Here is a 57671-nt window from a genome sequence, read left to right on the forward strand (position 1 = left end):
ATCACGCCGTGCTCTTAGCTAAACCTGATCGATGAAGTTTCTTGAACGCTTCCTGCACCGATGGACCGAGCCTGAGTTTACCCCTTGGCAGAAGGTATAAGCATCTATCGCATACTCTCATAGAAGACAGAACCGCATCTATCTGATGTTTCTCATGCAACACCGGGATGGCGTTTCCTCGAAACCTCTGTTCCACCTGATAGCTTAATCTATCGGTGTACTCCCAAAAAAGGCAGCCAGTGTTTGGCAAGAGTTTTCTTACGATATAATGATGTGGCTTCTTGAGGCTGATCCTTTCTTATAAGAAAAACGTCTATCGCGTACTCTCTAAGAAGACAGACCGCTTTTAGCGGATGTTTTTCTTGCGATATCAGGATGCGCTTCCCCGATGTTTATACTTTCTGCTATCTTAAATCAAAACCACCCGTATAACGGGTGGTTTGCTCTGCGGCTGAAAGCCTTTGGTACTGGCCAGCCCTTAAAGGGCATAGAATGATTCGCCAACTGCACTACTTTTCCGGCTACCCCTAAAGGGGCTCTTCTATTTCTTCTTCTTTCGATTCTCTTTGGTTTCTTCTCCTGTAAATGGATCAATGTATTCCATCATCGTTATCTGTTCCGCGACGATATCTTCCTGTAATTGATTTCGGATATACTCTTCAATTACTTTCTTGTTCCTTCCGACGGTATCCACGTAAAAACCTTTGCACCAAAATTTCCGATTTCCATACCGATACTTTAAATGCGCATGTCGATCAAATATCATTAAGCTACTTTTCCCTTTTAAATATCCGATAAATGCGGACACGCTTAACTTGGGTGGAATACTCACTAACATGTGAATATGATCCTTGCACGCCTCTGCTTCAATGATTTCTACGTTTTTTCTTTCGCATAATTGCCTCAATATTTTTCCGATATCTTGTTTTAACTTCCCATAGATCACCTGGCGTCTATACTTTGGGGCAAACACAATGTGATACTTACAATTCCATTTTGTATGTGCTAAACTGTTCACATCAGATGTCATCTGTATTCCTCCTTATGTTCGATAAATTCGGTTGGCGAACCAAATTTATTGTAACATTGGGAGGAATTTTTTTTGATACATCGCTTGAAGCTCTCCTGAACCATACGCATAGCGTATGGTTTTCTTTTCACAAAAAATAGCCAGCCAGAGTATTCTGGCTGACCGACACAACTCGCACGAGCTTCTTATAGCTACCTGCCTTCCAACGCTTTGCTCATGACTTCCGAAAACAGGGCGGCAGCCATCCCGCTTCCTGCCATCATGTAATGATCCTTATCCGTACGGTCGAATCCCATCCACACCGCCCCGGTCCATTCCGGTGTATAGCCGACAAACCATAGATCCCGATTTCCCTTCCTGCTGATTCCGGGCAAATCCAGTTGGGTTGTTCCGGTTTTGCCTGCAACCGGCCGGTTCATCCTGGCCCTTTTGCCCGTACCATCATTAACCACGCTGCGCAGCATGCTCGTCATCTGCTCTGCAGTATATGGGGAGATAACTTGATGCGGATTCGATTGATGCTCGTAAATCACATTGCCTTTCGAATCTTTGATTTGGCGCACCATATGCGCCTCGCGAAATACGCCTCCGTTGGCAAAAACACTATAGGCTTGCGCCATTTTCAAGGGGGATACCCCTACATGAAGTCCTCCCAGCGCGATGGAAAGATTGCGATCCTCTTTAGGCAGCTTTATTCCCAGTTTGGCAGAAAATTCACTGGCTTTGGCTATCCCAACCTGCTTCAGCAACCATACGGCAGGCGCATTAATCGACTGTTGAAGGGCCATTCTCATCGTAACCAGCCCCCGATATGCTCCGTTCAGATTTTCAGGCTTATAACTTCCATAGGTCATCTTCTGATCCGGGAGCATGCTGTCAGGTGAAAACATGCCGCTTTCCAGCGCCGGTCCGTAATCGATAATCGGTTTGAAGGCGGAGCCTGGCTGGCGCGCATCCACAATAGCCCTGTTCAGATCTCCCGAACTTGGATTCCGTCCGCCTGTTAGCGCCACCACCTCGCCCGACCGGTGATCAACGATGGCCATAGCGGACTCCACCTGCTGGCTTTTTCCGCTCGGAGGGAATAATTCCGGTTTTAAAAATGTCTCCTCCAGCACCCCTTGGGCTTTCATATTCATTCCCGTCACAATCGTATACCCTGCTGACTGCAGCTCCTGCTTCGGTTTTCCAAGCAGCTGTGAAGCTTCCGTCAACGCGGCATCAATATAAGAAGCTCCTACCTTCTTTTCTTTGACCACGGCAGGACGCTGATATTCCTCATGAAGCGCAGCCGTCATTTCTTCGCCGGTTATCAACCCCTGCTGATGCATAATATCCAATACAAGAGCGCGTCTTTGCGCGGAAAGTTCGGTTTGCTCTCCCGGATTATAGATGGAAGGCCCCTTGGGGATGCCCGCCAAAGCAGCGATTTGCATGATATCCAACTCTTTCAGATCGGCGATGCCAAAATAATGCTCTGCCGCCGCCTTTACTCCGTATTGTCCTTCACCCATATAAATCTGATTGAGGTACAATTCCAAAATATCGTGTTTCGACAACCGTTTCTCCAAAGCCAGCGCAATCGATGCCTCGTTCAACTTGCGGAGCATGTTTTTGTCCCTGTTCAGATACAGGTTCCGGGCAAGCTGCTGGGTGATGCTGCTGCCTCCTTCCGATACTTCCATCCGAAGCGCATTGTTGAATAATGCCCTCGCGATTCCCGTGTAATCCAGCCCCTGATGATGATAGAAGCGGCGGTCTTCCACCGCCAAGAAGGTATCGACAAGCAACTTCGGCATTTCCTCAAGCCTTGCCGCCTTTCTGTACCCGGATTCAGGCAGCGGGATTTTGCGCAGCACGGTTCCGTCCGAGGCCATCAATATACTCGATTCCTGAAGGACCAGTTTCTCGGGGTGATGTTTCACCACGGATTCTCCATATACATGTACATACAACAAGCCGGCTAGGAACAAAAGGGAAGCGATTACCGCGACATCAAAGGCAATATAGCAGCTTGTAAGGCCCCTTCGTTTCATTCGAGTAATCAGTTCGCTCATGGCGAAGCGATCAGGTTCTCCAGGAACCTCTCCATACCAAGCGCTTCCCGCTTGATGGCCTCCATCTTGGATTGCCCGCCGCCCTGCTGATTATCCCCAGCTTTTACGGCATCATCCAGCAAACGGATCAAGGATTTCAGCCTTAAAATCAATGCCATTACCTCTTCATTTCCCGGCGCAACCTTTGGTGCTTCCGCTTCCCTTCGGGACGATAATGGACGATCATTCGTACGGGTTGCCGCTTTGTTAATACGTTCAAGACATGCACCCATTTCCCGCAATTCTCCGATTGATGAGACTGTCAACTTCTCGAAGGAGCCTTGTTCGGCCAATTCCCCTGCCGCTTTCAGCAGCGACTTCACATCATCGGCCATTTTCTGCGAGCGCAGCATAAATATGGCGACAAATACCGTCAGAAAAATAAGGATCACCGTCGGCGTTTTGCCGATATGGTTGATCAACCAGTGGGAAAACCGCACCACAAATGCGTTAGAGTCCGACGAATAACGAGCATATACCAGCAAGAAACTTCGATATACAATCAAAAGAATAACGCCGCTGATCAGCGCGCTTCCCAAAAAAACATATAAATAACCTGCACGTACCGTCAGCAATCTTTTCAAAACCTCTACCCCTCCTTGCATAAATCCCCGCTGCAACAAAAAACTTCGGCACAAGCCGCATACAACGGGGTTTCTCAAAGCGAAACCCGGACCGGAATTCTTGATGCTTACGCTCTGAAATTGAAGGATCTTGCAAATTCCTTATTTATGAAGGATAAAGGGCAAATCTTAAGAATCATCCCATTAATTCTTAACATTCTCTTAAACTCACGCCTGACATAAATTCAGCTACCTCTTGCACAATGGAAACCGGGTGATAAAATCCGTCCGCTCATTACTGCTTTGCGCCGTAATCTTTCCTTGGTGACGGTCGATAATTCCCTTGGCAATCGCAAGCCCGAGTCCCGACCCGCCGGTATGTTTCGAACGCGAGCGCTCCGCACGGTAAAACCGTTCAAAAATATGCGGCAAATCGCCCTCCGGAATCATTTCCCCAAAATTACTGATTTTCACAATGGCTTCATCCTCGTCGCGTTCAAAAGATACCTCGAGTTTCTTGCCGCCCTTCCCATACCGGATCGCATTGGCGATCAGATTCTCATAAGCACGAACCAGCTCCTTCGGAGCCGCCTCGATCCACAATGTTTCCTCCGTATGGTCATGAACCGTATAGGTCATGTCTGCCAGATTCAGTTCCGGAACCGCTTCTTCCGTAAGCTGCCTGATAAAAGCCTTCAAGTCGAGCTTTTCCGTCACAAGCGGAAGCTCACCGCTGTTCACGCGTGTATATTCGAATAAATCATCGATCAGTTTGCGCAGCACAAGCGTTTTTTGATAGGCGATATCCGCGTAGTACCTTAGTTCCGCCTCATCCCGGCAGCGGTCCTTCACAATGTAATCCAAAAATCCGAGGATGGACGTCAGCGGCGTGCGCAAATCATGGGAAACGCCCGTAATCAGTTCGTTTTTCGCCTGAACAGCTGCCCTTTCCTCCATCAGGGAGTGCTGCAGCCTGTCGGACATGATATTAATATTTTCAGCCAAAACGCCCAGCTCGTCCGTCGTTCTCACCTCTATGCGATGAAGTTCGCCCAGTTTGGTGATCTGCTGAATACCGGATGTGATTTCTTCAAGATAAGAGATAATTTTCTTCGTAAATATGAAAAAAAAGAACAAAAAACTGATAATGCCGGCAGCCGCAAGCATCGGCGCTGACCCAATATGATTAATAATCCATCTCAGAATGGCCGTGTGCTTGCCCGTAGACGGGGCAGGATTCAAATAAAGCATGGAGTTAACCATCTGATACCCTGCTGTCAACACCCCAGCGCCCGATATGGCGCTTAACATAAATGCCCAGATAAATTTCCAGCGGACTGTACTTATGTACTTTGGATTCATATTTATGGCACCTCCAACTTTCAGGACGGTCCGTCCAGTTTATATCCCACGCCCCAAACCGTTTGCACGTAACGGGGACGTTTCGGATCGGGTTCGATTTTCTCGCGGATTTTCCGCACATGGACCATAACGGTGTTGCCCCCGTCCAAAAAAGGTTCATTCCAAACTTTATTGTAAATCTGCTCCATGCTGAGCACCTGCCCCTGATGTCTTGCCAGCAGCTCCAAAATCGCGAATTCCCGCGGTGTCAGCTTCACTTTGCGGTTGTCGACATCCACCTCGTGTTTGGCGGTATCAATCACCAAATCTTCGAATGTCAGCAAATGCTCATCCGCGGATACAGGGGTATCTTTATTAAACTGATGGTAGCGGCGGAGCTGCGATTTAGCCCTGGCCACAAGCTCGAGCGGATTAAAAGGTTTTCCGACGTAATCATCCGCGCCTATGCTGAGCCCGTTGATTTTGTCCATGTCCGTATTTTTCGCCGAAAGCATGATGATCGGGACATTGCGTTCTTCGCGGATTTTCATGCATGCGGCGATACCGTCCAGATTGGGCATCATCACATCCAAAATAATGAGGTCCACCTCTTCGCTTTCAAGCCAGCGGAGCGCTTCCGCACCATCATAAGCTTTAAGCAGCCTGTATCCTTCATTGGATAAATATATCTCAAGCAGCTTCACGATTTCTTTTTCATCATCCACAATCAGAATGGTTTCTTTTTTCATGTTAAAGATCCTTTCGCAGTTGATATCATCCACACCTCCTTTATATTAACAGAGTTTCCAGGCTAATAACGTTCATTAGACGAAAACGGCAAAAAGCCCTCGTTCACCATGCGGTTAACCAGGACTTTTGCGTGAGATTCAATAGGAAATGAAGTTTACGAATTTAAAAGGCGGATAAACTCATCCTCATCCTCAATGACCTCTATTCCGAGATTTTGAGCTTTGGCGAGCTTGCTGCCAGCCTTTTCGCCGGCAATGACGAGATCGGTCTTAGCAGATACGCTGCCGGTTACTTTTGCTCCTAATGCTTCCAGCCTCTTGGCAGCCTCGTCACGGGTCAGCTGATGCAGCGTGCCGGTCAGAACAACCGTCTTGCCGCTGAAGAAGGAATCGGTGCTTACGGCTTTCGGCGCTTCCGGCGCTTTGGCTTTTACGCCCAAGGAAAGCATCTTTTCGATGCCCGTCTTCATAAATGGATCCGCGAAAAATCCGACGATGCTTTCGGCGACAATGCCGCCTACATCCGGAAGGGCGATCAGTTCTTCTACGGTCGCATTCATGACGGCATGCAGATCGCGGAAATGGTCAGCCAGCATTTTGGTCGTCGATTTGCCGGTATTCGGGATTCCTAAGGCAAACAGGAACGAAGCGAGATCCCGATCTTTGCTTTTCTCGAAGGCCGCGAGCAGGTTGTTTGCTTTTTTTTCGCCAAAACGGTCCAGCTTGATCAGATCCTCAAACGTCAGCGTGTACAAATCCGCAGGCTCGCGCACATTCAGCTCATTGTACAGCTGCTCGGCCGTCATGACGCTGAACGTCTCGATATCCATCGCATCCCTTGAGGCAAAATGGGTAATCCGGCCAATAATTTGCGGCTTGCAGTCCAAACGGTTGTTGCAGAACAAATGAGCGCCGCGCTGCTCGAGCGGGAATCCGCATGCAGGGCAATGTTCCGGATACACAATCTCTTCGCCATCGCTATCTTCGGTCACTTTGCCCAAAATTTCCGGGATGACGTCATTGGAACGGCGGATAAAGACGCGGGTACCGAGCGCATGCTTCAAGTTTTTCCGTTCGATGTCCCCAATGTTGTTCAGCGTGCAGTTCTGCACCGTAACACCCGCCAGTTCGACAGGTTCAACGCGCGCGACCGGCGTGATTTTGCCCGTACGTCCCACTTCCCAGGAGACGGATTCCAGCACGGTCGTCGTTTCCTCCGCCTCAAACTTATAGGCGACCGCCCAGCGCGGGAACTTATCCGTATACCCCAATGCTTCCCGGGTGCGCATATCCACAATCTTCACGACGGCGCCATCAATGAGGTAATCGAGTCCCGAACGGCGCTCCTGAATATCTTCTAGTTGCTTCGTCACGTCGTCGAAGTTTTCGAAATACGAAATATACGGGTTCACCTTGAAGTGATTGTCGTGCAAGAAGTCCATCATTTCCTTGTGACTAGCAAAACGGATATTGTCGGAATAACCGACGTTGTAAAAAAACGCGCTTAGCTTGCGCTCTGCCGTTACCTTCGGATTCAGGTTGCGGAGTGCCCCGGCTGCGGCGTTGCGGGCATTTTTGAGCGGCTCTGCCGCTGTCTGGTTATATTTGTCCAGCACCGACAGGTTCATGATCCCCTCGCCCTGCACCTCTATCGTGCCGTCTTTATAAGGGATGGTAAGCGGCACGGATTTAATCGTTTTGACTTGGGCCAAAATGCCTTCGCCAACGACGCCGTTGCCGCGGGTCGCCGCCTGCACCAGTTTGCCGTCCGTATACGTCAGGTTGAGCGTCAGCCCGTCAAATTTCAATTCCACCGCATAGCTTGGCTGCGGCAAAGGATTGTCCGGATTTTTGCTGTTATAGTCCGCCACAAGTTTGGTCACACGCGTGTTCCAGTTTCCCAGCTGCTCCAAATTTTGCGCCTTGTCCAGGCTCCAGAGCGAAGACAAATGACGATGCTGCACAAAGCCTTTCAGCAGCTCCCCGCCGACGCGCTGGGTCGGAGAATCCGGCAGAACAACGCCGCTCTCCTTCTCTAAAGCTACCAGCTGATCATACAAGGCATCGTACTCTTTATCGCTGATCAGCGGTTTGTCCAGCGTGTAATAATGATAATTCAACTTGTTCAGCTCGCGGACGAGCTGCTCCATCGTAGACATTGGATCCATGCGGGGACCATCCCTCCGTCATATATAAAATAATTTCTGTTCATTCTGAAATTAGTTCGTGAATCGATGCAAGGTTGCCGCTGCGGTTACGGATCGTTCTTCCGATCGCTGCCCGCCTTCTGATTTTCTGAATTAGATTTTATAAGGTGAAAATAATTCAACAAAGCGTATGCTTCCGATGCCAGCTTTCCCGCGGAAAGCTTTTAGGCGAACGCTACCGCTTCTTCAGATCGATTCCGTCCCCTCCGCTAATCTGGCATCTGGCCCAGAACTAATGAAGTTGAGTTCTACTTCTAACCATCCACTTTGGTAATCGGCGCGAACGCAGACAGCAGACGTTTCACGCCGACAGGCGCCGGAAAAGCAATTTGCAGCTCGGTGTCGTTGCCGGCCCCTTTGATCGACACGACTGTGCCGGTACCCCATTTGCCATGGGCGACTTTGTCACCGGCTTTAAGGGTGGTTAGGTCAGACTTGCCTCCCGAAGCCGCCGGCTGCGACGTTGAAGTCGTCACCGTAACCCTTGCCTGCGAACCAACGGCCTTTGCCGTTGAACCGCTTAAGGAAGAGTTGGCGCTGCTGCGGCCGAAGTTGCTTCCGCTGCCGTTTCCATTGCCGAATCCGCGGCCGCCGTACGAGCCCCCAATATTGCCGCCACGGCCGTAACGGTCGCGGGCTACGCCGGTTTCTTCCTTAAGCTCCTCAGGAATTTCGTTCAGAAAGCGTGATGGCTGGTTAGCTGTCGTCCGTCCAAACAACGTCCGCATCTGAGCGCAGGAGAGATACAGCTGCTGCTCCGCCCGCGTGATGCCGACATAGGCCAGACGTCTTTCCTCTTCCAGTTCCTCATTATCGGAAAATGCGCGGCTGTGAGGGAATACTCCCTCTTCCATCCCGACGATAAATACGATCGGGAATTCCAAACCTTTGGCGCTGTGCATCGTCATGAGAATAACCGCATCCGTTTGTTCCTCTTCATCATCATTCATCGAATCGATGTCCGCAATCAAAGCAAGATCCGTCAGGAACGACACGAGCGACTTGTCGTCATTATTTTTCTCGAATTCCATCGTAACGGACAGGAACTCATCAATATTCTCGAGGCGCGACCTCGATTCGATCGTGTTTTCGCGCTGCATCTCGATGCGGTATTGGCTCATCTCAAGCATTTTTTCGGTCAGCTCCGTCACCGAAAGGTAATCCACCATCCGGTTCAGCGCTGCGATCATATCATAGAATTCCACCAGCGCGTTGCGCGTTTTTCCGGCAAAACCGAGATCGTCCACGACCGCAAGCACCTGGAAAATCGAAACGCCGCGTTCGGCCGCAGCCGCGGCAAGTTTGGCAACGGAAGTGTCGCCGATGCCTCTTTTGGGCACATTGATAACGCGCGCCAAGCTGAGATCGTCATCCGGGTTGGAGATAAGGCGCAGGTAACCGAGAATATCCTTAATTTCTTTACGGTCATAGAACTTGATGCCGCCGACGATCTGGTACGGAATATCGGACTTGATCAAAATTTCCTCTATGACCCGGGACTGGGCGTTTGTACGGTATAATATGGCATGATTCTGATAGGGTATGCCTTGCTTGACGTTTTTGTTGATTTCGGAGGTAACGAAATAACCTTCATCATGCTCCGAATCGGCGCGGTACACCTTGATCTTCTCACCTTCGCCTTTGTCGGTCCACAGCTTTTTCGGCTTGCGGCCGGTGTTTAGCTTAATCACTTCGTTCGCAGCGTTCAGAATCGTAGAAGTCGACCGGTAATTCTGTTCGAGCAGGATGGTCCGGGCTTCCGGATAATCCTCCTCGAAATTCAGAATGTTGCTAATGTCGGCTCCGCGCCAGCGGTAGATCGACTGGTCGCTGTCACCAACCACGCAAATCCGGTGATGGCCGTCAGCCAGCATCCGGCAGAGCATATACTGCGCCCGGTTGGTATCCTGGTATTCATCGACATGGATGTATTGGAATTTCTTCTGGTAAAAATCAAGAACCTCGGGCACTTCCTTAAAGAGCTGGATCGTCGCCATGATCAGGTCATCGAAATCCAGCGAGTTATTGCTTTTCAGGCGGCGCTGGTACATGGTGTATACCTGTGCCGCGATGCTTTCAATATAATCGCCGGCTTTTTGCTCGTATTGGGCCGGGGTAATCAGCTCATTTTTAGCCGTGCTGATGAGGGAAAGAACGGCTTTGGGCTCGAATTTTTTCGTATCCAGGTTCAAATCCTTCATGCAATTGCGGACTAAAGACAATTGATCCGTGGAGTCCAAAATAGTGAAATTGGAGTTGAACCCGATCCGGTCAATATCTTTACGGAGAATGCGCACGCACATGGAGTGGAAGGTGGAAACCCATATATCACGGCCTTCGCCGCCGACGAGCTTGGTTACACGCTCCTGCATTTCCCGTGCGGCTTTATTCGTAAATGTGATCGCCAGAATCCCCCAAGGCGGGGCTTTGCGGGTTGCGATCAGGTAAGCGATCCGATGCGTCAGCACCCGGGTCTTGCCGCTTCCCGCTCCGGCCAGAATCAGCAGCGGGCCTTCCGTCGCTTCAACGGCCTGCCGCTGCTCTGGGTTCAATTTTTGAATCGCTTGTTGTATGTCAATCGGTTGCATGCGCGCATGCTCCTTCCTAAGTGAGATTGAACTCGCACTAAATGCGATTTTGCTTTGAAAGTCCAGCCTACTTCACAGCCTTAACGGTAAGAAGCGCCTGTTCCAAATTTTCATATACCGCATTTCCGACCACGATCGTATCGCAAACGGCTGCCGCCTTGGCCGCGGTTTCTTCGTCATGAATGCCGCCGCCATAAAACAGCTTCGCGGACTGAATGGATTGATGTATTTTTTTGACCGTGTCCATGTCGCCGAAGGTGCCGCTATACTCGACATAAATAACGGGAAGAGACATCAGCTTGTCCGCCACCTGCGCATAAGCAGCGGCTTCCGCCGCTTCCAGACCGGTTTTGGCGCCAGTCAAACGGGCCACGGTTGAATCCGGATTGAGGATAATATATCCTTCGGGAACGAGCAGATCCCACGGAATCATATAACCGTATTCCTCTACGGCCCGCTGGTGCTGTCCTGTAATCCACTCGGAGTCCGCGGTGTTCATCACCATCGGTATCATATATAAATCGAATCCGGGGACAATCATCTCCAGATTGGAGACCTCAAGTACGCACGGCAGCTCAAACCGGCGCACGCGTGACATTAAATCCACCGTATTTTCAAACGTAACGCCGCTTGATCCGCCCACCATAATGGCATCCGTGCCCGACATGCATACCGCTTCCAGCGCATGATCGTCGATTTCCCGGTCCGGGTCCAGTTTAAAAACATGTCTCCATGGTTTAATCATCTGCTTCAAAGATCATTCCTCCACGACTTTTCTACATAGATCTAGTCTATGTCAGCGCAAGGGCAGTGTCAATTTGTTGTTCGTATCCAATGCGAACATTTTTAAGGAATTTCCAGAACCTCGCCAGAAGATACACAAACCTCAAAGATAGCTTCAATATAAACGTCTTTCAACAAAAAAATCTCCCGCGCGCGAGGAGACTCTTTTCATCATTATTAATGGCCTGATTGTTTCATGTGATAAAGGAAATCTTTGAGCCCTTCCCGCCAATGCCTTAAGTCGCGAAAGCCATTCGTTCTGATCGCTCCATGATCCATAACCGAATTGGCCGGACGCGGGGCCGGACGTAAAAATTGGGCCGTCGTGCATGGCTCGAGCCTGGCGGTGATGTTCAAACCGGCGGCTTCGGCCTCCGCAAAGATAGCCTCCGTAAATTCATACCAAGTGCATTCCCCGGTATTTGAGGCGTGATAAATTCCATACCGCTCTGTCTGGATCAACTCGGACAAAAATCCGGCCAAGTCTATCGTGTATGTGGGCGAACCCTTTTGATCATGCACCACCTGCACCAGCGGTTTCTCCTGTCCTAAACGGAGCATCGTTTTAACGAAATTATTTCCGTATTTCCCGTAAACCCAGGAAGTCCGGACGATAAAATAGCGGGATGATAACGTCTGTACCAGCATTTCGCCGGCTCTTTTGGACTTGCCATATACGCTTCGGGGATCGGTGTTATCGTACTCCCGGTAAGGATGAGGGGATAAACCGCTAAAAACGTAATCCGTACTGATATAGATCATTTTGGCCCCAGCTTTTTCCGCAGCCAGGCATACATTTCTTGTTCCGTCAGCATTTACCCGGTACGCTTCGTCGATATCCGCCTCAGCGGCATCTACAGCCGTATAAGCGGCACAATGAATCACTGCGTCGGGTCGAAACGCCGCCATCGCCTTTTGGCATTGTTCCAAATCCGCTACATCGAGTTCATTGCGGCCGCATCCCCGAACCTCGTGACCTGTTTGAAGCAGCACGGTTACAGTATCCCTGCCCAATTGTCCATTTGCTCCGGTCACCAATACCCGCATCAAGCTCCCCCCAGCCGCGTACCATACTGTTTGGCATAATAGGCCTGGTAATCGCCTGATTGAATGCGGCTCCACCATTCCTCATGATTCAAATACCAACGTATGGTTTCTTTGATCCCGGTCTCAAAATCATATTGGGGTTTCCAGCCAAGCTCACGGATGATTTTGCTTGCATCGATCCCGTAGCGGCGGTCATGTCCGGGACGGTCTTCCACATACGTAATCAGCGATTCCGGTTTGCCCAGCTCTTTCAAAATCTCTTTTACGATATGAATATTGGTCCGTTCATTGTTTCCCCCGATGTTATAAACTTCACCGGCACGGCCGCTGTGGATCACCAAATCAATGGCGCTGCAATGATCTTCCACGTAAAGCCAATCCCGGATGTTCATGCCGTCGCCATAGACAGGCAAGGGTTGATCTTGCAAAGCCCGGGAAATCATCAAAGGTATCAATTTTTCGGGAAATTGGTACGGACCGTAGTTGTTGGAACAGCGCGTAATGTTGACCGGAAGGCCATACGTTTCATGGTAGGCGCGGACCAACACATCTCCTCCGGCTTTGCTCGCCGAATATGGACTGTTGGGAGACAGCGGCGTTTCTTCCGTAAATAGTCCGGTTTTTCCCAGAGATCCGTATACTTCATCCGTGGATACTTGAACGAATTTGGATACGCCATATTTTTTCGCCGCATCCAGCAGCAACTGCGTGCCAAGAACATTGGTCCTAACAAAGATGTCCGGTTCCAAAATACTGCGGTCCACATGGGATTCGGCAGCAAAATTTACAACGACGTCGATACCCTGCCGAAATAATTGGTCCACGCCTTTGGCATCCGTAATATCCGTTTTTGAAAACGAATAATTAGGATGGTTCTCTACCGCCTCCAAGTTCTCCAAATTGCCGGCATACGTAAGCGAATCGACATTCACGATATGATAATCCGGGTGCTGGCGAAGCATGTATAAAATAAAATTGCTGCCGATAAAACCTGCCCCGCCGGTAACAAGAAGTCTCATCATAGACATTAGGCCTCCTAATCGAAATTCAGTTCCGCATCCTGCAGCAGCGGGTGACGCCCGTCTTTGTCCGACAGGATCGGATCGGAGACCGGCCAATCGATTCCCAGCGCCGGGTCACTCCATAAAATGCCCCGATCATGCTCGGGGGAATAATATTCGTCCACCTTGTACAAAACCTGGGTATTCGGTACAAGCGTGCATAATCCATGCGCAAAACCTTGGGGAACAAGCAGCTGCCGATGGTTATATTCGCTCAGGATCACTCCGAGCCATTGCCCGAATGTGGGCGAACCGCGGCGGATATCAACGATCACGTCATAAATCGCGCCTTTGACGACGCGGACGATTTTGGTTTGCGCCTTGGGATTCAGTTGATAATGCAGCCCGCGGATCACGCCGGGTTCCGCAGACAGTGAGTGATTGTCCTGAATAAACCGGAATGAAATCCCCTGTTTCCCAAGTACAGCTTCGTTGTAACTCTCCATAAAAAAACCCCGGTGATCTCCATGGACAACCGGTTCAAGCAAACATGCACCCTGCAGCTCTAGAGGAGTTATTTTCATATTGACTTAGGCGCCCTCCTTTCGTCCTTACAACTTGAAGCGGCCAAATTCCTCGCCAAATACCACGTTTTGTGCCAGGTCATTCGCCCGGGTCCATGATAGATGGGTTCCGGCATCCGTCCACCAGCCTTTCAATACATCAAAGGTTAACTCATTCTGTTTAATATATGAATTATTTACGTCCGTGATTTCCAATTCGCCCCTTGCCGAGGGTTTTAACGTGCGGATAATTTCAAACACCTGTTGATCGAACATATAAATGCCCGTAACCGCATAGTCGCTTTTGGGCAGCTGCGGCTTTTCTTCGATGGAAACGATGTGGTTTTCCCTTAGTTCGGGTACTCCAAAGCGGCTCGGATCTTGAACCTTCTGGATCAAAATTTTGGCACCGCTTGGCTGCTGCCGGAATTTATCGATAAATGGGGTAATATCGTCTTCGAACACATTGTCCCCCAAAATAACGACCATTCGCTCCCCGCCGACGAACTGCTCGGACAAAGCCAAAGCTTGCGCGATTCCCCCGGCTTCATCCTGAACCTTGTACGTAAAGCAAACCCCCATTTCCCGTCCGCTCCCAAGCAGACTCACAACGTCCCCCATATGTTCCTTGCCTGTAACAATCAAAATATCCGTGAGACCGGCTTGTTTCAGTTTTGAAATGGAATGAAAAATCATGGGATACTTCCCGACGGGAAGAAGATGCTTATTGGTGACCTTGGTTAAAGGGTATAAACGGGACCCTGTGCCTCCGGCCAAAATGATTGCTTTCATAAATGCCTCCTAGATTAATAAGGTAGTGAATCATGATAAGCAAGCATACTCATAGATGGGGAATGTTACGAATTGTTAGCAATATAGAAACAATGATACAAAATGTATCCTTGGTTTATTATAACAAATAAAATGGGTTTGGGAATCATTTGGATGAAAAAAACACTTATCTAAATGTACGCATGAGCGTGCATTTAAGATAAGTGTTTTTTAAATGAATAGTTGTCCTTCACTCTTCATTACATCTTTTAAATAAATCAGTAAATCTTCCCTCAAATCATGATGCTGAAGAGCATAATGAATAGTTGTCTTGATGAATCCCAACTTTTCTCCCACATCATGCCGCAAGCCGTCAAAATGATAAGCCAATATCGATTCCTTTTGACTTAAGGCAGATAATGCATCTGTTAATTGAATCTCTCCGTTGACCCCTGCAGACTGCCCCTCTAAAAGTTCAAATATATGAGGGTCCAATATGTAGCGGCCCATGATGGCCAAATTGGATGTTGCCTCGGAAGGTTTTGGTTTTTCGATCAGCCGCAATGCTTGAAATACGCGATCTTCGATTTGCCGGCCATCTACAATACCATAGCGGTAAACTTCATCAAATGGAACCGGCTGTACGCCGACGATCGAGGCATTGTATTGTTCATGCACCTGAATCATCTGCTTTAAGCAGGGAACCTCAGCTTCAACAATATCATCTCCTAAAAGTACCGCAAACGGTTCATTCCCTATAAATTTACGCGCGCACCAAATCGCGTGACCTAACCCTTTAGGCTCTTTTTGACGGATATAATGGATGTCTGCCATCTCGGAGGGTCTGCGGACTTCATTAAGGAGATCCCATTTCCTTTTTTCCGTGAGATTATGTTCAAGCTCAAATGAATAATCAAAATGATCTTCAATCGCTCGTTTCCCCTTACCGGTAACGATAATGATATCTTCGATTCCGGAGGCAACCGCTTCTTCTATGATGTATTGTATCGTAGGTTTATCCACAATCGGAAGCATTTCTTTAGGCATGGCTTTGGTAGCCGGAAGAAAACGTGTACCTAAACCTGCTGCTGGAATAATGGCTTTACGGATTTTCATGGCTGGACTCCCCGTTTTAGAATTCTACTAAATAAGTTGAACCAATGATTATGAACGGCCCCCATCCCTTTTCATTTTCTTTAGTTCAGCTTATATGGCTGAAATTATCTATCAGACTTGCTCAGCTCCATGTTAACAGAAATTTACTTCTCTCTCAATGAATCCATTAGACATTAAAAGCCCCTGCTTAATCATGGATGATGTGCTAAGCAGGAGCCATTAATCTAATTAGTATTTACTTCACCAGTTGACCGCGCGTGACGCCGAGCTGGTTGGTCGCTTTGAGCGTCTTCCATACCTGCGTGCCGTTGATTTCACCGCGCAGTGCGCGGTTATAGAGATCGATGACCTCATGCACCTGCTCCTTCGTTTCTTCGAGAAACTCGACGCGGTAATGGGCTACGCCAAGGTCCATGAAGTTGGTCAGGTATTCGGCGCCGGACTGCTCGATCGCGTTGTAAACCGTATTGCGGCAGCCTTCGTCCACCCGGACCGGGTGGGACATGCCGATGCGGTCCTGCAGCGATACCCGGTGCGCTTCGCATGGACGGCCGCAGTTGGTGTAGTCCGTGCCTTCGCTGAGGAAGGTGCAATACACGCAGTGCTCGGTATGGAACATCGGCAAATGCTGATGGATGACGACTTCCATCCGCGAAGTGTCGGAACGGCCGAGCAAATCGACCATCTGCTGAATGTTCAGGTCGTAAGACGGCGTGACGATGTCGCAGCCGGCTTCGAGGAACAAATTCACCGCTTTATGGTTGGCGATGTTCAGCGAGAAATCGCCGATCAGCTGCGGATGCTTCGCATCCGGGTTCTCCATCCGGTCGCGCAGGTAGAAATACAGCGCGCCGGTGTTCCGCACCAGCACGGCGTCCGGCTGAAGGCGCAGAATGTTTTTGTGGATGCCGTTCTCGATCGGCATATGGATGCGCGGCGTTACGAGCGCTATTCTTTTGCCGGCGGCATGAACGGTCTCCACCGCTTCCTTGAACTGCTTGATGAACTCGAAGTCGGCGTATATGAACTCTACGCCGGCTTCCAGCGCAGCCTCCACCTGCGGGAGGCTGCGGCACAGCGCGGTGAGCTTCGCCTCACCGCGGGCCACCGGCGATGCGCTAGGCGCCGCATCGCCAAACACATCCACCGCCCGTTTCACGTACACGGGCGGCTTCGGGCGCTCGCCAGCGAGCAGCTCCACCGCACGGCGGCGGATGCTGTTCAGCTCGCGCATGGGCACAATGACGTCGCCCTGCAGGTCGACGTCCAGCTTCTCCAGCTGGAACACGGTGCCGCCCAAACGGCCGAATTGCTCTTCGAGCAGCGCGTAATCCATCGGCCGTTTCTTGGCCACTTCCAGTTCCAGCTCCGAATCCACCTGGACCGTCGTGCCTTTCTGCACATCGGTCCAGATTGTCGTCAGCAGGCCGCCGGCATGGCCAAATGCCTTCACATGCACCGGGAAGACCCGGTATGGCTTATCCGTCTCATACGTCTGGCGCAGGCGCTTGTCCAGCGCCGGGTCATTGGTTTTCCAGATGCGGTCGCCGACATGCACCTTGTGCAGATCCACGTCGCTGCGGCCGGGAATGATGTCGACGATCCAGCCTTCGCCAGCTTCGCCTTCGATCTTGACGCCTTTGCGGCGCAGATCATAAATACGTCCGCCTTCTTCCGGCTTCGTCGGATCTCCGGCGTCGAACACGATGCCGTCGCCGCGTTTCAGCGGTGCTTCAATCCGGCAAACGACGCCGTCGCGCAGCACCTGCTCCACGCGTCCGAGATAAACGCCGCGGCTTTTCGGGAATGTGCCGTCGACCAGCTTTTTATTGTTCGTGCCTTCCAGGAAGCCATGCGTAAAGCCGCGCGAGAAGCTCTGCTGCAGCTCGCGCATCTCCTCTTTGCCCGGCTTCGTATCATCGCCTTCGAAATACCGGTCAATCGCCTTCCGGTACTTGCTGACCACGTTGGCGACATATTCCGGGCTCTTGAGGCGTCCTTCGATTTTAAATGAAGTGACCCCCGCTTCGATCAGCTCAGGCATCAGGTCAATCGCCGCCAAATCCTTTGGCGACAGCAGGTAGGCGACATCGCCCATCGGCTTCTGTTCGCCATCGACCATCAGGTCGTACGGCAGGCGGCAGGCCTGCGCGCATTCGCCGCGGTTCGCCGAACGTCCGCCCCACATTTCCGAGGTCAGGCATTGTCCGGAGTAGGAAACACACAGCGCGCCATGCACGAATACTTCCATCGGCAGCTTTGCCTGCTCGCCGATTTTTTGAATCTGCTTCAAATTGTTTTCGCGGCCCAGAACGACGCGTTCCATGTTCCAAGGTTTCGTAAACTCCACCGCCTCCGGCGAAGTGATCGTCATCTGCGTGGAGCCGTGAATCGGAAAGTCCGGCGACATTTCGCGGATCATTTTCACAAGCCCAAGGTCCTGAACGATGACGGCATCGACGCCTGCATCGATACAAGCTTCGATCAGCTCTTGGGCATCCTGCAGTTCGTCTTCGAACACCAAAATATTAAACGTCAAAAAACCTTTGACGCCATAGCTGTGCAGAAACGACATGATTTCCGGCAGCTCGGCCATCAAAAAATTGTTGGCGCGGGCGCGGGCATTAAACTTTTCAACGCCAAAAAAGATCGCGTCGGCCCCATTCGCCACCGCCGCGCGCATGCAGTCCCAATCGCCGGCTGGGGCGAGCAGTTCCACATCTTCTCTCCGTAATTTTGTATTCATCTATATATCCTCCTAACCGGTCTTTAAACCGGATCTGCTTCATTGGCATTTTAACTTATCCAGTTTACCAGACATCCCGCCATCCTGCTACCTGGGGGCGATCAAGAAAACGCTGATAACTTCACACTTTACAAATCCGCATCTTTATGCTACGTTATTTCTACAAATATCGAAATACAAATCATCTACTGGAGGCTCAGTGCCATGAAAGAACCCAAAGATCAACAGCAGGCAGTCAAAATTTATAAAGCGCTCGGAGAACCTACCCGGTTCAAAATCGCCCTGCACCTAAAAGAAGAAAGCGACCAATGCTGCTGCGTTCTGGGAGAGAAACTGCAAACGGTAGCCATCTCTACTCTGTCCCATCATCTGAAACAAATGGCAGAGGCGGGTTTGCTGACTTCACGTAAAGAGGGAACCTTCATATATTACAGCTTGGACAAGGAAGTGGCCGCCAAATACGCTCCATACTTGCTGGAGTAATTTTTTTTGATTTCTATTTCGATATTTGTAGAAATATAGTTATTTAAAACATACTGGGAGAGTGAACTTATGAAAAGTACATGGAAAGTATACGTTCTTGCCTTAATCAGCTTTTTGGTTGGAACATCCGAATACATTATTTCCGGGATCTTGGACCGGATCGCAGAGACGCTGGGGATCAGCGTTGCGGCAGCAGGCCAGCTCATAACAGTCTTTTCCCTTGCCTATGCGATCGGTACGCCTTTTCTGATGGCGTTGACAGCCAAATTGGACCGGCGCAAGCTTCTTCTTTATTCGCTTAGTCTCTTTATTGCGGCTAACCTGCTGACATTTATTTTGCCCGGCTTTGGCCTCTTCATTGCCGCGAGAATCATCATGGCTTTAGGTGCCGGCATGGTCGTCGTTACCGCACTTAGCATTGCCGCCAAAATCGCGCCGCCCGGCAAGCAGGCCAGCTCCATCGCCACCGTTACCATGGGCTTTACCGCATCGCTTATTATCGGTGTCCCGCTTGGCAGAATGGTATCTACGGCTTTTGGCTGGAAAGCGGTGTTTCTAGCCATCGCAATTGTCGGCATACTCGCCATGCTTGTGATTGCCGCGGTCATTCCACGTATGCAAGGCGACAAGCCGGTACCTTTGATCAAACAATTTGCTTTGTTAAAAAAACCTCAGGTTTTGGTCGCTTTAGCAATTACTTTCTTCTGGTTAGGAGGATATTCTCTCGCCTATACTTACATCTCTCCTTTTCTGCTTGAGGTGACTCATTTAAATGATTCATTGCTTAGCACAGCTCTGTTTGTATTCGGCATTGCCAGCTTGGTTGGTTCAAAAGTCGGCGGCTACAGCGCAGATAAACGGGGCATCATGTTCACGCTGGTTTCGGGAATGCTGCTGCATGTCATTTCGTTGATATTGCTTTCCCTGGCCGGACAGTCGGTCATTGCCGTATTCGCCATTCTGATCCTCTGGTCTTTTGCCGCTTGGTCTTCCGGTCCAACCCAGCAATTTAACCTGGTTTCGCTTGTTCCCGAATCCTCAGGGGTGATGCTGAGTTTGAACCAATCCACGATGCAGCTGTCTATGGCTGTCGGTGCGGGAGTCGGAGGGCTGATCGTTAACCATGTTTCACTAGCTTCCATTACCTGGTTCGGGGCGCTCGGCGTACTCATCGCCATTATTGCCACTTTTGTATTGTCCGGCATGGCAACTCGGCATTCGGCGGTACAATCAGCGGATTAAAGGCCTCGGCAAGGTAAGTTCATCTTTCGGAGCTTAGCCTTTTATAACGAAAAGCAGCTCGATAATCGAGCTGCTTTTTTAAATATAAGAAAGTATAAATTCAGGGACTCGCATCCTTATATCGCAAGAAAAATTACCGCTAAATGCGGTCTGTCATCTGTGGAAGTACATCGGATAGACGTTTTTCTTAACCTGTTATTTATCATTCCGGATATGGCCAATATTTTCAGAATGTATGGTCCTAATACGTAGAAAATCTCCGCATATTTACTTGGAACCGGTCAATGCAAAAGTATTTAGCGTCCGCTCGATCGCATCTTTTTGTGCCGCAGTTGCATTGGCATCATTCAGCGATGCGCTGATCGTATAAACGATATCATCCTTTTGCAGGATAATCTGCCGGGCGCTGTAAGGAATGCCTTCTTTGATTTGATGGAGGGTGAGCGACACGGCCGGTACTCCGGCAAACGTAATATTTTCCGTCTTCTCCACCTTAAGATCCTTCTGATATTTGGCAGCTTCGGTATAATATGATTTCAATTGATTGACAGCCGCCTCCAGGGATGCGGCTTTCTCGGCCGTGATCAGAAAACGTCCGCCTGTAAATTGGTAATCCACCGTTGATTTTTCGAATTTATCCTGATTTGCGGTCCAATACTGCGGAATATCAATTCGGTATTTGAAAGTTTTGGATTGCTTGGTGGTCGTCTTCATTTTGCTAATCAGGAAGGAGTCGTCTTCCATCGTGCCGAAAGTGCCGGAAACAACCTTGAAATCGATGTTGATCGACTTCATCAAATCCTTGAATTTAGCGATATCCCCCTTCTGATCCTCTGGAGCGGAGTACTCGGCATAGTAACGGTATCCGTCACGCAGCAGCATAACTTCATATTCCGTAATCCAGCCGTCGCCATAATTGTAACGGACTTCATTCATGAGCCCTTTTTCACCCGAAACTTCGATTGGGGAAGTGCCGACGATTTGATACGAATCCGGCACAAAGGACTCTTTCACCCATGTTTTTAATTCCTCGCTCCACTGCTCCAAACTGGAGCCTCTAGGAGATGAAGATACCTTCAGCTTAAGATAGCTGCCGCTTTTGCTTTCATAAAACATATTGGCGTTGTCGACTTTCCAGCCGGCAGGCACATCAAGCGTAATGCCGTAATCGTCATTGCCCTCATGACGCATGCCGTTTTTAACAGTGGATAAATCTTTAATCGTTTTGTCCAATGGATTATAACCGATGTTGAACGAATCCAAAAGTCCCGTATATTTCTTCAGATCTTTGTAATTGGCAGCCGTCAAATCCGCAAAATAGACTTCATACAGCCGGTCATTGCCGTAATACATGCGATTTTCCCAGAACGTTCCGTCAGCGTCCTTGACGATGATCCGGGCGTACGGGACCTTGGCCTGCGGGAAGCTTCCGCGGTCCACCACAAGCTGACCGGCATCCTTGGCATTCTCCACCAGCATGTCCAGCAGATCTTCGGCTCCCAGCTTCACATCCTGATCTGATGTATGGACCTCGAAATAGTAAGTATTGTCGGCGTCGCTAAACGATACGATGCTTTCATCCCTTTCAGAATCGCCAAGCAGCAGGCCGCTCGGGTAGTTAATCGTCCACCCATAATAGCTGTTGCCGATTTTGGTTTTGCCAAGATCGGTGTCAATGCCCGGGTCATCTTCATCCACGGATGTTTCAGACGGGCTGAGACTGACTACCAGCGCCCCCATGCTCCCTGGAGCAATATCCGCCCCAATTCCTTCGGCCACCACCCGCAGCGGTACCATCAGCGTTCCCGATACTATCGCCGGCGCCGCGCCGAGCTTCACTTTCTTGCCGTCGATCCAGGCCGTATTGCTTCCAATCGTCATGGATACGATGTGCGGACCGTACATTACTTTCACGATATCCGAGTTCTCAAGCCGCACTTCGGTGCCGAATGCCCGCTTGAAAAGACCTACAGGAACCATAACCGTGCCATGATCCAAATACGGCTTCGCGATATTTTCGGTTTTCCCGTTCATCCAGACGGATGCGCTCCCCGTTGTTATTTTAAACGTCAACTTGTCCGCCGCACTGTCCGCGCGATCCGCCCAGGCCGGCACAGCCGCTGACAACGCCACGCTGCAGGCCAAAAGGGCGGAGCCCATTTTAATAAGCGCTTTTCTCTTCATCCGCGCATGCCCCTTCTTCCCCATTAAAATTCGTCATCGTCTTCGCCGCCAGCTGCCGATTCATTGTCCATACCGACGCCTTCTGACAGCACCAATTTGCGTATCACGATATCTCCGTCACTTTGCATCAGCAGCTTAACGGTTTGGCCTGGCATATACGACTTGAACAGTTCATTAATGTCCACAACCGAATTTACTCGTTTTCCGTCAATGCTGTAGAGGACGTCATTTTCACGGATCCCCGCCTTTTTCGCTTCGTCGGAGACGACCTTGGTGATGGTCAGCGGATCCTGCGTAGGGAGTCCCACCAGCGCGGACCAGCTTTCTTCCATGCTCACTCCAAGGCTGGGCCGTCTAACCTCGCCATATTTAAACAGCTGATTGATCACGTATTGCACCGTTTCGGACGGGATGGAGAACCCCATATTTTCCACGCCTACTGCGGCAAATTTCATGCTGTTAATGCCAAGCACTTCGCCTTTCATGTTCACCAGTGGACCGCCGCTGTTCCCCGGGTTGATCGCCGTATCGCTTTGAATCAAGCGGTAGGTGGCGTTTACCGCCCGGTTCATACCGCTGACGACGCCTACGGTTGCGGAATTGCGCAAGGAAAAGGAGATCGGTGTCCCGATGGCCACCACTTTTTCACCGACCTGCGTATTTTGTGCGGATTTGGCGAAAACAGCCGGGCGCAGGCCCGAAGCATTGATTTTGATCAAAGCCAGATCACTGGCTTCGTCAACATATGTATCGGTAATTTTATAGGTTTTGCCATCCGAAGTGACAACAACCGTGCTTTGCAGCCCGTTCACGACATGGGCGTTGGTGACAATCCAACCGTTTGACCTGATAATGACTCCCGTGCCATGCATTAAGTTGTTGCGGTCTGCAGCCATTTGTTCCGTCTGAGCCGTCGCCCGCCCGATAATGCCGACAACCGATGGCGACACATCCTTTACGATCTGCGGAACCGGATCCGTCGGCACCTGCACTTGAGTGTTAGCAGAGCTTTTTTGACCTTTAACCGCAGCTCCTGTTGATGGGATTGTTTTGGCTGCCGATTGCGGCTTCGCCGCAGCCGCCGCTTCTACCGCACCACTAAGCAGCATGATGCTGCAAAGCAAAAGAATGACCCTCTTTTTCCCCATAGGCTTCATGTCCTCACCTAGCCTTTAAATTTTTTCTATTTTTACACATTAATGGTGACTCTCCCCTGAATCTTAGCCCAATGTAACACAGATTCCGAAACTGTACAATTGCTCTGTAGCCCTATCTTTTGGAGATGTCAAAAACATCGATCGACATATTTCTTGGGGTATGGCCCCGAAATGAACACTGTTTCCATGCACAAAATAACACCACAAAGAGTATCGGAAAGAAGTAAGGGCGCCTCTCAAAGAGGGGCGCTTTTGCGGAGCAAAAGTACGGAGTGAAGCCGATGCTTCGATGCTTATTCCAAATACTTTGCGGGGACCCCAAAAAACTTATAAAATCACAAAAAAAGACCCCTTGCAGCGCCCAAAGGCGTGAGGTGTCTTCATTCGTCTTATGAATCAGGTTCCCTTTGCTTCTAGCTCATCCAGTTCTGTACCATTGCGAAATCAGAAGCAAGGAAAACCAACAAACAAATGATGCTGAATCCGATTGCAAACTTGTTCTTAACAGGTTGCTTGATGAGGCGAATCGTACCGATAAGAATAAGCAGCGTAAACAGAATCATGAAAATATCAAAAGTGTTGAATTTGGATGCGGCCGATGCAGCAGCTTCTGCAAGGAACATGATTGAACCTCCTCAAATAACTTCGCTCAATTTTAACATATCTCCTTACATGTTATCCTTCCAGAAGGAGAGATGCAAGACTTACGCAGGAAAAAATTGAAATTGTCATAAATTTGCCTAGATTTGGCATCGCTTCTTGTGCTTTTTATTATAGATGTTGTTGCACTTATAGTATGATCCCTGTTTCCGATATTATGTTCGGCTATTGCAATCTCTTACTCTCAGGGAAAAAGAAGAACCACCGGAGAAAATCCGGCGGTTCCATGACGTTTCTGTAAAACCCGGGTTTATGTCATTAACTTCCAACCTTCAATTCCTCGGTACGGGCGGTATCCCGTTCCAACACAGGCTTCAGATACTTTCCTGTATAGGAGCCGTCCACTTTGACAAGCTGTTCCGGCGTTCCTGTCGCGATGATCGTTCCGCCGCCGCTGCCGCCTTCCGGCCCCAAGTCGATCAAATAATCCGCCGTCTTAATGACATCCAAATTATGCTCGATGACAAGCACGGATTCGCCCGAATCCACCAGCCGGTGCAGGACGGTCAACAAACGGTCGATATCGTCCACATGCAATCCTGTCGTCGGTTCGTCAAGGATATACATCGTTTTGCCGGTACTGCGGCGGTACAGCTCGGAAGCCAGCTTCACGCGCTGGGCTTCGCCGCCGGAAAGCGTCGTTGCCGGCTGCCCCAGCGTGATGTACCCCAGGCCCACGTCAAGCAGCGTCTGCAGCTTCCGGTGGATTTTCGGAATGTTTTTGAAAAACTCCGTTGCATCCTCCACCGTCATCTCCAGCACATCGGCGATGCTTTTGGCTTTATATTTGACCTCCAGCGTTTCGCGGTTATATCGTTTGCCTTTGCAGACTTCGCAAGGCACGTATACATCCGGCAGGAAGTGCATTTCGATTTTGATGATGCCGTCCCCGCGGCAGGCTTCGCAGCGCCCGCCTTTGACGTTGAAACTGAAACGGCCTTTCTTGTAGCCGCGGATTTTTGCTTCGTTCGTTTGCGCGTAAATGTCGCGGATATCGTCGAAAACGCCGGTATAGGTAGCAGGGTTCGAACGCGGCGTACGTCCAATCGGAGACTGGTCGATATCGATGACCTTCTCCAGATGCTCGAGTCCCCTGATTTCTTTATGCGCCCCCGGACGCACTTTGACGGCTCTATTCAGTTCTTTTGCGAGCGTTTTATACAAAATCTCGTTAACCAGCGTCGATTTTCCTGAACCGGACACCCCTGTCACCGCCGTAAAAACGCCGACCGGTATTTTGACGTTCAGGTTTTTAAGGTTATTCTCGCGCGCACCGCGGATTTCCAGCCAGCGCCCATCCGGCTTTCTCCGGTTCGGATTGACGGGAATAAACTTCCGGCCGCTCAAATACTGCCCGGTCAAGGAGTTCGGATCGTTCATGATTTGCTTCGGTGTTCCTTGCGCAATAACGCGGCCGCCATGAATCCCTGCTCCCGGACCGATGTCGATGATATAATCGGCTGCCAGCATCGTATCCTCGTCATGCTCAACAACGATCAGCGTGTTGCCAAGATCGCGCATATGCTCCAGCGTCGCGATCAGCCTATCGTTGTCACGCTGATGCAGGCCGATACTCGGCTCGTCCAAAATGTACAGGACGCCCATCAGGCTGGAGCCGATTTGGGTGGCAAGCCTGATCCGTTGAGCTTCGCCGCCGGAGAGCGTACCCGCCGCACGGCTGAGCGTCAGATACTGCAAACCGACGTTCACAAGGAATCCCAGCCGGCTATTGATTTCCTTCAAAATCAAATGGGCGATGGAGCGTTCCTTCTCGCTCAGTTCCAGCGAATCGAACAGCTGCATCGCATCGCCGATCGACAAGCTGGTTACATCGGCAATATTGTTTCCGCTGACCGTAACCGCGAGCACTTCTTTTTTCAAACGATGCCCTTTGCACACTTCGCATGGCTTGGCGCTCATGAAGTTCTCGATAAACTCGCGGATTCCGTCCGAAGCCGTTTCGCGGTAACGGCGCTCTAGGTTCGGGATGATGCCTTCAAAAACGACATTCGCTTCCTTCCGCTGCCCAAAGTCATTTTCGTAACGGAAACGCACTTTCTCGCTGCCTGTTCCGTACAGCAGCTTGTCCATATCCTCTTTTTTCAGCTGGCTGACCGGAACATTCTGCGGAATATCGTAATGCTCGCATACCGAACTCAGGAACTGCGGATAATAGTTGGATGTGCTTCCCGTCCAAGCCAGGAAAGCCCCTTCTTCAATGGATTTTTCCATATCCGGGATAAGCAGTTCCGGATCGACGATCATTTTGACGCCAAGACCGTCGCATTCCGGGCAGGCGCCGAACGGGCTGTTGAATGAAAACATGCGCGGCGAAAGTTCTTCCATACTGAACCCGCAAATCGAGCAGGCAAAATTGGAACTGAACCGCAGCTCCTCCTGGCCGATGATATCAACGAGCAGTTGTCCGCCGGAAAGCTTAAGCGCCGTTTCGATGGAATCCGCCAAGCGGGTTTCGACGCCCTCCTTGACGACGATCCGGTCTACGACCACTTCAATCGTGTGTTTTTTATTTTTTTCAAGTTCGATGCTTTCGGAAAGATCGCGCAATTCCCCGTCGACGCGTACCCGAACAAAACCTTGCTTGGCCACGTCCGCGAACAAGTTTTTATGCTCTCCCTTGCGCCCGGAAACGAGGGGCGCCATCAGTTGGAGTCTCGTTTTTTCCGGATAGGACATGATCCGGTCCACCATCTGCTCGACGGTTTGGGACGTAATTTCAATCCCGTGCTCCGGACAGTGAGGATGCCCGATCCGCGCAAACAGCAGGCGGAGGTAGTCGTAGATTTCCGTCACCGTACCTACCGTTGAGCGGGGGTTGCGGCTTGTCGTTTTCTGGTCAATAGAAATGGCCGGGGAAAGTCCGTCGATCGAATCCACATCCGGCTTCTCCATTTGCCCCAGAAATTGACGCGCGTACGCAGACAACGACTCCACGTATCGGCGCTGGCCTTCGGCATAAATCGTATCAAAAGCCAGTGATGACTTTCCCGATCCGCTAAGGCCCGTCAATACAACGAATTTATCGCGCGGAATGGTAATATCGATGTTCTTTAAATTATGAGCCCGGGCCCCTTTGATCACGATGTTTTCATTCGCCAATGCTCGTTCATCTCCTTTGTGCATAACATTCTATAATCTTAAAATAACCCCACAAAGTGACGTGCAGCCTTTGAAGCTTATTCCGATTACTTTGCGGGGACCTCAGAAGTTTATATGATACGTTAGTAAACGCCTGAATGGCCTTTCTAATATCCACAAAGAGAACGACCAGTTACCGACGGCCGTTCTCTTCCCATATCTCACCCTTGCATTTATTCAGCCTTCAGTTCCAGCAAGGCGTCGCGAAGCTCCGCGGCGCGTTCGAACTGCAAATTTTTCGCCGCTTCCTTCATTTCCGCCTCCAGGCGCTGGATGACCGACTGGCGCTCCTTCTTCGACATTTTGCCGGAAGCTCCCGTCAGATACTCCGCTTTCGATTCGGCAACCTTGGTCGCTTCGATCACATCGCGCACCTTCTTGCGGATAGTTTGAGGCGTAATGCCGTGTTCCTCATTATACGCAATCTGCAGCCCGCGGCGACGGGCCGTTTCCTTGATCGCTTTATCCATCGATTCGGTAATATGGTCGCCGTACATAATGACGAAACCTTCCGAGTTCCGAGCCGCACGGCCAATCGTTTGGATCAGGGAACGTTCGGAACGCAAGAAACCTTCCTTATCCGCATCCAAAATCGCAACCAGCGACACTTCAGGCAGGTCCAAACCTTCCCGCAGCAGATTGATTCCGACCAACACATGGAACACGCCAAGGCGGAGATCGCGCAGGATGGCTATCCGCTCGAGCGTTTTGATATCCGAGTGAAGGTACCGGACCTTAATGCCGATTTCCTTCAGGTAATCGGTCAAATCCTCCGCCATCTTCTTCGTAAGGGTCGTCACCAGCACGCGTTCATCCCGATCGATCCGTTCGCGGATTTCACCGATCAAATCGTCGATCTGGCCTTCCGTAGGGCGAACCTCAATCACCGGATCAAGCAGTCCGGTCGGCCGGATAATCTGCTCGACCATCGTATCGCAGTGTTCCATTTCATACGGGCCGGGCGTTGCCGACACATAAATGATCTGGTTAACCTTCTCTTCGAATTCCTCGAATTGCAAGGGCCGGTTATCCAAAGCCGAAGGAAGACGGAAACCATGATCCACCAGGACCGTTTTCCGGGCCCGGTCGCCATTGTACATCGCGCGGATCTGCGGCAGCGTCACATGGGATTCGTCCACCACAATCAAAAAGTCGTCCGGAAAATAATCCAGCAGCGTATACGGCGTTGCTCCGCGTTCCCGGAAGGTCAGCGGACCGGAGTAGTTCTCGATCCCGGAACAAAAACCGATTTCCTTCATCATCTCGATGTCATAGCGGGTACGCTGTTCCAGACGTTGAGCTTCCAGCAGCTTGCCCTCGGAGCGGAAATATTCCAGCTGCTCTTCCAGCTCGCGTTCGATATTTTTCAGGGCGATCCGCATCGTTTCTTCTTTCGTGACGAAGTGCGAGGCCGGAAAAATAGCCACGTGTTCGCGTTCGCCGATCAATTCGCCTGTGAGCACGTCGATTTCCGTGATTCGCTCAATTTCATCCCCGAAAAATTCGACGCGGATGGCGTGCTCGCCTTGCGAAGCCGGAAAGATCTCGATGACGTCGCCGCGGACGCGGAATGTGCCGCGGACGAAATTGATATCATTACGCTGGTACTGAATGTCCACAAGCCGCGATAGAATCTGGTTGCGCGGCTTCTCCATGCCTACGCGCAGCGACAGCAGCAAGCTCGAGTATTCGGAAGGCGAACCGAGACCGTAAATACAAGATACGCTGGCTACGATAATCACGTCGCGCCGCTCGAACAATGAACTGGTCGCGGAATGCCGTAGTTTGTCTATTTCCTCATTAATGCTCGAATCCTTCTCAATATAGGTATCGGAAGAGGGGATATACGCTTCGGGTTGATAATAATCATAATAGCTGACAAAGTAATCTACCGAATTATTCGGAAAAAACTCCTTGAATTCGCTCGCCAGCTGGGCTGCCAAAGTTTTATTGTGGGCAATTACCAGCGTCGGCCGGTTTACCTTGGCAATCGTCTGCGCAATCGTAAACGTCTTCCCCGTTCCGGTCGCTCCAAGCAATGTCTGATGCTGTTTCCCCTGTTCAAGCCCTTCCACCAGTTCCGCTATCGCCTTGGGCTGGTCGCCCTGCGGCTTATATTCGGATAAAAGCTCAAACGGTCTGGTACTTACGACAATATCACTCATTGCCCAACATCACCCTCATCATCTAAAATAGATATTCTAAACTATATGTCGAGATTTCCCGATAATATGATTAGGAAATCCTTGTTGAAATAGGAATATTTGTTCCCGTCTATTATACTCTGATCGCCTGCTCTATGCAAACCTTAACTCATGAATAGGAGTGGTAACAACGACATGGAAATGACAACCATTATTGGCATACTGGCCGGCCTTGCCGCACTGGTAGGAGGCTTTTTATGGGAAGGGGGGCAAATTAACGGACTTATGCAAGGCGCGGCGGCGCTTATCGTATTCGGCGGTACCATCGCCGCCGTCGTTATCAGCTTTCCGCTCGCGCGGCTCAAAACGATCCCAAAAGCGCTGCGCTTTGCCTTTACCCGCCAGACGGACAACACCGAGCAGCTGATCGAAGACGTGGTGAATATGGCGACGACGGCACGGCGCAACGGCGTCCTTTCACTTGAGCGGATGGCCGTGGATCATCCCAACTCTTTTCTGCGCGAAGGCATGCAAATGGTCGTCGACGGGACCGACCATGAACTGCTCAGACAGATTATGGAGCTTGAAATCGGTGCGGTGGAACAAAAGCATGAATCTTATGCCAAAATTTTTGAATCCGCCGGAGGTTATTCTCCTACCATGGGGATTATCGGTACCGTCATGGGCCTGATTCACGTGCTTGGCAGCTTGACGGAGCCAACGGATCTGGGCCCTTCCATCGCGGTCGCTTTTACGGCTACTTTATACGGCGTTGCCGCTGCCAATATTATCTTTTTACCCATTGCGTCCAAAATTAAGTCGCGGAGCGACGATGAAATTCAGAACATGGAGCTTCTGCTCGAGGGCATTCTTGCCGTCCAAAACGGCGAACATCCGAATCTGGTCCGCAAAAAGCTTGTATCCTTCACGCCTGCGGAACGCTATCATGCTCCTGCGGTGAAGGAGGGTTATCATGAGCATGAAACGGCGGAGTAACCGTGCGGGACGGCGCAAACGGGAGAGCGGCGGGGATAATGGCCGTGACCGTTGGCTTATCACCTATGCGGATCTCATTACGCTGCTGCTCATTTTCTTCGTGATGATGTTTGCCATGAGCCGCTTGGATACACAAAAGTACCAGGAAATCACGCAATCGCTTCAAGTAACGTTTAAAACTGGAGCATCCATTCTGGACCAGGGGGCAGGGCTTACCGGCACGGCGAACAAGAATACGCACAAAACACCCGATAATGCCGCGAAATCCCAGCAGCCAAGCAAAAAAAGCGCAGACGCTCTTTCGGATCGCGAGCTTGCTTTCCGCAAACAGGAACAAGAGCTGCAAAATCTGATGAAGGTCATTTCAAAATACGTGAAGGACAACAAGCTTGAAGATCAGATTTTCGTTGCCGACCAGCCGCAGGGCATCACGATTACGCTCAGCGACAAATTCCTGTTTGACGTCGGCAAAGCGGATCTGAAATCCGGCTCCGTTCCGGTAATGGACAAGCTGGCCAGCCTTTTCAAAGAACTGCATACCATCATCAGCATCGAAGGGCATACGGACAATCTCCCGATTGTTTATTCATCAAAATATAAAGATAACTGGGAACTGTCAGGCGCCCGCGCGCTTTCGGTTTTGCGTTATTTCATTGACCAGAAGCAATTGGATCCCGCCGGATTCCAATATGCAGGTTATGGTGATACCCGGCCGGCCGCGGACAACTCCACCGAGGCAGGACGGCAAAAAAACCGCCGCGTCGAAATCATCGTGCTGCGGCAGTTGAAAGAATAATCCGGCTTGGAGCATTCCCTTTCCGGCAACTATCGTTCATCCATATAAAAAAGCTTGGGCTGCTAAGAGCTCAAGCTTTTTTATATTTTTAATCTACATTTCGGCCGTATTTCCACCCGGCGGATGATCAAGGGGCTGCTCATTTGTTTTCTGCCTGGCCTGTACCTTCATGGCAATCAGTTGAAAAATGCTTAGCGGCTTCATCACAAGCGCAACCCCGGCATCCGGATCGGGCGCAAGGATGACACCAAGCTGATGATGCTCGCCAGCGTAAATCGCACGCTGCAAAAATTTGCTTTCCCCTTGCAAATTCTGAACCTCAAGCTTGCAAAAAGCTGAATTTTTCCGCAGAGCGGCATGCATTTCCTCTTTCGTCCGGATGGATATGCCGTTGATTTTGACAATCAATTCGCCTGCCTTAATACCTATGGATTCGGCGGGGCTCCCCGGAATTACGGCCAGAATTTTCATTCCCCGCTGCGGATGAACAAACATCGGGCTGCTGTGCTGCTCTTCCATGCGGCTGTACCACAGCAGGCCTTCATGGACAAGAATGCTGATCAGAGCAGCTGCGATCGTCAGCGGCTTCCACCAGGCTGAAAGCAAGCTGAATGCCAGCAGAACGACACTGTAAACAAGCAGTCGTTTAAACGTTTTGTTCGCTTTGACCTGCGGCAGCATGCTCTGGGTCATTTCACTGAAACCGATCACCACCGGTAAGGCCGCCATGCTGAAACCGGCGCTCCACCCATCTCCCAGCAGAGGCGTCCAAGGCAGCAGCGCGCCGCCGGTTTGGGCCGGAATAAGCAAAAAGAGCGGAAGCGGCCAATAGGTCTGCATTTGATAACCTCCGACAAGCTTGCCTCGTTTGCTTTCCATAAATACCGGGTTGGCAAAGCCGGCCCCTTGCCATTTCACAAGCAGCGCCTCGGCCAGATGCAATACCGCAACCAATGTGAGCAGTGCCGGAATATCCAGACCGTTCACAGTCTCCAGTGCCGTCCCCGCCACACCCGGGAGCTGAAACTCCGGGAAAAATCCCAGAATGAACTGGATAACGCCAAGCAAACCTATAGAATAAGCAAAGCATAAGTAACGCACGCGAAGAAGCATCAAAAGGATCGCGACGATCCAGATGCATGCGACAGCCTCCACCGATAGCGAGATGCCAAGAAAAGCGATGGCGATGGATACGCATATGCCTGCCGCCAAACCGCCAATCAGGGTTCTCCACGTCTGCCAGCCCCAGCTGTGCAGCCTGACATGAAAAAGCTTACGTTCGAGCAGCACCTGCCTGCGGTACATCAACATTATAAATATGACCGAAATATAGTAAAAGGGCTGCAGCAGCAACTGCACCAACGCATCCGTCCAGTGCCACAGCAATTCCAAAGCGACTTCCAAATCGTCTCACTCTCCTTTCCTGAAGAAACGTTTCATCCATCCTTACGGTAAATCGCCTATATAAATTTGGCTCAAATCAGAACTTTATCAAAATTCTAATTTTGATATTGACCCGGAAATTCTCGCAAAGAAAAAAGAAGGCTTAAGTAGCCTTCTTTAATGTTTCGACGCGGTTGCTGCGATTTCCTTCTGAACCTCAGCAATCCCTGCCTTAAGCTGGTTATCGTTTTTCGGATCGCGGATTTGCCCGATCAGCGCCGTTTCCAAATGTTCCGCCGTTTTGGCGTCAACATTGCCGCTTACGCTTAAGTTTTGCGCTTTTTGGAACGACTTGACCGCGGCAGCGGTCTTCTCGTCAAAGTACCCGTCTTTGCGCCCAGGCTTATACCCCAGCGCGTCCAGCATGGTTTGCGCGCTCTTGACATCCGCGTTATTCATATTGTATTTCAAAGTCGTCTCTTTATTGATCGGCGCAACCGAGAAATAATCCGGCTGTTCGACCGTGATATCCGGCTTGAGACCCTTTTGGTGAATCCAGCTGCCGTTTGGCGTCAGCCATTTGGCGATCGTAATCTTTAGCAAGCTTCCGTCATCAAATTGTTTGTTGAAGCTGGTTTGCACCGTACCTTTGCCAAAGGAATTTTCACCTACGAGCTTCGCTCCTGCGGATTGCTGCAGCGCGCCTGCCAAAATTTCCGATGCGCTGGCGCTGCCCTTGTTCATCAACAAAGTTACAGGATAAGGTTTGCCGCTTCCCTTGGATACATTTTGCTCCCGCTTCTTGTTTTTGTCTTCGACTTGAACAATCGCTTTGCCTTTAGGAACAAACTGTTCAGCAATATCGATCACGACGGATAATACGCCGCCCGGATTATTGCGCACATCGATGACAAGACCTTGCATTCCTTCGCTTTCCAGTTTGGACAGCTCTTGCTTAAATCGCTCAGCAGTATTCAGCGAAAATTGGGTGATTTCGATAACCCCGACTTTCCCCGGCTCCATATGGGCCTTTACCGTCTCCAAGTCTACATCCGCCCGGACAATCTTAAATTCGATCGGTGCCGGCGAGCCGCTGCGCTTGATCGTCAGCTTGGCTTCGCTGCCTTTCGGACCGCGGATTTTGGCTACGGCCTCATTCAGCTCCAGGCCGTGGAGAGATTCGCCATTCACCGTCAAAATAATATCCTTTGCACGAATTCCCGCTTTTTCGGCCGGTGAACCTTTAATCGGAGATACGACAACAACATTGCCATTTTCGGTGGAAACCTCCGCCCCGATGCCGCTGAACGAGCCTTCGATCGTCTCTTCGAATTCTTTTGCCGTCTTCTTGCCCATATAAGAGGAATATGGATCGTCAAGGGACTGCATCATTCCGTTAATCGCACCGTCAATCAGTTTGCTGCGGTCCACATCCTGATAATAGTTCGACTGGATAAGGCCCAGCGCCGTGCCAATTTTTTTAGCTTCATCCTTCTTCAAGCCTCCGCTAAAATCGGCTAGCGATGACAGTGTCGGCGCAGCCTGCGTAGACAAGCCCGCACCTGTCAATGCCAGCGTCAGCACGCTTCCGCCAAGCATCGCCAGCAGGACTAAAAATACGACAGTTCTTTTTTTCAAGTGTGATCACCGCCTTTTATTCTCCGGTCAAAGCCTTGCAGGACCAGTTCTAACCATTATAGTATATGTCCGGCTTGTACGGAATATTTATAAGATGTTGTTCAAAAAGTCCGCTTTTGATAAGAAAACCAATCGAGGCTCAATCAAGGATGAGCGACCGCGATTCAAAGGTAGGTTTTCTTGCGATATAGAATTTCATCAGCGTAGCTAGATAACTTATAAATTCTATATCTAACACGAAGTGAATCTGGGAGCGGGCTCGGCATCGAATCTTGAATTCAGCCGGGCCTTCCGATGCTCACGTACCTAAACGTACGCTCCGCTTCTCAGTCCCTAGCTTCATCCAACCTTCTTGGTGCTGAAAACCGTCCTTTTTGAACACGCACTATAAGCCTACAAATAAGGCATCGGATTCACAGGGACACCATTCTCGCGGACCTCAAAATGCAAATGCGGGCCCGTTACCTGCCCGGTCGATCCCGACTCGGCGATTACCTGGCCGCGGCTGACATGGTCGCCCTCCTTAACCTTGATGCCGCCGTTCCGGATGTGCCCGTACAATGTCCACATGCCGCCTCCATGATTGATAATAACACAGTTGCCGTAGCCGCTCCACCATTCCGCCATCGTCACTATTCCGTCATCGGCAGCATGGATCGGCGTACCTTGCGGAACGGCCAAGTCGATGCCTGTATGCATTTTGCCGACCTCGCCCGTTACCGGATGCACCCGTCTGCCAAATCCCGAAGACAGGCGCCCCCCGCTCACTGGCATATAAAGCGGTCCGCCTCCGCCGGTAAAACCGCCGCCGCTGGCTACGGTTGACTTACTGCTGCTGCGCTGTTTGGCCGCCAACGCTGCCGCTCTTTTCTTTGCCGCCGCTTTGGCTGCCGCCGCCCGTCTTGCGGCTTCTTCTGCTTTCAGCTTGTTTTTCTCCGTCTGCAGCGCCGTCCGTTTGTTCACCAGATTCACGAGCATTTCATTTTGCTCTTCGCTGAGATCGTCCGACTCTTCGATTTTCTGGTCGTACTTCGCGATCAGAACCTGCTTTTCTTTTTCTTTTTCGTCCAGGATCTCTTTTTGATCCTCCATCTCGGCATACAAATCCTTGGCTTTCGCGTACTGGGATTCAAGCTCTTTCTTTTTGTCCAGTACCAGCGCCTTGTCTTTCTTGTGCTGCTCCAGCAGATCCTTGTCCTGGTCCACGAAGCTCTTAAGCGAATCCGCCCGCTCCAGGAAATCGGAGAAGCTTGTTGAAGACAGCAGTACTTCCAGATAGGATACGCTGCCGTCCGTATACATCAATCTGACCCGGGACTCCAGCAATTTCTCGCGGGACTGGATTCTCTCCTCCGTCGCATCCAGTTCGGCCGCCGTTTTGCGAAGATTATCCTGTGTCTGGTCAATTTGCACCGAAGTCTTCGCCATTTTATCGCTAACCTGCGAAATTTGATCCATTACGTATTGCAGGTTCTGCTGCGTTTTGTTTTTATAATGCTGCGCCTCCTGTTTCTGCGACTCCGCTTTCGCCTTCTGCTGCTTGGCAGCCTTAGCCTGCTGTTGAATAAGCCTCAGCTCATGTTCGATTTGATCGACGGTTCGTTTTTTGGCATAACCCTCAGTGGGCTCGAAAACAGTAGCCATCAGCACAATGACGGCGATCACTGCAACTAGCTTTTTCAACTTGCGCTCCCCATCCTTTCAAGAAAAACTTCGGTCAAAGCTCCACACAAGACAGGCCGCATGGCGGCAGTCTGCCTTAACGAATCTTTTCTTATGGAGTAAATCCGGGTGTCAGCTGCGATTTTTCGGATCACTATACTTTCAAAAACTTGCGGATCGAGAGGGTTGTTCCCCACATCCCGATAAGCACGCCGAGCACAACCAAAAGCCCGCCCCAATGCCAAAGCTCATTCACGGGCAGAAGCGACATTTGCATCGTGAAATCGGAACCGATAGATGCGGATAAGCGATCATAACCAACAAACAAAACCACGACCGTAATCACCGAACCGATCAGTCCGATCAGTGTGCCTTCCACGAAAAACGGCCAGCGGATAAAGGTGTTCGTCGCCCCTACCAGTTTCATAATGCCGATCTCCCTGCGCCGCGCCAAAATCGTAACCCGGATCGTGTTGGAAATCAGGAACATCGACATCAAACCCAGGCCGCCCACGAACACAAAGCCGATATTGCGCACCATGCGCGTAACTTTAAACAGCGTCTCGATCGTTCCTTTGCCGTATTTGACCTTCATGACCGGCTGCAGGTCGGCATGGGCCGTATTAAGCGCTTCAATTTTCTTTGCAACAAAAGGAACGGTGGTAGGCTCGTACACTTCGATTTTGAAAGCATCCGGAAGCGGATTATTGTCCTTGTCGAAGCCTTCAAGAAGCTCCTTCCCTTCGTCGCCCATGCTGCTGCGGAAATCATTCAATCCCTGCTCTTTGGAAATAAAATCGATCTTGCTGACCTCAGGCATCGCCGCAATTTCTTTCTGCACGACTTCCCGCTGCTTCTGGTCCACGTTCAAGTTAAGGTAGGCCCGAATCTGCACTTGTTTGTCCGCTTTGTCGGCAATGGCATTAACATTGAGTACAAGCAGAATAAATACGCCTAAGACGAATAGAGATACGATAATGGATACAATGGATGCGACAGACATCCAGCCGTTGCGGAATACGTTTTTCGCTCCTTCCCGCAAATGCCGCAAGAAGGTGTTAAAAGTCATACCCGTATTCTCCTCTCATCTGGTCGCGCACGATATTGCCTTGTTCAATGGCAATGACGCGCTTACGCATCGTGTTTACGATATCCTTGTTGTGGGTAGCCATAACGATGGTTGTTCCGCGGAAATTGATTTCATCCAGCAGCTGCATGATGCCCCAGGAGGTTTCGGGGTCGAGGTTGCCGGTAGGCTCGTCCGCAATAATCACCGAAGGATTGTTTACGATGGCGCGGGCGATGGCAATCCGCTGCTGTTCCCCACCGGAAAGCTGGGCCGGCTGGCGGTTCGCTTTCGCTTTCAGTCCGACGAGATCAAGCACTTCCATCACGCGTTTTTTCATCTGCCGTTTCGGGGCTTCAATAACTTCCATGGCAAAAGCCACGTTCTCATAAGCGGTCAATTTAGGCAAAAGGCGGAAATCCTGAAAAATCACGCCGATATTGCGTCTGACGTAAGGAATCTTGCGCTGCTTCAGCTTGCCTATATTAAACCCGTTTACGGAGATCTGTCCTTTTGTCGGTACTTCTTCTCTATAAATGAGCTTCATGAATGTCGATTTACCTGCGCCGGAAGGGCCGACGACATATACAAATTCATTCCGGTCGATCTTAACGGATACCCCTTGAAGCGCGTGGGTTCCATTCGGGTATGTCTTCCACACATCCTGCATTTCGATCACTTTATTATCACTTCCTAGATTACATAATTAGCCATTATAATTTCGACACATTCCAGCTCATTCCTTTAAAAATCTCAAGAAATCATCACGATGTTTTTTATTGTAACAAATTTGTTACCTTTTGAGTACCCGAAATTTTCCCATTTCTTTTACATATACATGAAATGTAGACTCAACCACGTTTAATACGAAGCGAAAAAGGTGGGAGCCATGAAAAAAATTCATTTGATGCTGATCATCACTGCCGGGATCTTGCTGATCGGTTCCGTCACCGCTGGATGGATCCATCTCTATATCAGTCAGCAAACCCTTCCTGACCACGTGCAGGTAGGCGGTTGGAATGTGGGCGGGAAGAAAAAAGACAACGTGCTTAAAGAGCTGGATGACCGGTTAAAACAGCTTGAACAGCAGCCGCTCACGCTGTCGCTGGCCGCCAAAGGCGTACCTGATGCCGCGATGACCCTTAAAGAAGCCGGGGTCACCTTCGAAGCCGACGATTTTCGCAGCTCGGTTGCCGGCCTGTATGAAGGGAACTGGCTCGAACGTTTTAAAGCACGCCAACACTTTAAGACGGATTGGCAGCTGTCGCCGCATTGGAACAGGTCAGTGCTCAAGCAGCGGTTTGATTCGTCCTGGGAAGAGAAACATTTCGGCGAACCCGTAAATGCCTCACGGCGGATCACCAAAGACGATAAGGTCGCGTACACGCCGGAAATATCCGTCTATCGCATTGACTGGGAAACTTTTACGGATACAATGACCGCCCTCATCCCCAAAAGATTCCTTAGCCCGGAAGAAGCCGCAGCTCCGTTGAAAGCAAAGCTTCCTATTTATATGTTGAAACCTGAAGTAACGGTAAGCAGCTTAAGGGAAGAAGGGATCGACCGGAAAATCATCGAATTCAACACCGGACTCGGCTCAAGCGCTGCCGGGCGCATCTATAACGTTAATTCGGCGGCAAAGGCCATGGACGGAATGCTGCTGAAGCCGGGCGATATTTTCGACTACGGCAAGGTGATTGCCAGAGCTGAGGCGAAGTACGGCTTTCGCGAAGCGCCAGTCATTGTGAACGGCAAGCTCGTTCCGGGTATCGGCGGCGGAATTTGCCAAGTCTCAAGCACGATATATAACGCAGCGCTGCGAACCGGGCTCGAAATTGTGGAACGGCGCAACCACTCGCTCCCAGTCAGCTATCTGCCCAAAGGATTGGATGCTACTTTTGCCGAGGGCTCCATTAATTTCCGCTTCAAAAATACGACGGGAAAATCGCTTTATATCCGTGCCTTTGTAGATGGCAGCACACTGACCGTCAAGTTTTTCGGCACCTTCCCGAAAAATACCGAATACCTGGTTGAATCGCGAACGGTAGAAACATTGCCCGTTCCGGATAAATTCGTCCAGAACAAGGCCATTCCGGCCGGGGCGCAGGAAGTATTGCAGGAAGGCAAGCCGGGATATATCGTCGAAACCTATCAAATCAAAAAAGTAAACGGTGCGGTTGTAGAGCGCAAGCGAATCTCCCGGGACACCTACCGTGCGCAAAACAGGCTGATTGCCGTCAACTCCGGCAGAGAGGATTCAGGAAACGATTCATCCGGATCCAAAGATCAAATAGTTGAAGACGGCATCAGCGGGCCTCAATTTTGAAACATCAACATAGTACTACTTGTGAATATCGGCATAAGAAAAACATTTATTGAGGTATTATCAAAGAAGACAGACGCGTTTAGCAGTAGTTTTTCTGCGATATAAGGATGCATTTCCTTGTAGTTTATACTTTCTTCTATCTTAAAAAAGCAGCGTTTTTAGGCCTTAAGGCCAAAAAGCGCTGCTTTGTCCTTTATTATGAACCATTTGGATGACCCGCCGATTTATGAGGCTTGCGGATGATCCGACGGCTTGCGGTACTGCTGCATGGCTTGTTCAAGCTCTTTCGAGATGTCATTCAACGTTTGGGTCGCAGTCGCAATCTGTTCCATTATGGCATGGTGCTCTTCTACCGCTTGCGTTACATTGTTCATTTCCTGCGTCGTTTTAACCGCAATCTGTTCCGTTTTTTGCATCGTGTCAACCAACTGCTCGGCGCCGGCGGCGATTTCTTCTACCGAAGAGGATACTTCCTGCATTTGTCCGGCTACCTCACCGATCGAAAGCTTGATGAATTCGAAGGATTCCCCGGCTTCCTTGACTCCCCGGAGCCCATTATCCACTTGGCTTGCGACAAGTTTGGTCGAGGTTACCGCTTGAACCGTTTCATTCAGGATCAGCGAAACGACCTGCGTAACTTGCTTTGCTGATTCCGAAGATTGTTCGGCGAGATTGCGCACTTCGCTGGCGATAACGGAAAAACCTCTGCCTTCGTCGCCAAAGCGCGCCGCTTCAATCGCGGCATTAAGCGCAAGCAAATGCGTTTGTTCGGCGATCTCCCGAATGATGGATACGAACGATGCAACTTCCCTTGAACTCTCTTCCAACCGGCTCATGATGTCAACCAGGGAGTGAACCGTCGTATTGGCTTCGCCCATTTGATCAATGGCAGTCACAATCGATTCCTGCCCTTTCGTCGCCTTCTCGGACGATTCGGTCGCCGCTACCGCCGTCTCGTCCGCACTTCCCGCGATATGCCGGATTGCGCCGACGACGTCGTTCACTGTATTGGAGCTGATGCGGATCATATCCGTCTGCTGGTTGGCGTCGGCAGATACCCCCAGCGTTGCTTCCTTAATCATGTCGGAAACGTAAAAACCCATTTCGGAGTTGGTCTTGACCTGCTCAATCGCTCCTCCGATTTTTGAAATATGTTCTTTTACCTGGTTCGAAAGCTCCTTATACTGTTCTGTGACCAGTACATAATCCCCATCTGCGCTGGCGGCCTGGTAGTTCTTTAGTTCTTCGATGTTCGAGTCGGAACCGGTCTGCGCCGCTTGGCCTTTGGCCGAACGCAGCAGCCACAACGCGATGAAATAGCTTGCCGGGAGAGTCAACACCAGGCTTAAAATAAGTCCGGCGAAGACGGGAAGTCCCAACATAAAGCAAATCAGATTAATCACGATGACCGCGCCCGAGAATAAACCGGCGCCTTGCAAACTTACTTGTTTAAGTTTCTTATGTATATCTGTTTTTTCAGTCATGGTGTTTCTCACTCCATCTATCCGATTACACCCGATGCCTAATGACATCGGGTGCGCGTTTTTCATGCAGATCAAAGAATGTACAAGATTTAGTGCAAAAACCGCTTCATTCCTTAATCACAAGTTAAATCTCCGCTTTACGCAGGCTGTTATATGCAGCACCCCGTCAGGGACATTTTTAAATTATTATCCTTGCAAGAAAGCTTCTGCATCTTCCAGTTTTTCGAAAGAATCCACCACTTCGCCAAACATCCGTTTCATTTGCAGCTTTGATACCGCAGAACCAGTATAATAGGCCCATTTCGTCAGCCCTTTTTGAACGGAAAGCTCTCCAAGGTGACTAAGTTGTTCTGCTACATCCATCGTAAACAGTTTTCCTTCACTCAGGTCGGTCATGCCGGTAAAGCCTGGTTTTACACTCTCCAGCACCTTTGTGTAATCGTCGATGTAGTTCTGAACGTTGTCTTTGTTGATTTCATGGACTTTTACCATTACCCGGTTACGTGCTGCATCATAATTAATTGAATACATGTGTTCTACCCCCATCGGATAAATTTAGAATATATTGGTTTTAGGATAAGCAAAAAAAATAGATTTGTAAAGGAGTATTTACCGAATTATGTAGAAACATGTCGAATTAGATAAATCCCTCTTCTTTACTATGAATAAACATTTTATGAATCATTTCCCGGTCCAGATGCGGCCATTCAAAGCCAAGCAGTGACAGAATTCTGACAGTTTTTGTCGAAAAAGTTCGGAAAATTGTCGTAAAGATCGTTTCCTCCATCCAACCGTAATGAAGCATGATTTGCTCGATTTCATGTTTCAATTTTTCATTGTCATAGTTTGCATGCAGATAATCGACAAATTTGTCGAATGACAGCAGTTCAACAGGGAATCCTAGCGGATTCTCGCGCAGTACCTCGCCGATGTTCTTTTCATGCGGATTCGCGATATGGAACACCTCGTTTTGAAGCGCCTTGCGGTCGGCAAGCAGCAAGATCGCTTTGCTCGATTGATCCACATAAGTAAAGTCGACGTCATTGGCTTCTCCCGGCGCCGTTCCCAGCATAAGGAAAGATTTCATCGTTGTATAAAACGCGTTATCCGCAATATTTTCCTGGAACCGTCCCGTCCGGGAGTGGAAAACGATATTGCCGAGCCGATATATATTGGCGACGATCCCCTGGTCCCTTGCGGCCATGACCAGCCGCTCCGCTTCGAACTTCGTCTTGGCATAATAATTCTCGAAACGTTGTCCCAAATCGAGATCATATTCCGTAAAGAAAACATGCTGCCGATTTTCCACGACCCCCGTCGCGACGCCAAGCGTGGATATATGATGCATATGTTTCGGTTTGCCTTCCGCGGCAAAGTCCAGCAAATTGGCTGTCGCTTTAACGTTCTGCAATTCGAAGTCATCATAACTTCCGTAATGCTTGACGTTTGCCGCCGCATGGAAGATAGCGTCTACGGTTTGCATCAGCTCCTCATGGCGCTCTCCGGTCAGACCAAGCTGCGGTTTGGTGATGTCGCCCGCATGCACGTTGATTCTTTTTTCATATCTATCAAACCATTCCGGACCGAAATAATAGGCGCATTTTTGTTTCAGGCGTTCCTGCGCAGCCTCATCCGATCCCGCCCGGACAATCGCATGGACATTCCACTTCTTGCCGGTAACCGCTTCGTGGACCAAATGTGCACCCAGGTATCCCGTAGCCCCTGTAATAAGCACCTCTTGATAACCGTTCACAGCCGTATAATCCAGTGAATCATAAGCGCTGCAGCGTTTTTCATAACTTGCCTGCTCTTCGGAAAAATCGATATTTTTCAGACCTCCGTAGAGCTGTTTCACCTGTTCCAGCCGGGAATGCAGATGATTGGTTTTCGGTTTGATTTTGCTTGCCAGCGCAGCCACGGTTTGATATTCAAAAATATCGTTCATGCCGATTTCGAACTGCTTCTGCAGTCTGGCGACAACAACGGTTGCTTTCAGCGAGTGGCCGCCAAGTTCAAAGAAATTGTCCTGGGCGCCGATTTTATCCACCTGAAGCACGGCTTGCCATACCTCGGCAACCGCCTGCTCTATTTCCGTTCTTGGCGCGACATAGTCTTTGCTTCGGCCCTGCGAAGCGTCCGGTTCAGGCAAGGCTTTCCGGTCAATTTTTCCGTTTGGCGTCAACGGCATCTCCGGCAGCTGCATGAAATAGGACGGGATCATATAATCCGGCAAGGCTTTTCCTATATGCTCTCTCAGCTCGCTAATAGCGAGTTCGGCCACGGCCGTATAATAAGCGCATAAATAATGGCCGCCCTTGCCGTCTTCCTTGGCGATGACAATCGCCTCCGATACGGCCGGATGGTTCAGCAGGCAATTTTCGACCTCGCCCAGTTCGATGCGGAAACCGCGGATCTTGACCTGATGGTCGAGCCGGCCCAGAAACTCGATGGTTCCATCCTTCGCCCATCTTGCCAGGTCGCCTGTTTTATACATGCGTTCTCCCGGGATAAACGGGCTCGGCACGTAACGCTCACGCGTCATTTCCTCATTGTTGTAATACCCGCGGCCCACATTATGTCCTGCAATGTATAGTTCACCGGCCACGCCGACTGGCTGAGGCTGATAGTTCTCATTTACGATATAGATCTGCGTATTCGCAATCGGCTTTCCGATCGGCGGCAGTTCCGGTATAAAGCCGGACGGATCAATCGTATGCGTCGTGACTACATGCGTCTCCGACGGTCCGTAATGGTTATGCAAGTAAACGCCGTTTCGCGTCAGATGCGCACGGAATTTCTCCGGTACGATCAGCTGCTCGCCGGCCGTGATCACATGTTTCACTGTCGTAGGGAAACGGTCTGCGTATTCCTTCTCGTTCAGAATGAATTTCAGGAACGACACCGGCATAAACAGGATTTCAACGCCTGCTTTTTCAATGTAATCCAGCAGATCCCCGACTCTCATCCGCAAATCGCTTGTGATCAGATGCAGCGTGCCGCCGGCCCCCAGCGTCGACCATATCTCCTGCGAGCAAACGTCGAAGCTGATCGTGGTGAATTGAAGCACATTTCCGCTGTAGTCGACATTGGTCGCACTGTACTCAAAATGCAGCAGGTTGACGATATTCCGATGTTCGATCATTACGCCTTTCGGTTTTCCTGTCGTGCCCGAAGTATAGATCACATACAGCAAATCCCCGGGTTTGTTGACATGCGGCAAATTACCGGTAAATTCGCTATAAACCTCATCCGTGTCGATGAGCAGCGTTTCGCCCGCAAAGGCAACCTTGTCGGCAAGATGGGACTGTGTCAGAAGCAGCTTGGTATTGCTGTTTTCCAGCATATAAACGACCCGTTCCTGCGGATATTCGGGATCGACCGGAACGTACGCCCCTCCCGCTTTCAAAATGGCCAGCAGCCCGACGATCATCTCAAATGAACGGTCTGCCATCAGCCCCACCACTTGATCTGGCTCTACGCCTTTCATCCGCAGCGTATTAGCAAGCCGGTTAGCCCTTTCGTTCAACTCGCGGTAGGACATGCTTTGGTCGCCGAACACAAGCGCCGCTTTATCCGGCGTACGCTGTACCTGTTCCTCGAACAAGCCATGGATCGGCATTTGATCCCGATAAGTCGAGGCAGTCGCATTTAGGCCGCTAACAAGATAATCTTGTTCCTCGGGGCCGAGCATCTCGAGTTCGCACAGCATCTTGCCGGGATGAGCGATCGCATCGTGCAGCATCCGCAGGAAACGGCTGCCGAACGCTTCGATCGTCTGCCGTTCAAACAGATCCGTGCAGTACTGCAAATCGATCCGAATGCCGTTTTCTTCCTCTGTCACATCCACCATCAGATCATATTTCGAGATTGGATGAACATACGAATCATTCGCCACATCCGCGCCTTCAAGCTGCAGCTCGAGCTTGCCTGTATTTTGCATGACAAACAACGTGTCAAACAGCAAATTGCGGCTCGGATCACGCGGAATATTCAAGGAACGGACAAGCTCCTCCAACTCGTAATCCTGATGCTCGAACGTATCCAGCAGCGCTCCCTTCACTTCCTGCAGCAGCCGCGCAAAGGTCTTGCGCTTCTCCGGATAGCAGCGCACCGGCATCGTATTGACGAACATCCCGATCACAGGCTGCAGCTCTTCATGCAATCTTCCCGCCACCGGAACGCCCGTGATGACATCCTCCTGATTCGTATAACGGGACAGGAGCGCATGGTATCCTGCAAACAGCACCATAAACGGCGTGGCGGTTGCGGCATATGCAAACTGCTTCAATTGGCCCGCTGCCTTTTCGTCAAGCCGGATCGTAACGGTATCGCCGCGGAAGCTTTGCTTGGCCGGACGTTCCCGGTCGGTCGGAAGCTGTAGGATCGGCAGTTCGCCTGATAACGTCTTCTCCCAATACGCTTTTTGCCGTTCGGCGTGATGCGGCGTTTCCGCCTGCCAGACAGCAAAGTCGGCAAAACCAAGCGGCAGCTCTTCCAATGTTTCGCCGCGGTACAGCTTGGATAGCTCTTCAAAAAAGATATTAGCCGATACGCCGTCAACGGCTATATGATGGAAATCAACCAGCAGTACGAAGCGTTCTTCCGCCCCGCACCGGATAAGCCAGGCCCGCAAGAGCGGCGCTTCACCCAAGTCAAAAGGCGTAATAAGCGAATGCATCAGTTCATGCAAACGATCTTTTGAGGATCCCTCGGCCCGGACCAACTTAAGCTCAAACGGCACCTTTGCGTTTACCCGCTGCACGATTTCATCATTCTCCCAATGGAAAGATGTGCGCAGCGCATCATGTCTCTCAATCATCGCGCAAAATGCTTGCTCCAAACGCTCACGATCAACTGTACCTTTGATGCGGAACGCAAACGGCGCATTATAAGCCGTTCCGACCTGATCCATCTGCTCGATGAAATATAGCCGCCGTGCAGCCGAAGCTACTGGATAGCTTTCCCGCGCAGGTACCTTAACTATGGCGGCTGGATGGGCCTCAGCCAGTTCGGCCGCCGCCGCGGATTCTCCTTCCGCCAAACGGCTCGACACCGCTTGCTCGAGCCATTTGGCTTGTTCACGGACCGTCGTATGCTTGAACAGCTCGGCTACAGGAAACGATATGCCGAAGCGCCGCTGCATCTTGGCTTGCAAAATAACGACTTTCAGCGAATCGCCGCCGGATGTAAAGAACGGTTCGCATGCGCCAACGCGGTTTAATCCGAGAACCTCCTTCCATAAGGAAGCAACTCCGTTTTCCCATTCGCCTTCCGGTGCTTCGAACTGCCCTTCATCATGTGTTTCGGCCGGGGCAGGAAGCGCGCGTCTGTCCACTTTGCCGTTCGCCGTGAGCGGAAGCTCCCCCAGCTGAACCAGCTTGGCCGGAACCATGTATTCAGGCAAATGTTCGGATAAATAATCCGCCATTTCGCCATACGGAAACTCTCCGTCCGCCACTACGTACGCACATAAATATTTCGCGCCTGAAGCATCGTCAAGATCGATTACGATGACTTCGGATACCCGCGGATGCTGCAGCAGCCGGTGTTCAATTTCGCCGGTTTCGATACGGAAACCTCTGATCTTCACCTGGTGGTCGATGCGTCCCAGGAATTCGATCACGCCATCTTCCGTCCATCTCGCCAAATCACCCGTCCGGTACATGCGCCCTTGGCCAGCCAGCGCGGTGGCCGTAAATTTCTCTGCCGTCAATTCCGGCTGGTTCAAATACCCGCGCGCAAGCCCTTCACCGGCAATGCATAACTCTCCTGCGACGCCGATCGGCTGAGGCTGGCCGTAAGCATCCATGATGTACACTTGCGAATTGCTGATCGGATATCCGATCGGAATATTCTCTTGCAGTTCCGTCACAAGGTAGGCTGTCGTTACGACGGTGTTTTCTGTCGGACCGTAGCAATTGTACAAGTCATAGTGCTGCTTGCTGAACGTCTTCAGTTTGTCGCCACCCGCAAGCAGCACACGCAAAGACGGGTTGTCCAGCGTCATGAAATGCTCGCAAAACTGCGTCGGTAAAAAGCTGATAGTAATGGCATTTTGCTTGAAATATGTATGTAATTGGCCTGCATCAAGCCGAATGTCCTCCGGAATGACATGAAGCGCTGCGCCGGACACAAGGTAAGGGAAGATTTCCCACACGGAAGCATCGAATCCAAAACCTGCATATTTCGTGGCCCGGTCCTGATCCGTAACCTTGAATTCTTTGATATGCCATGCGCACAGATTAATAAGCGAACGATGTTCCACCATGACGCCTTTCGGTCGTCCGGTCGATCCCGATGTATAGATGATATATGCCAGATCATCGGCCTGAACTCCCTCTCCGTGCTTCAGCCCCGCCTCCTCAACTAAAGGAGCCGAAATGTCCGAACCCGCTGCCGCGCATATGATTTCACCTTTAAAGCGGACGTCTTCGCCAAGCTCCACTTTTGGCTCGGTCACAAGCAATTCCGTCCCGCTGTCTTCCAGCATGTACAGGATTCGTTCAGCCGGATACGCCGGGTCGATAGGCAAGTATGCGGCGCCTGTTTTCAGAATCGCGAGCGTACCGATAATCATCTCCAGAGATGGCGTCGCAATAATGCCGACGATATGTCCCCGGCTCGCCCCTTTACGGATCAGTTCGCCAGCAAGTTTATCAGCCCTTGCATTCAGTTCCTTGTATGTCAGTGATTCATCACGATAGACGACTGCAACGTTATCGGGAGTCTTCTGTACTTGATCCTCAAACATCCCGTGAATAGTGCGGTTCAGATCCACCGGCTCCCCAGTGCTGTTCCACTTGGACAGCAAATCCGCCTCTTCTTGTGAAATCAAGCTGAACCCGCCGATCGCGGCATCCGGATTCGACAGCCACTCTGTCACGATGGCTTGCAGGTGAAGGCACATGCGGCTGATAAAATGATCCGAAAAGGCATTTGCCGAGTACAAAATCTCCAGCCCGCCCTCGTTGTTATCGCATAATTTCACCGCAGCATCCAGCTTACCCAGCAGTTCTTCGTGCGGCACCGCTTCCCCGAACAGGATGGCGGTATTGCAAACCGGAGCTGTGCCCGCCAGCCCGCAAACTTCCGAAACCTCTTGCAGGCTCACAGCCTGATGAGCATGTTCGGACATGACGGAAGCGGTTTGTTGTACCAACGCCCGAAGCGGCGTCGTTCCTTGGGCCGTCATGATCAACGGATATGCTTGGTCTGCAGAGCCGATCGCGGCAAAAGCCACCTCTTCTTTCCGCAAATACTTTACGAGGAGCATGCCCCAGGCAGCGCCCAGCAGTTCATTTGGAGCAATTTGCGCCGTTTCGCAAGCTTGCTGAATTTTCAGACCCAGCCCGTCCGGCCAGGCATACTTGAATTTTTGCAGCCGGGGCGCATCCTTCCCTGAGCGGGTCCTCAGGATCGTGCGTTCTTCCAACGGTTTCATATATTCTTTCCATTTCTCCACAGCAGATCTTTCCTTTGTTAACTCCGACATGTACATCTTCCTTTGCATCATCATAGTTGTTAAATAGACCGAGCATAACAAAAACATCGATCGACGCACTTCCAATGAAGAAAGACCGCGTTTAGCGGTAGTTTTTCTTGCGATATAAGGACGCAGGCTCTTGATGTCTATACTTTCTTATATCTAAACAAAAACGTCTATCGACGCACTTCCAATGAAGAAAGACCGCGTTTAGCGGTTTCTTGCGATTATAGAATTTTCAAGCTCCGCTGAAATGTAAAAATTCTATAATCATAACAAAAAACTCTACTTACCGAGAGTAGAGTTGCGTAATTGCGAAAAACATCTTTCGGCAGCTGGCTGGCATGACGCAAACCCGTCTTTAGCCCCTTTAGCTTTGTGTCCCTATCTTTCGATAGGTTTACCTTTTGGAGTTTTCATTGTGCAGATATTCTGATATAACTTGGACCAACACTTCAATCCATCTTCTAATATATATCATGATGATGCAAAAAGTACAGGTGGATTTTTTCCATAAAGAGGTAATAAAAGTGTCTACATCCCGAATTTAAGTGAAATTTCACTGTATATCATTGTTATGGAATATAATGTAAAACGCTCAGCGTGACCCACTTTGCAGACCGATGAAGCCGAGCATAAGCTCGTTCATGGACATGTCTACCCGGTTGATTGGTATATCTTGTACCGCTGTGCAAATGGCCATTTGATAGGCTGGATCAAACGAAACCATTCTAAGGGAACGATCCGTATCTACTAATCCTTGCCGGGCCATGCGAAAACTTTCCCCCTCCTTTATCGTTTCAAGCGAGGACAAGTTTTCAGCCAGACCTTTCCCCGTTGCTTTCACGTAACTCTCCTTCAACGTCCATAACTTTAAAAAATATGTATCCCTTTGATCCTTAGGCTGGCCGAACCATTCATGCAGCTCCTTCGGCGTTAGACACATTCGGGCTACTCCCTCTTCCGCTTTCCCGATCATCTCGATGTCGATCCCGACAGGTCCTTCAGCGCTGACGGCACATACGACCCATGCATGGGAGTGGGATACGTTAAAATGGAAGTCCGGAAATTCCTTCAGGGATGGTTTGCCATAACCATCCCTGAGAAATTCCACCCTATGAAGCCCGATACCATTCACTTGGCAGGCGACAATCCGCTTCAAAACCGCCGAAACGATTTCGCGGACCGCATCCGCTTCTTTTCGGTATCTGGCCGCTTTATTTCTGACATCCACGGGCAAATTCTCAAGCGCCTGCTTGAAAACGGCCCGGTCGTACTCATCCACAAGTTTCACGGCATAAATTAGCGCCATGTCCGCCACCCTTTTTTTTGGGAAAAGGCCCTCTTCGGTTACAGAATCAACCCGAGCTTGCGGGCCTGCTCCTCAGTTAAAATATACTCCTCGTTCGGCCACACCTCATCCTCGTTATATACACCGAACATCTTCATTACGTCAATCCATATTCCCTTCTCAACCGCTTCCGCTTGGGTAATGATGACTTTCATGAAAATCAGCCTCCTTGCCGGATATTTATTCAGCATCCCCGCAAAAAATCCTTTTATCCGCGCCCGATTCTGTCCGTCATTTTGCGGTTCATATGCCTACTATTACCCGTTGTCTGAAGGCCGGGATGAAATGGCTTTTATTCTAAGCTCGTTTCTGCTTTGGGGCTGCCGAAGGCCCTTGGGCAAATTGCATGCGTCCCGCACCCATCATAGATACCGACACCAGCGCGAAGAAGACCGGGATCAGCGCCCATAAAAAAGTATGATCCACGGATAGAGATAATGCTGAACTAATCTTTTCCATCACCTGCGGCGGAATCAGCTCCCTTGCCTCCGGGGTCAGCATGTGCTGCGGGTCGGCGCCTGCCGGCATGTTCCGGCTTGCTGCGCCCAGTTTTTCCGTTAGTTGTCCTTTGAAATCATTACGCTGAATGATGCCGAAAATCGTAATCCCGATCGTCATCCCCAGCGAACGCAGAAACGAAATCGTCGAGTTAGCCGATCCCCGCTGCCGCATCTCCATGCCCTGAATCGCCGACATGCTCAGCACGGAAAAGGAGAAGCCGATGCCAAATCCGGTTATCATCATATACACGGAAAGGATAATCCTGGAAGTATCCGGCGTAATTGTCGCCAGCAAAAACATACCCAGCAAAAATACAACAGCCGAAAAGATCATGATTCTGCGGAACGACATTTTGGAGGATAACATGCCGCCTACCTGTGAAGCAACCACGGAGCTAAGCGTCAGCGGAAGCAGGATTAATCCGGAGTTTGTCGCACTTCCACCCATAACCCCTTGTACGAAGATCGGAATATAAACCGCTGCCGTAATAAACGCCGCTCCATAAAACAGTGCTGCGGCGCTGCTCGCGGCGAACAGCCTTTTCCGGAACATCCCATACGATATTATAGGCTCCGCCGCCCTTCTCTCCACAAGCAGGAAGACGATAAACAGCAGGGCAAACGCTGCAAACAATCCCATAATAATAAACGAATCCCAGGCATATTTATTGCCCCCGAGCTCCAGCGCAAACATCAGGCTGACAACGGCCCCCACAAGCGTGGCCGCTCCCCAGATATCGATTTTCTGTTTGGAATGCTCATGCGATTCGCGGTAAAAGAACACGACAAGCAAAAACGCGATAAGCCCAAGCGGAACATTAATATAGAAAATCCAGCGCCAATGCCAGAAATCCGTAATATAAGCGCCCATTAACGGCCCGAAAAGATTCGCTACGCCAAAAACCGCGCCGAACATTCCTGACATTTTGCCCCGCAGCTCCGGTGGAAAAATGTCAAAAATGATCGTAAAGTAATCGGGATAAGCGCGCCGCCCCCAATGCCCTGGATCGCGCGGTAGATGCTCAGCTCCGCAATGCTGTGGGCCGTACCGCAGAGCATCGAGCCAATCAGAAACACGACGATGCCGAAGACAAAAAATCTTTTTCTGCCATACATATCGGATAACTTGCCGAAAATCGGCATCCCCGCCATCTCGGCAACCATATAAGCGGAGGTCACCCACACGAACTGATCGAGTCCGCCCAAATCCCCGATAATAGTTCCCATTGCCGTCGCCACAATGGTGTTGTCGATGGCTGCAATCAAAATCCCGAGCAGAAGCCCCGCCACAATGAAACCCAGCCTGTTCTTTTTAACAGACATCCTTGTTTTCCTCCTCTTCAGCGTTGTTACGAACCGATTTTTGCCGATTGGGACACCGATGAACCTTGGTCCTGCTCGAATTCATCCCGGTATTCAACCAGACCGATCCGGCAACCGCCGCCAATCATGACTCTTCTGCCGCGGACAACGGCAGCCCTGGTATTTTCCAACACGATGGTATCGCCTTCGATCGTTTCGGCCGTCAGAGCACCTTCGGTACCGGGAATGAACTTCCCGATCAAGGGCAGACTATAATGCTTTTTCACCGTAATTTGCCCGCCAACCAGCTCACGCATCCGGCTATGGCCATAAAGCTTCAAATCCACTTGCTCCGCATTTAGCATGCCGTTAACCTCTACGCTTCCCTGCACCTTCAGCTCCTCCATCTCGCAATCTGCATTGACGTGAAGTTCGCCGGTAATTCTAGCCTTTTCGACTGACATTCGCCCGCCAACAGCCAACTCGCCGGTAACGGATATACTCTCTGCCGTAAGCTCGTTTCCGACCCTAAGTTCCCCTTGTATCTTTACGCTGCCGCTGCTCATCGTTTCAGCAACCTTCATTGTGCCGTTACAGGATGTATTCCCTGCATGAAGCGAACCTTTTACCTCGCTATTTCCCAGACATTTGAATAATTCGCAATGCGTATCGCTATTGATGACAGCGTCACCCATAATTTTGACATTATCAAAAGATCCGCCGTTCGAATGGCTATTTCCCGTAATTTTCATATCGCCGCGTCTTGTCGTCATTTGTTTCCAACCTCCTTTTGAAATCCTGCCATGTTTATAGCTGGTGAGCGGATCCGATTTGGGCATCGGCATCCCGCTGCAATTGCTGTTTGTATTCCACGCGTCCGATTTTGCAGCCTTCGCCTATCCTTACATTATTGCCCCGCACAATTTCGGCATCGGTATACTCCAGGTCCACTTCATCGCCTTCAATGGTATGCGCATGCAGCCGGGCCGAAAGCGCCGGCACAAATTGCTCGATGACACTGTATTTTTTCGCGCGCCTAACCGTGATCGTATCCCCGCCGATCTCCTGCACTCTGCATGGCATGTTCAGTTTGACATCCACCAAACCGGCATTAAGCAGCCCGTCAATGCTGAATCCGCCAAAAACTGAAAACACCTCGCACCCTACATCTTCCCTCGTTTTCAGGTTCCCGAATATTTCCACCTTTTCGCCGATCAGCCCTCTGCCAACCGACAACCGTCCGTTTACGGTCAGAAGCTCAGTGCAAACCACTTGTTCTTTAAGCGTCGCCATCCCGTCAAGAACCATACGGTTCGTATTGACATGGCCTTCCACCGTCGCTGTTCCGTTGACCGTGACGGATTCGCTTTGCAGCGCTCCTTCGATCGACATCGTCCCGTTGCTGTCAAGGGAAATACAGCTTGTGTCCCCCTTGATTTTGGCCATTCCGTCCGTTCTGACATGCGAATAGCTGCCGCCTTGCGACTTGCCGATGCCGGAGATTCTCAAATCGGATTTTGATTCCATGCTTTATGCCTCCATTTCGTTTAACTTCAGTTTTAACTCTTCGATGGATGCAGCCAGGGACAGCCGAAAAACCCATTTAACATCCTTGTCAAAATAAATCTGTTCCGCCGATTCCGTCAGAAACAGCAAGGGAACGCCCATTTTCCGGATCAGAGCCAGCTCGCACGGTTTGGCTGCCAAATCGCCGTAATGCTCCCTCATAACCGCAATCAGCATTTTGCCTTCTTCTCTCGTGATTTCTCCGCCTTGCAGCAGCTTATGAAGCACATAAACCGTCAGGATGTCGTTAAAGGACAACAACTCCTTCTGTCCCATCTCTTCTTCAAACAATTCCAGCGAAAAAATCGTAACAATGTTACGTTCTATAAGTTTGACAGCAGACATCGATTCAGCACCCAAATTTGGTGAAAACATATCCGCAAGCTCATCCAGGGACAAACCATCCTTCATATTTTTAATGCGTTCGATCCGCTGCAATATTTTATCCCTCGGAAAGAAGGTTTCCTGGCCCGTAAAAGAAGATTTGCGGACAAACCATTCTTCGGGTATCAGATTTTTCCGCTTCCAGCGGTACAATTGTCCGTAGGAGATCCCTGTCAGCTCCAGCAGTTCCTTTTTCGAAATTAGATCTTCTTCGTTCATGACGCCGCCTCCTCGCAAAATAATGTAACATAACATTGTTACGTTGTAAATCAGCAAAATCAAAATTTTTTAAAAAATTGGGAGTATGCACGGAAATAAGCTGTCTTGATCTTGCGGAGGAAAACCGTAAGAAGCCATTAGAACCGGGGAACTTCTGATTCGTTCCAGTGCGGAGGATAGAATTCACTTGAAAAAACAATAAGAGCAGAACGCTGACGCGTCTGCCCTTGCTGTTTTTGTGGATTGATTGGTGCCATGCTTTAGGCTTGGATGCGCCAAACCGTAAATCCGGAGCTCAGCGCCCGACACTGGCCGATGGCCTGTTCCGCCGTACGAACATCCCCACTCCATTCGATGGAATAGCGGAATTCGTAAAACCCGCCCAATGTCGCTTTAAAATTGGTTTCCCAGTAGTTGCTCATAGCCCAAACATACAGATCGCGTTCCGTCTCTTCGTTTTGTTGGGTATGAAGCAGGCGTTTGCCGTATTCCAGTGAGCCTAATTGAACGAGCGGGGTATCCGGCGTTGCAATCGTGAGGGCGCGGTTTTCTCCTACAAAGGCTAGCCCCTCCTGGATGCAATAGTAGTCAAGCAGCGTTCCCGGGAGCTGATCGACCCATGGGCGAATCGGTGCTCCGGCTTTATCCAGCCACAATGTCTCGTCATGCGGCATTCCGGACGTAAACGGCAGGGAGATATACACATTTTCCGGTTCCCACACGCTGTCTTTATGAAAACGTACGGATACGTCGACTCTGCAGGACGTGGCATAAAGTTTCAGGAATACCGAATAACAGCTCATGCCGCGTGTTTCAAATTGCAGTTCTACCACCCCGAACAACGGACCGTTCGAGATGATCTTAGCCTTCGCCAGACGCCCTGCGGAGCGCTGAACGTTCAATCCCTTGCGGTTCCGGCCCATTGCGCTGCGCACGGCATACATGCTGCCTGATACATCCATTGGCGTCACTTCATATACAGGCGTGAACGCGCCATGCTTTCGGTCCTTGCGTATCAGATCTTCGCCCGTTTCCTTGATCATCCAGGATACGATCCCCTCTTCGTTCCAGCTGATTTTTACGTACGGGGATTCGGCGGCATGCTGCGAAATGACGCATGTTTCTTTGGCCTCGGCTGACGGGTACATATCCTCGATGTCATAAACCGTATCGGCGCCGACCAATTTTATATTGCTTGTCGTTTTCGCTTTCGAGATTTTCGCCGGCCGGATGAAATATTGTTTTTGTTCCCCAGGCTGTAGATCCACCTCAATCGTAGCGCACTGAACGCCGGACTGATGCGGAACAACCTGACCGGTGCTTTCGTCAACCACTTCCATGCCGTCCTTGAAGCGCTCGTTTTCAAAGCCGTCCCATTCGAAGTCGGCAAGCTGTCTGGATGCCTGCTGCTCCGTGTTGACCACGCGGTAACGGAAAGCACGTCCGGGGTGCAAGAGCGATCCGCCCAAGGCGTTTTGCACTTTGTCCAGCGCCCCGTGCGCCAAGCGGCTGGCATTGGCTGCATAAGCCAGCTTACGCACTTCAAGCATCTGCACGTTCCAGTGCCATGGCGAATGAACCGAGGCATGAAATCCCCATGTATGCTCGGCATACATCACGAGCTGCTGCTCGATGTCTTGCAGCTCCTGACGGCTGATGATTTGCTGCCGAGGGTCCAAGCTTTTGATCTTACGCAGCGTCCGCTGGGCATCCTTGAAAATCTGGGTGTGCATCGGCGTGGAGCCTACCCCGTCCGACCACCAATCCGGCCAATCGCCCCGGTATACCGGAATTTCTACATCCTGTTTCTTCAAATGGCTGAAAAAACGGCTTAACGTGGCCATTTCCACATGGATTTTGTCCCCATGCAGCTCATTCCACGTCCGAATGGCATGCGCGATTTCCCCGTTCGGCGAGCCGTTGTCCGTAGCTAGTCCCGATATCATTACCGGAACGAAGTCGTAAGGATACCCTTCCTCTTCCAGCTTGCTCAGATACCGCTCGATGCGCGTCTTCATGATCTCTTCCCGGTTGTCCACGATCGCCGGCGTATGGAATTCGTCCCGGATCATGTAACTGCCGACGCCGTCCGGACAAATGCCGAGTTCATTCCCGAACATGTAGTGCTCCCCGTTCCATACGAGCAATCTCTCTCCACCCGGCGTTTCCCACCAGAACGGAACCTGCTTGCGCCCCAGCGCAAACATGCCGTGATGCGTATGAATGCATGAAAACAGATGCTGAATGCCCGCGTCCAGCAAGCTTTTCGCGTAACCCCAGCTGTAGCCGTTAATGTCGGCGGTCATCGCCGAATCTACGGGACATCCGATCGAACGACCGTACTCTGCCGCCTTGGAATGAATGGAACGGAGCAGGTCCTCATCGGCCAGTTCGGTCATGTTGAGATAAGTGCCCGATAATTCAATATCTCCCTGCCGAACCGCCTCTGCAAAATCGCGTTGTTCTTCGCTGCTTGCCTCTCTAAGAAACTGCTCAACCGCCCAAAACGTCTCGCAGGTCCATTTGAACCCTTTCCATTCGTCGCGTTTTCCGGATCTTATTTCTTTGGAGATGTTGACGGCCTGGCGGATAAAGTCCACATGGTACTGCTCGATCCGCTCCTGTCTTTCCGTGTAACCGATATCCGTATGCGAATGGTGAATCACAAAAATGCGCCAATTCCGGCTTGGTTTACTCATAAGTACATCCCCCATCACAGATTTAATAAAATGCATATCAAGGTATTTCTCCTGAAACTGAAAGCAGTAATTGACATTACGCGAGGTGGCCGCTGCGGTTACCGATCGTTCTTCCGATCGCTGTTGTCTCCAAATTTCTTTTATTATAAGTTTCCATAATGGTAGAAATCCGAAGACAAAGGCGACCACTACCGTTTCTTCAGATCGATTCCGTCCCCTTCGCTACTTTCCCTTTCCCACGAAAAGCCGGCACGCCCCTCTAAGTGCGCTCAGCGACATATCCGCTGCAATCCGGACCGGAACGTTATCCATCCGATCCGAAACGAAAAGATCCGCGGATTTGGCGATTTGCCCGCCGATGACGATGGCATCCGGCCGAAAGGACCGGATAAAGGGAAGCAGCGCCTCTGTCAGCCTTTCGCCGAACTCGCGGAACAACTGCACGACTTCCCATTCTCCGGCACGAGCCCTGCCTGCGAGCAGCTTCACGTCTTCATCTCCTGCTGCCATTCGCGTGATCCCTCTCTCTTCGGCGAGCCTGACGATCCCCCGGCGCGAAATATAATCGTCCAACACCCCGTCCCGGTAAGGCAATCGGTACAACCAACCTTCCTCCGGAACCCCTTCACCTCTTTTGACCAACCGTCCGCGGCTAATGAAGGCTGAACCCAATCCCGTACCGATCGTCAAATACATCGTTCTTTCATCGGACCGCCCCGCGCCAAAGGCGTATTCGCCAAGAGCGAACAAAGCCGCATCATTTTCAATGGCAACAGCCGGGGAACCGCTCCATCTCCCTTTCAGTTCAGGAATAGCGCCCATCCGGGCCGTTAATTCGTCTTTGAGATTGACGCCGTATAAGGCCTCAAACTTGTTCAAGCCGCGGGTCAGGCAAATCCCCCGATCGTAATCGAATGGGCCCGGGAACGCGAGCCCGACGCCTCGAATGGCGTATTCGGACGGAACCCGTTTCCCCTGCATTTCAATGAGTGCAGTAAAATGCCGCAGCAGCGCCTCCTTCGTATCGCCCGATCTGGCGGGATAAACCGCAACATGGTCCAAGATGCTCCCGTCGCTGCGGACAATGCCGGCCTTCACATACGTGCCCCCGACATCAAAGGCCAATACGACGCGGTCATTCATGCCCTTCGACCAAGCTGACGTTCCATTTCTTCGAAACGCCCGC

At 50.6% G+C, this 57671-nt stretch carries 41 protein-coding genes, 1 pseudogene and 1 riboswitch (1 of these 43 cut by a window edge); of the genes and pseudogenes, 5 read left to right on the top strand and 37 right to left on the bottom strand.

Translation table 11 applies throughout. The annotated features are described in order from the left end of the window. Positions 1 to 541: 541 nt before the first annotated feature. The 14 genes from tnpA to L6442_RS30240 form a co-directional block, all read right to left on the bottom strand. Positions 542 to 1030 (bottom strand): IS200/IS605 family transposase, encoded by a 489-nt coding sequence (gene tnpA, locus L6442_RS30175; RefSeq protein WP_212979554.1) that lies wholly within the window; start codon positions 1028 to 1030, stop codon positions 542 to 544. Positions 1031 to 1221: 191 nt separating this feature from the next. Further along, positions 1222 to 2955, bottom strand: a complete 1734-nt coding sequence (locus L6442_RS30180; protein WP_237100132.1) for a transglycosylase domain-containing protein — start codon at positions 2953 to 2955, stop codon at positions 1222 to 1224. A 128-nt stretch (positions 2956 to 3083) separates the two neighbouring features. Then, positions 3084 to 3710, bottom strand: a complete 627-nt coding sequence (locus L6442_RS30185; protein WP_212979552.1) for a hypothetical protein — start codon at positions 3708 to 3710, stop codon at positions 3084 to 3086. Between the two features lie 228 nt (positions 3711 to 3938). Then, entirely contained in the window at positions 3939 to 5051 is a 1113-nt protein-coding gene (locus L6442_RS30190) for a sensor histidine kinase (protein WP_212979551.1), read from the bottom strand. A gap of 20 nt (positions 5052 to 5071) precedes the next feature. Beyond that, positions 5072 to 5779 (bottom strand): response regulator transcription factor, encoded by a 708-nt coding sequence (locus L6442_RS30195; RefSeq protein WP_212979550.1) that lies wholly within the window; start codon positions 5777 to 5779, stop codon positions 5072 to 5074. Between the two features lie 155 nt (positions 5780 to 5934). Further along, on the bottom strand, positions 5935 to 7947 hold the full coding sequence (gene ligA / locus L6442_RS30200; protein ID WP_194233857.1) for an NAD-dependent DNA ligase LigA: 2013 nt from the start codon (positions 7945 to 7947) through the stop codon (positions 5935 to 5937). A gap of 293 nt (positions 7948 to 8240) precedes the next feature. Next, positions 8241 to 10574 carry a DNA helicase PcrA gene (pcrA, locus tag L6442_RS30205; RefSeq protein ID WP_212979549.1) on the bottom strand — a complete coding sequence of 778 codons (2334 nt, stop codon included), beginning with the start codon at positions 10572 to 10574 and terminating at the stop codon, positions 8241 to 8243. Positions 10575 to 10641: 67 nt separating this feature from the next. Next, positions 10642 to 11319, bottom strand: coding sequence for a heptaprenylglyceryl phosphate synthase (pcrB, locus tag L6442_RS30210; protein ID WP_373871827.1), 678 nt, complete (start codon positions 11317 to 11319; stop codon positions 10642 to 10644). A 215-nt stretch (positions 11320 to 11534) separates the two neighbouring features. Further along, the gene (rfbD, locus tag L6442_RS30215) at positions 11535 to 12404 is read right to left on the bottom strand and encodes a dTDP-4-dehydrorhamnose reductase (protein WP_212979547.1); all 870 of its coding nucleotides are present in this window, start codon (positions 12402 to 12404) and stop codon (positions 11535 to 11537) included. Beyond that, positions 12404 to 13423, bottom strand: coding sequence for a dTDP-glucose 4,6-dehydratase (gene rfbB, locus L6442_RS30220; protein WP_212979564.1), 1020 nt, complete (start codon positions 13421 to 13423; stop codon positions 12404 to 12406). Before rfbB ends, rfbD begins: the two co-directional genes overlap by 1 nt. Before the next feature lie 17 nt (positions 13424 to 13440). Continuing rightward, positions 13441 to 13989: a dTDP-4-dehydrorhamnose 3,5-epimerase gene (gene rfbC / locus L6442_RS30225; RefSeq protein ID WP_212979546.1), complete on the bottom strand. Its 549-nt coding sequence runs from the start codon at positions 13987 to 13989 to the stop codon at positions 13441 to 13443. 27 nt (positions 13990 to 14016) lie between these two features. Next, complete coding sequence (locus L6442_RS30230) at positions 14017 to 14760, bottom strand: sugar phosphate nucleotidyltransferase (protein WP_212979545.1); 744 nt, start codon at positions 14758 to 14760, stop codon at positions 14017 to 14019. Positions 14761 to 14970: 210 nt separating this feature from the next. Continuing rightward, on the bottom strand, positions 14971 to 15855 hold the full coding sequence (gene galU, locus L6442_RS30235) for a UTP--glucose-1-phosphate uridylyltransferase GalU (RefSeq protein WP_212979544.1): 885 nt from the start codon (positions 15853 to 15855) through the stop codon (positions 14971 to 14973). Between the two features lie 235 nt (positions 15856 to 16090). Beyond that, positions 16091 to 18601, bottom strand: coding sequence for a U32 family peptidase (locus tag L6442_RS30240; protein WP_212979543.1), 2511 nt, complete (start codon positions 18599 to 18601; stop codon positions 16091 to 16093). 204 nt (positions 18602 to 18805) lie between these two features. Between L6442_RS30240 and L6442_RS30245 the strand changes: the two genes are divergently transcribed. Together L6442_RS30245 and L6442_RS30250 are read left to right on the top strand one after the other, a co-directional pair. Then, complete coding sequence (locus L6442_RS30245) at positions 18806 to 19084, top strand: ArsR/SmtB family transcription factor (protein ID WP_194233865.1); 279 nt, start codon at positions 18806 to 18808, stop codon at positions 19082 to 19084. 69 nt (positions 19085 to 19153) lie between these two features. Beyond that, positions 19154 to 20326 carry an MFS transporter gene (locus L6442_RS30250; RefSeq protein ID WP_212979542.1) on the top strand — a complete coding sequence of 391 codons (1173 nt, stop codon included), beginning with the start codon at positions 19154 to 19156 and terminating at the stop codon, positions 20324 to 20326. Positions 20327 to 20593: 267 nt separating this feature from the next. On the opposite strand, the gene L6442_RS30255 is transcribed toward L6442_RS30250, so the two are convergent. From L6442_RS30255 to uvrB, 5 genes are all read right to left on the bottom strand, one after another. Beyond that, positions 20594 to 22510 carry a copper amine oxidase N-terminal domain-containing protein gene (locus L6442_RS30255; RefSeq protein WP_212979541.1) on the bottom strand — a complete coding sequence of 639 codons (1917 nt, stop codon included), beginning with the start codon at positions 22508 to 22510 and terminating at the stop codon, positions 20594 to 20596. A 23-nt stretch (positions 22511 to 22533) separates the two neighbouring features. After that, complete coding sequence (locus tag L6442_RS30260) at positions 22534 to 23667, bottom strand: S1C family serine protease (RefSeq protein WP_212979540.1); 1134 nt, start codon at positions 23665 to 23667, stop codon at positions 22534 to 22536. A gap of 413 nt (positions 23668 to 24080) precedes the next feature. Further along, positions 24081 to 24290 carry a hypothetical protein gene (locus L6442_RS30265; protein ID WP_194233869.1) on the bottom strand — a complete coding sequence of 70 codons (210 nt, stop codon included), beginning with the start codon at positions 24288 to 24290 and terminating at the stop codon, positions 24081 to 24083. 295 nt (positions 24291 to 24585) lie between these two features. Next, positions 24586 to 27447: an excinuclease ABC subunit UvrA gene (gene uvrA, locus L6442_RS30270; RefSeq protein WP_194233870.1), complete on the bottom strand. Its 2862-nt coding sequence runs from the start codon at positions 27445 to 27447 to the stop codon at positions 24586 to 24588. A gap of 212 nt (positions 27448 to 27659) precedes the next feature. Continuing rightward, positions 27660 to 29651 carry an excinuclease ABC subunit UvrB gene (uvrB, locus tag L6442_RS30275; protein WP_212979539.1) on the bottom strand — a complete coding sequence of 664 codons (1992 nt, stop codon included), beginning with the start codon at positions 29649 to 29651 and terminating at the stop codon, positions 27660 to 27662. A 174-nt stretch (positions 29652 to 29825) separates the two neighbouring features. Here uvrB and L6442_RS30280 point away from each other — a divergent pair, with 174 nt between their 5' ends. Both L6442_RS30280 and L6442_RS30285 read left to right on the top strand, forming a co-directional pair. After that, positions 29826 to 30626, top strand: coding sequence for a flagellar motor protein (locus L6442_RS30280; RefSeq protein ID WP_194233872.1), 801 nt, complete (start codon positions 29826 to 29828; stop codon positions 30624 to 30626). Then, a complete protein-coding gene (locus L6442_RS30285; protein WP_212979563.1) occupies positions 30610 to 31422 on the top strand; it encodes a flagellar motor protein MotB in 813 nt (270 codons plus the stop codon). The genes L6442_RS30280 and L6442_RS30285 overlap by 17 nt, the downstream gene beginning before the upstream one ends. A gap of 93 nt (positions 31423 to 31515) precedes the next feature. Here the strand turns inward: L6442_RS30285 and L6442_RS30290 are convergent, their stop codons facing one another. The 5 genes from L6442_RS30290 to ftsE all read right to left on the bottom strand — a co-directional run bounded on the left by L6442_RS30290 (position 31516) and on the right by ftsE (position 37850). Further along, on the bottom strand, positions 31516 to 32826 hold the full coding sequence (locus L6442_RS30290) for a PDZ domain-containing protein (protein ID WP_212979538.1): 1311 nt from the start codon (positions 32824 to 32826) through the stop codon (positions 31516 to 31518). Positions 32827 to 32982: 156 nt separating this feature from the next. Further along, a complete protein-coding gene (locus tag L6442_RS30295) occupies positions 32983 to 34443 on the bottom strand; it encodes a S41 family peptidase (protein WP_373871826.1) in 1461 nt (486 codons plus the stop codon). A gap of 393 nt (positions 34444 to 34836) precedes the next feature. Beyond that, entirely contained in the window at positions 34837 to 36126 is a 1290-nt protein-coding gene (locus L6442_RS30300) for a murein hydrolase activator EnvC family protein (RefSeq protein ID WP_212979537.1), read from the bottom strand. Positions 36127 to 36259: 133 nt separating this feature from the next. Then, positions 36260 to 37174: a permease-like cell division protein FtsX gene (gene ftsX, locus L6442_RS30305; RefSeq protein ID WP_212979536.1), complete on the bottom strand. Its 915-nt coding sequence runs from the start codon at positions 37172 to 37174 to the stop codon at positions 36260 to 36262. Then, complete coding sequence (gene ftsE, locus L6442_RS30310; RefSeq protein ID WP_212979535.1) at positions 37164 to 37850, bottom strand: cell division ATP-binding protein FtsE; 687 nt, start codon at positions 37848 to 37850, stop codon at positions 37164 to 37166. The genes ftsX and ftsE overlap by 11 nt, the downstream gene beginning before the upstream one ends. A gap of 210 nt (positions 37851 to 38060) precedes the next feature. Between ftsE and L6442_RS30315 the strand changes: the two genes are divergently transcribed. Next, complete coding sequence (locus L6442_RS30315) at positions 38061 to 39497, top strand: VanW family protein (protein ID WP_212979534.1); 1437 nt, start codon at positions 38061 to 38063, stop codon at positions 39495 to 39497. A gap of 224 nt (positions 39498 to 39721) precedes the next feature. Here L6442_RS30315 and L6442_RS30320 read toward each other — a convergent pair whose 3' ends face one another. The 13 genes and pseudogenes from L6442_RS30320 to L6442_RS30375 all read right to left on the bottom strand — a co-directional run. Further along, complete coding sequence (locus L6442_RS30320) at positions 39722 to 40981, bottom strand: methyl-accepting chemotaxis protein (RefSeq protein WP_212979533.1); 1260 nt, start codon at positions 40979 to 40981, stop codon at positions 39722 to 39724. A gap of 186 nt (positions 40982 to 41167) precedes the next feature. Beyond that, a complete protein-coding gene (locus L6442_RS30325; protein WP_194233879.1) occupies positions 41168 to 41512 on the bottom strand; it encodes an HECT domain-containing protein in 345 nt (114 codons plus the stop codon). Positions 41513 to 41618: 106 nt separating this feature from the next. After that, positions 41619 to 48473, bottom strand: coding sequence for a non-ribosomal peptide synthetase (locus L6442_RS30330; RefSeq protein WP_237100133.1), 6855 nt, complete (start codon positions 48471 to 48473; stop codon positions 41619 to 41621). A gap of 318 nt (positions 48474 to 48791) precedes the next feature. Continuing rightward, positions 48792 to 48879: riboswitch (cyclic di-GMP riboswitch) on the bottom strand. A 183-nt stretch (positions 48880 to 49062) separates the two neighbouring features. After that, on the bottom strand, positions 49063 to 49776 hold the full coding sequence (locus L6442_RS30335; RefSeq protein ID WP_212979532.1) for a 4'-phosphopantetheinyl transferase family protein: 714 nt from the start codon (positions 49774 to 49776) through the stop codon (positions 49063 to 49065). Between the two features lie 38 nt (positions 49777 to 49814). Then, complete coding sequence (locus L6442_RS30340; RefSeq protein ID WP_194233881.1) at positions 49815 to 49970, bottom strand: hypothetical protein; 156 nt, start codon at positions 49968 to 49970, stop codon at positions 49815 to 49817. A gap of 142 nt (positions 49971 to 50112) precedes the next feature. After that, a complete protein-coding gene (locus L6442_RS33230; protein WP_420538882.1) occupies positions 50113 to 51009 on the bottom strand; it encodes an MFS transporter in 897 nt (298 codons plus the stop codon). A gap of 111 nt (positions 51010 to 51120) precedes the next feature. Then, positions 51121 to 51638: pseudogene (locus L6442_RS33235) on the bottom strand (MFS transporter); the annotation flags it as partial. A gap of 26 nt (positions 51639 to 51664) precedes the next feature. After that, on the bottom strand, positions 51665 to 52390 hold the full coding sequence (locus L6442_RS30350; RefSeq protein ID WP_212979531.1) for a hypothetical protein: 726 nt from the start codon (positions 52388 to 52390) through the stop codon (positions 51665 to 51667). A 34-nt stretch (positions 52391 to 52424) separates the two neighbouring features. After that, complete coding sequence (locus L6442_RS30355) at positions 52425 to 53144, bottom strand: polymer-forming cytoskeletal protein (protein ID WP_212979530.1); 720 nt, start codon at positions 53142 to 53144, stop codon at positions 52425 to 52427. A 3-nt stretch (positions 53145 to 53147) separates the two neighbouring features. After that, positions 53148 to 53786, bottom strand: coding sequence for a YhbD family protein (locus L6442_RS30360; RefSeq protein WP_212979529.1), 639 nt, complete (start codon positions 53784 to 53786; stop codon positions 53148 to 53150). Between the two features lie 260 nt (positions 53787 to 54046). Then, positions 54047 to 56485 (bottom strand): glycoside hydrolase family 38 N-terminal domain-containing protein, encoded by a 2439-nt coding sequence (locus L6442_RS30365; RefSeq protein WP_212979528.1) that lies wholly within the window; start codon positions 56483 to 56485, stop codon positions 54047 to 54049. A gap of 222 nt (positions 56486 to 56707) precedes the next feature. After that, the gene (locus L6442_RS30370) at positions 56708 to 57628 is read right to left on the bottom strand and encodes an ROK family protein (protein ID WP_212979527.1); all 921 of its coding nucleotides are present in this window, start codon (positions 57626 to 57628) and stop codon (positions 56708 to 56710) included. Then, positions 57621 to 57671, bottom strand: partial view of a class I mannose-6-phosphate isomerase gene (locus tag L6442_RS30375; RefSeq protein WP_212979526.1) — the 3' end only. The gene runs 1749 nt beyond the window's last position; only the last 51 of its 1800 coding nucleotides appear in the window; the start codon falls outside the window, past its right edge; the stop codon is at positions 57621 to 57623. The genes L6442_RS30370 and L6442_RS30375 overlap by 8 nt, the downstream gene beginning before the upstream one ends.

The organism is Paenibacillus azoreducens (genome assembly GCF_021654775.1).
In the GTDB taxonomy this organism is placed as follows: Bacteria; Bacillota; Bacilli; order Paenibacillales; family Paenibacillaceae; genus Paenibacillus_AQ; species Paenibacillus_AQ azoreducens.

Bases quoted from the DNA above. Each gene is read 5' to 3' on its own strand.
- tnpA (WP_212979554.1), bottom strand. From the start codon at position 1,030: ATGACATCTGATGTGAACAGTTTAGCACATACAAAATGGAATTGTAAG.
- L6442_RS30190 (WP_212979551.1), bottom strand. From the start codon at position 5,051: ATGAATCCAAAGTACATAAGTACAGTCCGCTGGAAATTTATCTGGGCA.
- L6442_RS30195 (WP_212979550.1), bottom strand. From the start codon at position 5,779: ATGAAAAAAGAAACCATTCTGATTGTGGATGATGAAAAAGAAATCGTG.
- ligA (WP_194233857.1), bottom strand. From the start codon at position 7,947: ATGGATCCAATGTCTACGATGGAGCAGCTCGTCCGCGAGCTGAACAAG.
- pcrA (WP_212979549.1), bottom strand. From the start codon at position 10,574: ATGCAACCGATTGACATACAACAAGCGATTCAAAAATTGAACCCAGAG.
- pcrB (WP_373871827.1), bottom strand. From the start codon at position 11,319: ATGATTAAACCATGGAGACATGTTTTTAAACTGGACCCGGACCGGGAA.
- rfbD (WP_212979547.1), bottom strand. From the start codon at position 12,404: ATGCGGGTATTGGTGACCGGAGCAAATGGACAATTGGGCAGGGATACT.
- rfbB (WP_212979564.1), bottom strand. From the start codon at position 13,423: ATGAGACTTCTTGTTACCGGCGGGGCAGGTTTTATCGGCAGCAATTTT.
- rfbC (WP_212979546.1), bottom strand. From the start codon at position 13,989: ATGAAAATAACTCCTCTAGAGCTGCAGGGTGCATGTTTGCTTGAACCG.
- L6442_RS30230 (WP_212979545.1), bottom strand. From the start codon at position 14,760: ATGAAAGCAATCATTTTGGCCGGAGGCACAGGGTCCCGTTTATACCCT.
- galU (WP_212979544.1), bottom strand. From the start codon at position 15,855: ATGAAAATCCGTAAAGCCATTATTCCAGCAGCAGGTTTAGGTACACGT.
- L6442_RS30240 (WP_212979543.1), bottom strand. From the start codon at position 18,601: ATGAATACAAAATTACGGAGAGAAGATGTGGAACTGCTCGCCCCAGCC.
- L6442_RS30245 (WP_194233865.1), top strand. From the start codon at position 18,806: ATGAAAGAACCCAAAGATCAACAGCAGGCAGTCAAAATTTATAAAGCG.
- L6442_RS30250 (WP_212979542.1), top strand. From the start codon at position 19,154: ATGAAAAGTACATGGAAAGTATACGTTCTTGCCTTAATCAGCTTTTTG.
- L6442_RS30255 (WP_212979541.1), bottom strand. From the start codon at position 22,510: ATGAAGAGAAAAGCGCTTATTAAAATGGGCTCCGCCCTTTTGGCCTGC.
- L6442_RS30260 (WP_212979540.1), bottom strand. From the start codon at position 23,667: ATGAAGCCTATGGGGAAAAAGAGGGTCATTCTTTTGCTTTGCAGCATC.
- L6442_RS30265 (WP_194233869.1), bottom strand. From the start codon at position 24,290: ATGTTCCTTGCAGAAGCTGCTGCATCGGCCGCATCCAAATTCAACACT.
- uvrB (WP_212979539.1), bottom strand. From the start codon at position 29,651: ATGAGTGATATTGTCGTAAGTACCAGACCGTTTGAGCTTTTATCCGAA.
- L6442_RS30280 (WP_194233872.1), top strand. From the start codon at position 29,826: ATGGAAATGACAACCATTATTGGCATACTGGCCGGCCTTGCCGCACTG.
- L6442_RS30285 (WP_212979563.1), top strand. From the start codon at position 30,610: ATGAAACGGCGGAGTAACCGTGCGGGACGGCGCAAACGGGAGAGCGGC.
- ftsX (WP_212979536.1), bottom strand. From the start codon at position 37,174: ATGACTTTTAACACCTTCTTGCGGCATTTGCGGGAAGGAGCGAAAAAC.
- L6442_RS30315 (WP_212979534.1), top strand. From the start codon at position 38,061: ATGAAAAAAATTCATTTGATGCTGATCATCACTGCCGGGATCTTGCTG.
- L6442_RS30320 (WP_212979533.1), bottom strand. From the start codon at position 40,981: ATGACTGAAAAAACAGATATACATAAGAAACTTAAACAAGTAAGTTTG.
- L6442_RS30325 (WP_194233879.1), bottom strand. From the start codon at position 41,512: ATGTATTCAATTAATTATGATGCAGCACGTAACCGGGTAATGGTAAAA.
- L6442_RS30330 (WP_237100133.1), bottom strand. From the start codon at position 48,473: ATGTCGGAGTTAACAAAGGAAAGATCTGCTGTGGAGAAATGGAAAGAA.
- L6442_RS30335 (WP_212979532.1), bottom strand. From the start codon at position 49,776: ATGGCGCTAATTTATGCCGTGAAACTTGTGGATGAGTACGACCGGGCC.
- L6442_RS30340 (WP_194233881.1), bottom strand. From the start codon at position 49,970: ATGAAAGTCATCATTACCCAAGCGGAAGCGGTTGAGAAGGGAATATGG.
- L6442_RS33230 (WP_420538882.1), bottom strand. From the start codon at position 51,009: ATGTTTGCGCTGGAGCTCGGGGGCAATAAATATGCCTGGGATTCGTTT.
- L6442_RS30350 (WP_212979531.1), bottom strand. From the start codon at position 52,390: ATGACGACAAGACGCGGCGATATGAAAATTACGGGAAATAGCCATTCG.
- L6442_RS30355 (WP_212979530.1), bottom strand. From the start codon at position 53,144: ATGGAATCAAAATCCGATTTGAGAATCTCCGGCATCGGCAAGTCGCAA.
- L6442_RS30360 (WP_212979529.1), bottom strand. From the start codon at position 53,786: ATGAACGAAGAAGATCTAATTTCGAAAAAGGAACTGCTGGAGCTGACA.
- L6442_RS30365 (WP_212979528.1), bottom strand. From the start codon at position 56,485: ATGAGTAAACCAAGCCGGAATTGGCGCATTTTTGTGATTCACCATTCG.
- L6442_RS30370 (WP_212979527.1), bottom strand. From the start codon at position 57,628: ATGAATGACCGCGTCGTATTGGCCTTTGATGTCGGGGGCACGTATGTG.